Genomic DNA, 46,318 nt, shown 5'->3' with positions numbered 1-46,318 from the left:
GCGTCGAAGTCGGCCATCACCGACACCGACATGGCCCTGGAGATGACGAACTTCTCGAAGGCGCAGATCCTGACCCAGGCCGGTACCGCGATGCTGGCCCAGGCCAACATCGCCAGCCAGGGCGTGCTCAAGCTCCTCGGCTGAACCGGCTGGACCTAATCGCACGACAACTACATAGGCACCGGAAGGGGTGGCCCGCGTGCACGCGGGCCACCCCTTCCGGCATTGCGGCCCCCAGCTACCGACCGGATCGACATCCTGCGCCGCCAGGTGCGGCCGCGCTACGTCGTCGCGCACGGTCACCTCGTGGCCGAGAACCCGGTGGCCGAAACGACGCTGCACTGGCCGGGCGAGGAGACCCGTACGGTCGACTTCCTCCGGGACACGGACCGACCGGGGCAACCGTAGGCTGCGACCGTGGCGTCTGAACCGGGTGCGCGTGCGTTTATCGAACAGGTACTCGACAGCGGCTCCTGGGTGCCCTGGGACGATCCGGAGCCGACGCTCGCGGACGTGCCCGACGATTACCGGGCGGCGCTCGCCCGGGCGAGGCAGGAAACCGGCCTGACCGAGGCGGTCCTGACCGGAGAGGGTCGCATCGCCGGCCGGCGAGTCGCAGTGCTCGCTGGGGATTTCGGTTTCCTCGGCGGCTCCATCGGGGTGGCCACGGCCGAGCGCCTCCTGCTCGCCATGGAACGGGCGACCAGGGAAGCGCTGCCGCTGCTGGTCGCCCCCGCCTCCGGCGGCACCCGCATGCAGGAGGGCACCCTCGCGTTCCTGCAGATGGTCAAAATCACTGACGCTGTCGCCGCGCATCGGGCAGCCGGCCTGCCCTACCTGGTGTACCTGCGACACCCCACGACCGGCGGCGTACTGGCCTCGTGGGGTTCGCTGGGGCACGTCACGCTGGCGCAACCGGGCGCGCTGATCGGGTTCCTCGGCCCACGGGCGTACGAGGCGATCCGGGGGGAGGCACCCCCTGACGGCGTCCAGTCCGCGGAGAACCTCCACAAGCACGGGCTGATCGACGCGGTCGTACCCGCCGAGGAGCTCGCGGAGACGATCGAACGCGTGCTCAACGTCGCGTGCGCGCCGCACCCGGTAGGCGTCCGGCCGCCCGCGCCGTACGGATCCGTACCGGACGTCTCCGCGTGGGAGTCGATCCAGCGGACCCGGCGCGCCGACCGGCCGGGGGTGCGAGACCTCCTCCGGGCCACCGCGCTGGACGTCGTGCACCTGCACGGCAGCCTGGAGGGGGACGTCGACGAAGGCGTCGTCCTCGCGCTGGCCACGTTCGGCGGCCTCCCCTGCGTTGTGGTGGGACATGACCGGAGCGGGCCGGCCCTGTTTCGAAGTGCGCTACGGGTGGGCCGCCGGGGCATGCGGCTGGCCCGCGAACTGCGCGTGCCGCTGCTCACCGTCATCGACACGCCCGGCGCGGCCCTGTCTCCGGAGGCGGAGGAAGAGGGCGTCGCGAGCGCGATCGCGCACAGCCTGCTGGACCTGGTACGCCTCGACGCCCCCACCGTGTCGGTCGTGCTCGGGCAGGGGGCCGGCGGCGCCGCGCTCGCCCTGCTGCCGGCGGACCGGGTGCTCTGCGCCCAGCACGGCTGGGTGTCGCCGCTCCCGCCGGAAGGCGCCAGCGCCATCGTCCACCGCACACCCGATCACGCCCCGGAGGTGGCCGCCGCGCAGGGCGTACGCTCGCTCGATCTGCTGCGGCACGGCATCGTCGACCGGGTCGTCCCCGAGTTGCCCGATGCCGCCGAGGAGCCGGAGTCGTTCCTGGACCGGATGGGGCTGGCCATCGAGTACGAACTGGCGAGTGTCCTGGTCACCGATCCGGTCAGCCGCCTGACCGCGCGGCGCGCAAGGTACCGCAACCTCGGCCGGGAAACGTTGACGTCAGATACCTGATCTCCAAATAGGACGGCAGCCGCTCGCATTCGATCACCGCTCCGGCCTACGGCAGCGTCCGAACTTTTTCACGCCTCGAGTTGTGAGCCCCACTGCCAACCCATAGGTTCTCTTGTGGACGGAGCCTTACCAAGAATACCGGCGCCAGCGGATAGGTGACGTCACAATTCGCGTCGGATCCGGGCTTTCATGACGTATCTAAATGATGGCCCGGTGTATCGACACGCCAAGGTAATCACGAGAGGGAGGAAATCATGAGTTTCGGTGGACTCAGCCCCAGCTACGGCGGGAGCTCGAACTGTGGCAACAACCAACGCCGCAGCCGGCACCACCACCGCAGCCGCAGCCGCAGCCGCAGTCACAGCCGCAGCCAGTCCCGCCACACGGGGTCCTACTGAGGCATGTGCCAGGCGGCAGCGGAACCGCTTCGCGCGGTTCCGCTGCCGCCTGGCGCGGGAAAGGCGGCCGTGGCAACGGAAGGATTCCGGTGGACGTATGGCCTTGCTGAGACCCGACGCGGCTAAGCGGCGCGCCGTTTCGGCACCCGCCCCCGACGATGACGCGGAGTACGTCGAGCAAGCGGCCGCGGTGCCGATCAGCACCATTCTCCGTCGCTTCTGGCCTTTCGTTCGTCGGCGCCCCGTCGGCCTGGCGGCCGTGCTCGGCATCAGCACGGTCGCGCCGTTTATCGAAGCCGGCGAGGTCTGGCTGTTCAAAATTGTCGTCGACGATATGCTCATCCCGAAAAATTTCGGCGTTTTCCCGCGCGTCGCGGCGCTCTACCTTATTTTCCTGCTTATCCAAGGGGTTCTCCGCTTCGTCGACGGCGTTCTTTCCACCTGGTTGAGCCAGCGGTTTCTCATAGACCTGCGCGGGCACGTTTTCCGGCACCTGCAGGCGTTCTCGATCGACTTCTTCCAGCGCCGGCGACTCGGCGACCTGGTATCCCGCCTCACCAGCGACGTGTCCGCCATCGAGTCGTTCCTTCTCGGCGGTGCCGCCGACTTCGTCGCATACGCGGTGCGCATCGCGGTGTTCTCGGTGATGTTGTTCCTCCTCGACTGGCGACTGGCGCTGGTCTCGCTCGTCGTCGCACCCGTCTTCTGGGCGGTGGCGCGCTTCTTCAGCCGGCGGATCAAACAGGTCTCCCGGGAGTCGCGCCGCAGGTCAGGATCGATCAGCGTCGTCGTCGAGGAAGTGCTGCGCAACGTTCCCCTGGTACAGGCCTACGGGCAGCAGGAGCGCGAGAGCAACCGCTTCACCCGCGCGGCGGAGGCGAAGTACCGCGCTGAGATGTCGTACGCCCGATTGCGCGGCGTGTACTCGCCACTCATCAACGGGGTGGAGATGATCGGCGCCCTGGTCGTCATCGGCTACGGCGCCTGGCAGGTGTCCCACGGTCGCCTCACCGTCGGCGAACTGCTCGTCTTCGTTACCCTGCTCAGCCGGCTGTACGGTCCGATCCGTGGCATCAACGGGCTGATGACCAGCGCCTACGCCGCCGCTGCCAGCGCCGAACGGCTGGTCGAGATCCTCGATGAACGTCCGAGCGTCACCGACCCGCCGTCACCACGCGAGCTGCCGTCCCAACCGTCCGTGGTGGAGTTGCACGAGGTGTCCTTCACCTACCCGGAGACGAGCACGCGGGCGCTGGACAAGGTGTCCCTGCGGGTGGGTACCGGCCAGGTCCTCGCGCTGGTCGGCGCCAGCGGCGCCGGCAAGTCCACGATCGCCCGGCTGCTGCTGCGGTTCCACGACCCCGACGACGGGCAGGTAACGGTGGACGGTATCGACCTCCGGGATCTCCGCCTCGACGACCTGCGCCAGAACATCGCGGTCGTGCTCCAAGAGACCCTCGTCTTCGACGGCACCATCCGGGACAACATCGCGTACGGTCGGCCCGGCGCGACCGACGCGGAGATCGAGGCGGCCGCCCGGGCCGCCGACGCGCACGACTTCGTCATGGCCATGCCCGACGGCTACGACACCCGGATCGGCGAGCGCGGTTCGCGCCTCTCCGGTGGCCAGCGCCAGCGGATCGCGATCGCCCGTGCCATGATCCGCGACGCGCCGGTGCTGCTCATGGACGAACCGACGACCGGGCTCGATCCGCAGTCCGGCGCGCGGGTCCTCGAACCGGCCCGGCGGCTCATGGCCGGCCGGACGACGATCGTGATCTCCCACGACCTGCTCCTCGCGCGGGACGCCACCGAAATCGTGGTGCTCGACCACGGCGCCATCGTGGAGCGGGGCACCCACGACGAACTGTTGAAGCGGGGCGGCCACTACCGGCAGTTGTACCGGTCATCGGGGCTCGCACTGCACCGCCGGCAGCGGTTCACCGGGGTCGCGCCGGTCCCGACCCGTGGTATCGCGGCGGGGCCGACCAGTCCCGCTCTCGCGGGAGCCGGGCATTCGACAGCCACCCTGCCCAACCCTTCGGAAGGAAGAACGGTGCTCCCATGGCCGTAGCGCCAGCCACCGAGGTCAGCGAAGCCACACCCGAGGAGGAGTGCGAACCACCGTTCCCACCGGCCTACCCGCTCGCACCCGGCTACGAAGTCCTGGCGCACATCAGCCGCGGCGACGCGCTCGACGTCTACGACGTGTGGAGCTACGAGCGGTTCTGCAGTTGCATAGCCAAGGTGATCCGCCCGGACCGCCGAGGGGTCGAGCGGGTACGCACGCGGCTCCTGCGGGAGGGCGAACTGGCGCTGCGCATGTCCCACCCGCACCTCGTGCGGGCCTACGCCGTGTTCCGCGAGCCGGACCCGGTCGTCATCCTCGAGACGTTCCCGGGCCTGACGCTCGAGGACTACATCGAGATGGCGCCCCGTCGACTGCCCATCGTCGACCTCGCCTACCTGGGACTGCACCTGTGCAGTGCGATGCACTACCTGCACGGCACGGGATACCTGCACCTGGACCTCAAACCGGCCAACGTCATCGAGCAGCAGGGCATCGCGAAGGTCATCGACCTCAGCCTCGCCGCGCCACCCGGACCGACCACTCGGGGCCGCGGAACCCGTGAGTACCTCGCGCCCGAGCAGGTGCGCGGCGAGACGGTGACCACCGCCACCGACGTGTGGGGAATCGGGACCACGCTCTACGAGGCGGCGTCCGGGGATGCTCCCTTCGCCCCGCTGAACTCCCAAGAGGAGGCGGCCGTGCAGGACCATCGGTATCTTCAGCTGGAACGCCCGGCCGTGCCGTTACGACGGTGGCGACGCACGCTGCCCGCCGAGTTTCGGACCGTGGTCGAGGCGTGCCTCGATCCTGAGCCGGCCCGGCGCCCGAGCCTGCGCGAACTCGCGGCCGTGCTCAAGGCGCTGACCCGCGACCCGTTGCGACCGGTCCTCGACCGGGGGTCTGACGAACGAGTTACAGCTCCGGCTGCGGCACCGATCGCGGGGTGAGCCCCAGACTGCGCACGTACTCCGCGACCTCGGCCAGCGGCGCCACCCAGACGTCGTCGCAGGAGACCACGTAGGCGATGAGCTCCTCCAGGACGGCGGCGCGGGACGGCCGGCTCGTAAGGTCCAGGGATCGCCTTGGCCGCCGAGGTAGAACGGGACCTGGCCACGGTCGGTGTCGAAGTCCGGCGTGAACGTGAAGGTCTGCGGCCGCGGGTCCGGGCCGAGGTCGACGTCCCGGGAGAACGTCTCGGTGAACGGCTCCTCGCTGAGCTGTACGTGGACCTTCGGCCGCGCCGGGCGGCTCGCCGACGCGGTGAACGTCAACGTGTACGGCTGCCCCCGCTGCAGCGGGATGTCGTTCTGCCCGATGATGACGTCGGACGGCCCGGCCGTACCCCCGGCACCTCGGCTTTCACTTTCCCGTCAGGGGCGGACATCGTCGCGTTGGCGGCGAACCAGCCGCCGGTGTCGTTGTCGTTGAAGCACCCGTTGAAGACCTGTTCTCTCGGGTCCTGTGCCATAACTCCAGCCTGCGTCGCGTTCTCCGGGTCTGCCACGGCGATTGGCGGCATGGTTAGGCAGCCGGCGTGACGTCCGGCGATTTCGACCCGCACGGGACTAGGGCGCGTCGGCCGGGGTAGTCCGCCCTGCCATCAGCCCACCATTTGATGTGATCAGGAGGAGCGCATGGCCATTCAGGGCCCGGCAGACCTGTTCGTCCAGGAACTCTCCGGCGTGTACGACTCCCAGAAGAAGACCACTGAGTGGAAGGGTGAGGTGGTCAACCAGGTCCGCGACGCCAACGTGCAGCAGCTCATCCGGACGGAGCAGCAGCAGGGGCAGCAGCTGGTGCGCAACCTCGAGTCCTGCTTCCAGGCCCTGGGCACCCAGCCGCAGGACGTCCGCTGCCTGGCCACGGATGGGATGCGAACCGAGTACCAGAAGTTCATGGGTCAGAATCCGCCGCCCGAGACGGTCGACATGGCCACGCTCAACCTCATGGTGAAGGCGGGTAACTACGAACGCGGGTGCTACACGAACCTGGTCGACATGGCGATGGCGATGGGTGAGACGCGGTGCGCCCAGATCCTGCAGACCAACCTGGTGATGATGGACGAGAGCAAGGGCAGGGTGGAGCGGACCGGCCACGAGATGCGCCAGCGGATGATGGCGACCGCTTAGCAGGCCGGGGCTGTCCAGCCCTGTCAGCACTGCCGACCGGACAGCCGGTCTAACGGCCGTTGGCCAGACCGGCCGCAGCGATGGCTGCCCAGGCCACCTCCGGGTGGCAGATGTCGCTGTGGGCGCCGGTGAACGGCGACTGGACGGCGTCGATGACGGAGTTGGCGTCGAGCCGGTAGAACCTGCCGGAGGCAAAGCCGTACGGGAAACCGTCGTCGCCGAGGGGGACCCGGCTCGTGCCGTCCACTTGGTAGCCGTCCGCGCCCATCGCGCCCCAGCGGTACAACAGATCCGCCTGGCTGCTGGCGTCCTGCCGCTTCAGCATGCTGGCCAGCGGATACCACCAGCCGACCGCGCGATCATGCCGGGTGAAGGTGGACAGCAGCGGCCCGTCGACCCGGTTGGAGTAGCCGGCCAGCGCGCCGCCCCGGTCCGGATCGAACGACAGCCTGTCGTTGAACGAGAAGTGGGAGAACGCACCCTGGATCAGCAGCAGCGACTTGATCGGGCTCGCGGCACCGACCAGACCGTCGGCGAGTCCGGACAACGCGTACGCCACGAGCCGGGCGCCGAAGCTGTGCCCGAGCAGGTGTACGCGGGGACGGTGCCCATCCGGGGCGGCCACCGTGGACAGGAAGGGGCCGAGTCCAACGCGCCCCACCTGTCCGGCGCGGTTCTTCATCTCGTAGTAGCTGAGGGTGCGCAGCACCTCGCGGGCGCCGTCCCACAGACCCTCGACGGGGTCGAGCAGTCCTTCCGCCGCCCGGCCATCGGCGTGCGGCCAGCCCGAGTAGTACGTGATGACGGCACCGGTCGGTAGCTCGACGGCGGCCCGCTCCCCCGAGTCCTCGCCCGCGTCGAGGTTCGGGGTGGTCACCAGCCGCTTCGCGCGTTCGTGGAACTCGACGAGTTGGTCACTGCCGCCCTTGCCGTCGAGGAGTTCGCCGATCCGCGCCAGGTTGTCCTCGTTACCGGGGAACGCCGGCTTCAACGCGGTGGCCAGCTCGGCGCCGGAGGATCGGGGAGCGGAAGCCGGCCGCCCGGTGGTCGGATCGTCTTCCGGGAAGAGCAGGGACGGCCAGAAGATACCGACGACCGCGGTGCGGGCGGTCTTGTCCGGCGCATGGCGGGCGAGACCGGCGCCGAGGAGGTCGAACATGGTGCCGTAGAGGCGCCGCGCCGAGTCGGTGCCGTTGTTCCAGCCGTGGGAGAACACGAAGACGTCGTCGAACTCGCCGGTGGTGACCGCGCCCCGGAGTCCGGTGTCGCGTACCAGGGAGCCGCCTTCGGTGAACTCAAGTTCGTAGGAGGACAGACCACCGATTCTCTGACCATCGTTGCCCATGGTGCGCTCCGATCGGCTAGACGTTGGACAGCACGCGCATGAGGTCGAGCAGACCGGCGCCTTCGAAGAACTGGTGCCGGCCCAGCGAGGTGGCGTTGTCGCAGAAACGCTTCTTGATCCAGTCCGGTTGCCCTGTGAACTCGGGGCGGGCGGACAGGAACGCGGCGATCGCGCCCGACACGTGCGGGGCCGCCTGCGAGGTGCCGGACTCCTCGATGTAGCAGGGGTCCGCGTCGGTGAACCGGGCCAGGTCCCGGCTGCGGGTACGGAAATGCGCGACCGCGGCGGAGGTGATCCGCTCCCCGGGCGCGACCAGGTCGGGTTTGGGCCGCCCGTCCAGGGTGGGCCCCTTGGAGGAGAAGAAGCTGACGCCGTGGGTGTGTGGGCTGTCGCGGTGGGTACTGCCCACGGTGATCGCCCGGTCGGCGTTGCCGGGATCGGTGATGGTGGCCAGCGACGCGCGGGGGTCGCCGCCAGCGAACGGGTCGGCGGTGGCCGCGCCGTTGTTGCCGGCGCTCACCACCGCGACCACGCCGGTACCCACCAGGAGGTTGACCTCTCGGCACAGCGGGCTGCGTCCGGCAGCGTACTCCTGCGGCTGGTAGACGAGTCCCAACGAGAGGTTCACGCCGTGGATCCGCAGGTTGCTCCCGCCTGCGTTGACCTCGCGGACATAGTCGAGGGCCTTGATGACCGCGCTGGAGGTGGTCGTCTCGTCCTCGAGCAGAACACGCAGGCTGACCAGCCGGGCCAGCGGCGCGATGCCGGAGAGCGTACGGCTGGGCTCGAGCGTCCGCGTGGTCCACTCGACCAGGTCCTGGTCGCCGGCGTGGGGTGTCCACTGCTGGCAGGCGATGTGTGGCACCGCCGCGGCCGGGGCAGCCCCGGCGATGATCCCTGCCACGTGGGTACCGTGCCCGCTCAGGTCGACCAGCGCGTCGGCCGGGTCGAACTTGGGCGGCGGCGGATCGCCCCGCACCAGGTAGGTGAAGTCACGGTGCAGCGCCATCACGGCAGGGTCGGTCAGGGTCCCGCCGGCGAAGTGCGGGTGGTCGCGGCAGATGCCGCTGTCGGCCACGCCCCACGCGATGCCGGCTCCGGCGGCGCCGTAGGTGCGGTTGGCGGCGTCCGCCTTCACCGTGGAGATCGAGTGGTCGACGTGGGCTTCGACCACGTAGTCGGGCCAGATCCGGACCACGAACGGTAGCAGCGGAGGAAGCGGGGTGGTGCCCTGGTCGGTGCCGACCAGGCGCTGCAACTGCTCGCGGTCGAGCACCGCCCGCGCGTACATGGCCGAGAGCCGTTCGGGCGGCTGCGCGTCGGGCAGCCGCGCCCGGTAGCCCTCCAGGAACCGGGTGAAAACCTCGTCGGGTTCAACCCCGGCGGAGAGGTTGAGCTCGATGAGAACGCCTCGACGGCCGTCGCCGTAGCTAGCCACCAGGTTCTGCTCCGCGCGCCAGATGTGATCATGACGTAGGAGCGGATTGACGGTCCACCGGGTGACCCGGACACCCCGGCCAGGGTTGCTCATCGGAACTCCAGACCATGTTGGATACCCCCATTGGACGAGTAATTCCTGCCCGCTACAGGTCAGCGCGCACCGACTGTGCAAACAGGCACGGGGAACGGACGGCGCGTAGCGCTCATCAGGTACGCGATCCGGCGGCCCGATCGACGACGTCGCCGAGCGACTGCGGGCGGCCGGCATGCGCGTCGAGCAGATCCTCCGCTCGGTAGGCGTGATCACCGGGACGGTGGACCAGACCAGGCAAGACCAGATCGCGGCCATGTCGGGCGTGGCCGCGATCGAACACGCATCCATGATGGACATCGCACCGGGGGGATGCCGACCACGATCGGCATCCCCCCTGTCGTGCGAACTACAGGTCGAGGACCAGCCGGGGGCTCTTGGACCGCCCGACGCAGATCATCATCGTCTGGCCGCGCTCGCGTTCCTTGGCGGACAGGATCGTGTCGTGATGGTCGGGCACGCCCTCGAGTACCTTCGTCTCACACGTCCCGCAGAAGCCCTCCTCGCAGGAGGTCATCACGTCCGGTGCGACGTCACGGACCGCGTCCAGGATGCTGCAGCCGGGCGGCACGGTGACAACGCACCCACTGCGCGCCAGCTCCACCTCGAACGAGACTTCGGCGCTGTCGTCGACAGGTTCGGCAGCTCCGCTCGCGCCGAACCGCTCCAGGTGCAGGCTGATACCGCGGTCCCCGCAGCGCTGCTCGGCAGCGGCCAGCAACCCCTCCGGGCCGCAGCAGTAGACCGCCGTGCCCGGCTCGGCCTGCTCCAGCAGAGCGTCCAGGTCGAGCAGGCCGCGCTCGTCCTGCGCGACGATGTCGACCCGGTCGACACCGTCGACTCCGTCGACACCGCCCCGCCCCAGCTCGACGAGTTCGTCCACGAAGGCCATCGTCGAGCGGGACCGCCCACCGTACGCGAGGCGCCAGTCGGCGCCGCGCGCCTCTGCCTCGCGGATCATCGCGAGGATCGGCGTGATGCCGATGCCGCCGGCGAGGAACAGGTAACGCGGGGCGTCCTCCAGCGGGAACCTGTTCCGCGGGCCGCGTACCGAGACGGTCTTTCCGACCAGCGCGGTCTCGTGCACCTCCCGCGAACCGCCCCGGCCGTCCACCTCCCGCAGCACCGCGATCGTGTACGCGCGCCGGTCGTCGGTACGCCCGCAGAGCGAGTACTGCCGCACCAGCCCGGACGGCAACACCAGATCCAGGTGCGCGCCCGGCTCCCAGGCCGGCAGTTCCCCGCCGTGCGGATCGACGAGGCGCAGCGACAGGACGCCGTCGGCCTCCCAGGTCGCGGTCTTCACGAGAAGCTGGCGCAGATCGCGACTCGCGTCGCTCACGGTTTCCGGCGCGCTTTCCATCATTACGGTCATGCTCATGTGCCTTTGCGGTATCTCAGAGGGTCGCCAGGGCGGGTTTGCGGCGGCCGCCGCGGAGAACGTCGAGGAAGGGCGCGGCCAACGCCACGCCGCGGACCACCACGAGCATGTCCACGGCCTCGCGAAGCGCCGCCATCGCCGTGTTGCCCTGCGGGGTGTCCCAGTTGCCGGACCCCACCACCAGCGCGGCGACCAGGGAGCCGTTGGCCTGGGCTGCTTCGGCCACGGTCAGGCAGAACCGGGGCGGCACCTCGGCCAGGTCGGTGGCGAGCAGGACCACCATGTCGGCGTCGTCCACGAGCCGGGCCACGGTGAGGCCGTCGGCTGCGGGCCGCCAGCCGGTCGTGGCCAGCGGTGCGGAGCCGAGCCGGGGCTCGGCGCCGTCCGAGCCGGTCAACGGCGTGACGCCGCGAACGGTCATGACGCCGTCCAGGCCCCGCGCCACCATGTCCTCCTGCGCGCGGGCCGCGTCCGTGCCGAGTGGTACGAGCAGAACGTGGGCCTCGTAGGAGCGCCTGTTCATCGGGTTTCCTTCCGTTCCTATTCGGCCCATGGCCGGACGACGACGTGCGGACTGTCCGGGCCCGTACCGGCGGCGAGGCGGTCGAGCATCTCCCCCACCCCGGCGAGCGGCACCTCGACGGTCGGGACCTTGTCCAGTTCCGGCCCGACACCGTCGGCCAGCAGGTGGATGCTCTGCCGTACCCGTTCCGGCGCGCGTCCGCGCACCCCTCGTACGGTCGCGGTCAATCTGGTGAGCTCGCTGGTGTTGAGGGTCGCCGCCGTGGAGCCCTTCCCGCCGGCGAGGACGAGCCGCCCGGACTGGGCGAGCAGCGAGACGGCGCGGGTGACGCTGTCCGCGCCGGCGCCCGTCAGGTCGAGCACGACGTCGGCCATCCGCCCGCCGGTGGCGTCGACGACGCGCTCCCGCAGGTCGTCACCGGACGACTCCACGGTCGTGGCGCCCATCGCCGCGGCGATGTCCAGCCGCGACCGGTCCCGCGGCAGCCCGCACACCACAACATTGCCGGCGTCGCCGTGGTGCGCGGCCGCGACGGCGGCGAGGCCGTGGTAGCCGGGGCCGAGCACGACCACGGTCTCGCCGCTGCTCAGGGCGCCGGCGCCGAGCACCCAGTCGAGCGCGTTGGCCAGTGGCAGCGCCCACGCCGCGCGTCCGGTGTCGACGCCGCCGGGCAGCGGGTGGACCACGGCTTGCGGCGGCAGGTACATGTACTGCCCGTTGCCGCCCCACAGGGCCGGCGCCTCGTCGATCGCGATCAGCCCCACCCGGCGGCCCTCGCCCCACATGTCGGTGCGCGGGCACAGCCGGTACCGGCCGTCGGCGCACCGGTCACAGTGGCCACAGGGCAGGTACTCCTCGATGACCACCCAGTCGCCCGGCCGCACGGCCCAGCGCCGCGCGGCCTCGTCACCGATCTCGGCGATCTGGCCGTAGACGTGGTGGCCGAGCACCGTCGGACTGGGCAGGCCGGCGGAGTGCAGCCCGACGTCGGTGCCGCAGATGCCGCTCGCCTCGACCCGCAGCCAGCCTGAGTCCGTGTCGCACGCCGGGAGCGCGAACTCCCGAAGCTCGGTCTTGCTGCCCGGCAGCGCGACGCTCGCGAGCGCGGTGCTGTCCCTCATCGGCGGAACCACCGGCGCTGCTGCGACTGCGGGGCCGTCACCTGGGCATTGTTGACCTCGTCGCGCAGGTGCTGCCAGATGTCGTAGACGATCTCGCCGTACTCCGGCCGGTGGCGCAGTTCGAGGACGTCGCGGGGGCGCTCGAACGGCACGTCGACGAATGCCTTCGCGCGCCCCGGGCGGGAGGTCATGATCATGATGCGGTCGCCGAGGGTCACCGCCTCGTCCACACTGTGCGTGATGAAGATGACCGTCTTGCGGGTCTCGTCCCAGATCCGCAGCAACTCGCTCTGCAGCAGCGTCTTGTTCTGCTCGTCGAGTGCGGAGAACGGCTCGTCCATCAGCAGCACGTCCGGGTCGTTGGCGAAGGCCCGGGCGATGGAGACCCGCTGGCGCATGCCGCCCGACAGCTGGTGTGGGTAGCAGTCCGCGAACGCGGTCAGCCCGGTCTTGTCCAGGTAGTGGCCCACCGTCTCCTTGATCTCCGCGGCCGGCGCCCCGCGCATGCGCAGGCCATAGGACGCGTTGTCCCAGACCGTCATCCACGGGAAGATCGAGTCGCCCTGGAAGACCATCGAGTTCTCCGGCCGGCCCTCGGTCGACCGGAGCACCTCGACGGTGCCCGCCGTCGGCTGCTCGAGGTGGGCGAGGATCCGCAGCAGCGTCGTCTTCCCGCAGCCGCTGGGACCAACGATCATGAAGAACTGGCCACGCGGGATGTCGAGGTCGAGCGAGTCCAGCGCCGTCACCATCCGGTCCTTGGCCGGGAACTGCTTGAGCAGGCCCCGGACGCACACCTTGATCTCCGGCTCGGCGGTGCCGTCCTGCGGCCGCGAATCCCGCAGCGCGGTGGTCGTGTACTGATCGGTCACCGGTCGGTCCTCCAGGGAGTGACGATGCGGGCAACCCAGCCCAGCAGAAGCGACATGACGTAGCCGATGACCGCGATCACCAGCAGCCCGACGTACATCGTCTGCACCGAGTACAGCTGCCACGCGTTCCAGATCATGAAGCCGAGACCCGACTGGGCCCCGACCATCTCGGCGATGGCGATGAGGATCAGCCCCAGGCCGGCGCCCAGCTCGACGCCGGTCATGATGCTCGGCATGGCACCGGGCAGGGCCACGGTGCGGAACACCTTCATCCGCTTCGCGCCGAAGTTCTTCGCGACGTCGTAGTAGATCGGCTGGATCTGCATGACGCCCGCGGCCGTGTTGAGCACCACCGGGTAGAACACGCCGATCGCCACCATCACGACCTTCGACATCTCGCCGAGGCCGAAGATCAGCAGGATCAGCGGCAGCAGCGCGCTCTTCGGGATCGGGTAGGTGCCGGACACGAGCGGCGAGACCGCCGCCCGGAACGGCCGGCTCAGCCCCATCAGGACGCCGAGCACGAGGCCGGGTACCAGCCCCAGCCAGAACCCGAGGAACAGCCGCTGCAGGCTGGCCCACATGTGGGTCCACAGCTCGCCGCTCTTCATCAGGGTGACCATCTGGTCGAAGATGCTGCTGGGCGCCGGGAAGAACCGCGCGTCGATCAGGCCCGTACGGGCCAGCAGCTCCCAGACCACGAGCAGCGCCACCGGCGTGGCCGCGGCGAGGAGGCGGTCCCGGTTGCGGGCGGTACGCCAGCGCGACGGCCGTACCGGCGCGCCGCTTGGGCGGGCGATGCCCCGTGTCTCAATCAATGGTGCGGTGGCCATGTCTACTCCTTCCGGGCCCACGGCCCACTAGGACCCGGCCTTGGCGAAGGCGCCGAGCTTCTCGGCGGCTGCCTTGGCGAACGAGGAGTCGACGAGGTCGTCGACCGCCGGCGGGTTGCCCTCCAGCCAGCCCTGCTGCTTGAAGAAGTCGTAGTCGCGACGCAGGCTCTCGGTGTTCACGACCCCGTCTGGGTTCACGTAGTTGGCGACGATCGTGCGGTACAGCTCGGGCTTGAGCCCGGTCGCCTTGGTGACGATGCCGACGATCTCATCGGCGTTCTTGCCGCTCACCTTGCCGTCGGACAGCGCGGACACGTAGTCCCGGGCACCCTCCAGGTACGCCGTCATGACGCACTTGCCGAGCTCGCTCTTCTCCGCGGCGAACTTGCCGCCATACAGGACCACGGCGAGCTGCTGGTTGTCGTAGAACGCCGGCGGGTCGCCCAGGCGCACCGCGACACCGCGCTGCTCGGCGACCGTGGCGGACGGCTCGGTGATCAGGGCCGCGTCGATCGCCTTGTTCATGAACGCCGTCGGCTGCTCGGCGAAGCCGATGAACTCGTGCTTCACGTCGCCGTACGAGAGTCCGCCGCTCGCGAGCAGGACGGCCGCCGTGTTGGAGGTGGCCGTCGCCTGCGCCGGCTCGGCGACCTTCAGACCCTTCAGGTCGGCGATGCTCTTCACCTTGCCGCTGTCGTACAGGTCCTTGCGGACCATGAGCGGCATGTAGCCGTAGCCCTTGGGCATCGAGCCCTTGTCCGCGACGATCTTCAGCTTCACACCGCGCCCGACCGCGTTGTAGAACCCGGCCGACGGTGCGCCCGCGCCGACGTCGAGCTGGCCGGAGCCGAGCGGGGCGATCATCTTCGCGGCCGAGTCGAACGGCACGAACTTCGCGGTCAGCCCCTGCTTCTTGAAGTAGCCCTTGTCCTGGGCGACGTAGAAGGGCGCGTCGCTCGCGCTCTTCGTGATGCCGATCGACACGGTCTTGCCGTTACAGGACTCCTTGGCCGCTGCCTGGTCCGAGCCGCCGCCGCAGCCCGCGGCGAACAGCGCCACCGTGGCGGCGACCCCGGCCGCGACCGCGCCACCGCCGACTCTGCTCATTGCACTCATGTCACTCGTCCTTATGTCGGTCGCGAAAGTTCAGATAGAGACGAAGTCCGTGCCCGGCTCGGCGATCAGCGCCTCCTTGGCGCCTTCCTGGAACGGCACCGTGCTCGGCAGGATGATCGAGGTCGAGCGGACCCGCTGGTGCTCCGGTTCGGCGCCGGGCAGCACGTCGGTCGAGTCGAGCTCCTCCAGGGCGGCGAGCAGCCGGCGGCGCGCCAGGATGATGGCGGCGTCACTGGTACCCAGCCGCTCCTTGGTGCGGTCGCAGATCGTGCCCATGCTCTCCTGCAGCGAGGCGTCCTGCATCGAGATGCCTTCCACGCCGCTGAAGCTGCGCTTCTCCTTCTGCGCCTGCCGGTCGATCAGGAAGTCGTTGTCCTTGTTGGCCAGCGGGCGGTAGGTGCCGGGGAGGTACTTGACGTGGATGCCGTCACCGGCGCGCATCGCGGCCAGTTCGTCCTCGCGCAGCGGGCGGCTCGGGTGGTAGTTGATGCTCCACGCCCAGCAGTTCTCGTCGTCGATCGGCACCCAGGCGTGGCCGCCGAGCGGGTTGTGCGTGCCGAACGGAGGAATGATGGTGTACCACGGCATGATCCACTGCGTGATCCGCCAGTAGTAGTTCTCCTCGTCCGCAACGCGGCGGGCGCCGATGACCAGGCCGCCATCGGACTCGGCCACCTCGAACTTCGGCCGGGTGTCGGCCTTGAGGTACTTCAACCCCTCGGTACCGGCGTGCATCGGGTCGTCGTCGATATTGAAGCGGTGGGCGAAGGACACGTGGCTGGAGTCGATGCCACCCTCCATCGCCTGCAGGTAGTTGGACTCCTGCCAGCGCTTGGAGACGAACCGCTGGTCGTCTTCGAGCAGCGCCCACTCCAACTCGGGCAGCTCGGGGCGCTTGTCGGCCGGCCCCATGTAGGTCCAGATGATGCCGGCCCGCTCCACGCAGGGGTACGCCGTCTGCTTGATGCGGTTCTTGAAGTTCGAACCCTCGGGCTCGGACGGCATGTCGACGCAGTTGCCCTCCACGTCGTACTTCCAGCCGTGGTACGCGCAGCGCAGGCCGCACTCCTCGTTCCGGCCGAAGAACAGCGACGCGGTGCGGTGGCTGCAGAACTCGTCGAGCAGGCCGATGCGGCCCTGGCTGTCGCGGAAGGCGATGAGCTGCTCGCCCAGCAGCTTGACGCGCACCGGCGGGCAGTCCGGCTCCGGAATCTCCTCCGCGAGCAGCGCCGGGATCCAGTACCGGCGGAAGAGGCCGCCCATCGGGGTGCCCGGGCCGGTGCGGGTGAGGAGCTCGTTCTGTTCCTGGGTGAGCATTGCTGTCCTTTCGTGCGGGTGGAGCGAATGTCCTAACGAGAACGTTGGGCGGCCTCGACCGGCGCGCGGTCGGGTTCGCCGGGCACGACGGGCGCACCGCCGTTCGCGCGCTGCGCGCGCCAGACAAGGGCGAGGACGGCGGCTACGGCGTACGTCGCCATGACCGCGAGCCAGCCGTCCGTGTAGTAGCCGATGCCGTCGGCGATCAGGCCGAAGCTGATCGGGCCGAGGGCGAAGCCGAGATAGAGACCGACGGCGAGGATCCCGGAGGCGGTGCCGATGACCTGTACGGGACTGACGTGCACCAGCGCGATCATGACCACGACGTTGGCGGCGAGCCCGCTCGCACCGAAGACCACCGCCCCGGCCCACATCAGCGCCGGCTGGTGGAGGTGCTCCGCCGCGAGCACGGCGGACACCCCCAACCCGCCCGCAATGGCGAGCAGGAACAGCGGGTGGTACGGGTCACGCATCCGGTCCGCGCCCCGACCCCAGCCGATCCGGGACACGAGGCCCACGCTGCCGACCACGGCCGCGGTAAGGCCGGCCACCCGCACCGACAGGTGCAGCCGCTCGAAGCTGTACAGCGGCAGGTAGACGTTGGTCGCCTGCAGCGCGGCGCCGGTGAGGAGCGCGTATCCGGTCAGCCACCACACCGCCGCCGGCAGGTCCGCCAGCCGCCGGCCGTGACGGACCCCGGTCGCCGGCGCGTCGTCCGGCACGGTGCCCCGGACGAGCAGCAGGCCCACGACCGCGACGGACGCGGCGACGGCCGCGGCGCCCCGCCAGCCGAGCAGCACCGCGACGGTGGGCAGCACCAGGCCCGCGGTGAACTGGCTCAGCTGGACCCCCGCCTGCTTGAGACCCATGAGCGGCCCCCGCCGACCGGCGGGCACGTGCGCCGCGATGAGCTGGTTGGTGACCGGGTTGGACAGTGCCTGCACGGCACCGCAGACCGCCACTGCCAGCAGCAGCCACCCGAAGGACTGTGCGACGGCGGCGCCGACGAGCGCGAGCGCGGAGCCGGTGAAGAGGACGACGAGCACGACGCGGCTGCTGAAGACGTCCGCGCACCTGCCGACCAGCGGAGAGGCGATCGCCGCGGCGAGGAACGCCACCATCGCGAAGATCCCGAACTCCGCGCGGCTCAGCCCGAGGTCGGCCGTGACCAGCGGGGAGGTCGCGTTGAGCGTGTAGAGCGCGAGCGGACCGACCCCCATGGCGAGCGCAAGCGTGAACCCGAAGCCACGGGGCACGGAGCGCTCCCCGGCTTGCTTCGAAATCTCCATCGCGCCGCCTTTTCGCATGTCGAACACTCGTGCGTAGTACGGTCAACGTAGTGAGGCTCACACCGGGTGTCAACGGCCACACGAAACCTGTCCGCAATTTCGCCAAAACGGATTACGTCCGTTAAATGGCCCGCAACCTGCGGCCTCCACGGGCCACGGCGCCGGGCGCCTGCGCACGCTCTGGATCCGCGATTGCGTACCGTTCACTAAGGACGCTAGTGTTCGCCATGCGCACATCAGTGCTCCGGCGCGGCGATGCCGGCAAAACGTGCACGGTACGTAAAATGAGCTGTCGATACGCGCGGAGAGAGCGAGGCCCTGATGAGCGACCCGACGCGCCGCTCGCCTCGCAACACGGATTTCGTCCAGTCCCTCGCGCGCGGGCTGGCGGTGATCAACGCCTTCGACGCGGCCAACCCGCGGATGACCCTGAGCCAGGTCGCCCGGGCCGCGAACATGCCACCCGCCGCCGCCCGCCGCTTCCTGCTCACGCTGCTGCAGTTGGGCTACGTCGCGTATGAGGACGGGCTGTACTCGCTGCGGCCACGCGTGCTCAGCCTCGGCTACGGCGCCCTCTCCCGGCTGACGCTCCGTGACGTCGCCGAACCGCACCTGGAGAGCCTCGCCGCCGAGGTCCACGAGTCGACCTCGCTGACGGTCCTCGACGGCGCCGACATCGTCTACGCCGCCCGGGTGGCCACCTCACGAATCATGACCCACGCTCTCGGCCTCGGCAGCCGCCTACCCACTCATGTCACCGCCATGGGCCGGGTGCTGCTCGCCAACCTGCCACCGGACGCCCTGGAGCAGCACCTCGACCGGGTGCGCTTCACCCGCCGGACCAGCAGGACCATCTGCGACGCGGACGAGCTGCGCGCCGAACTGGACCGCATACGCAAGCAGGGCTGGTGCATCGTCGACGAGGAGCTCGAGGAGGGGGTACGCGCGGTCGCGGTACCCGTACGCTCCCGGCACGGGGTGACCGTCGCAGCGCTCAACGTGGCCACCCACGCCAGCCGCCACTCCGTCGACGACCTCCGGCGCTCGATCCTCCCACCACTGCTGGCCACCGCGGCCCGGATCGAGGCGGACCTGCTCATCTACCCCGCCACGCCGGCGCCCGACCAACGAGGCAGCGCACGTGTCTGACCAGCCCTTCGTTCAGTCCCTGGAGCGTGGACTGGAAGTCCTGCGCACCCTCAACGACTCCCCCGCCGGGCTGACCCTGGTGGAGGTCGCCAAGCAGACCGGGATGACGCGCGCCGCCGCGCGGCGGTTCCTGCTCACCCTCGTCGAGCTGGACTACGCGAAGTTCGACGGGCGGACGTTCACGCTGCGACCCCGCGTGCTGCAGATCGGCCACGCGTACCTGTCGAGCCTGCGGCTACCGGACATCGCACTGCCCCACCTGGAACGGCTGGCTGCGGCGGTACGGGAAACGACGTCGTTGACGGTGCTCGACGACGACGAGGTCGTGTACGTCGCCCGCGTACACGGGTTCCGGATTCTCACCGTCTCCATCGCAGTCGGTACCCGCCTGCCCGCGTACGCGACATCGACCGGCCGGGTCCTGCTCGCCGGCCTCGACGACGCCGCATTGCGGTCCTATTTGGAGCGGACCGCGCTGCGGCAGTTGACCGCCGACACCGTCACGAGCGCCGAGCACCTCGCTCGCGACATCGAAAAGGTCAGGCGGCAGGGGTGGATCATCGTGGACCAGGAGCTGGAATCGGGGCTGCGGTCGATCGCGGCACCCATCCGGGACGCGCAGGGTCGGGTCGTCGCCGCGGTCAACACGTCGACCCACGCCAGCCGGACCTCGCTGGACACGATGCGCCGGTCGTTCCTGCCGCACCTGCTGGAGACGGCGAAGAACATCAGTACTGAGATCGCGGGCGGCCAGTTCCCCTGAACCGGTCCGGAGCTAGTTGCACGCGGCCGGTACACGCTCCGGCTGACGTTAGCCCTCCACTCGAAGAGGTAGGGGTGATTCAGCAGAACCGGTTCCCGTACGCGATCGAGAGGTAGGCGATCCCTATGAGCAGCGTCGGTGCCCTGCACGGGATCAACGCGGTCGCCCCGGCCCGACCCGCCGTCGCGAACCCCGCGGCGGTGGCCGCTCGGAAGTACGCCGTCGAGCTGATCGGAACGTTCTTCCTCGTCTTCACGGTGGGCACCACCACCTTCACCGGCAGCCCATTGGCGCCCCTGGCGGTCGGCGCGGCCCTGATGGTCATGATCTACGCCGGTGCGCACATCTCCGGCGGCCACTACAACCCGGCCGTGACCGCGGCAGCGCTGATACGCGGCCGGATCGACTGGCGCGACGCCGTCGGGTACTGGGCCGCCCAACTCGCCGCCGGCCTGCTCGCCGCGCTGGTCGTCCTCGGGTTCATCGCCCCGGGGCCCGGCGGGGCTCGGCCGCTGTCCGGCCACGCCCTGGCAGCGGCCTTCGTCGCGGAGCTGCTGTTCACCTTCGCGCTCTGCTACGTCGTGCTCAACGTCGCCACGAGCAGCGACCACCCGGTCAACTCCTTCTACGGCCTGGCGGTCGGCTTCACCCTGGTGACGGCGGCCATCGCCATCGGCCGCATCTCCGGCGCCGCGATCAACCCGGCGATCACCCTCGGCGCCTGCGCCATGGGCCTGATCGCCTGGTCGATGCTGGGAATCTACGTGGTGGCCGAGTTGATCGGCGGCGTCGCGGCGGGGTTCGTCTTCCGTGCCCTGAACCCCGCCGACAAATGACCTGACTACCCGATCGGCAGGCCCGTGTAGTTCTCCGCCACTTCGGCGGCGGCGTGCTGCGACGACGCGATCCGGTCCAGCTGCGAGATCTGCAGGCGGGTCTCGAACGGCGACTGCTCCGGGTCGGGGTGCAGCGTGGTGGTCATGAAGTACGAGAAGTGCTCGGCCCGCCACACCCGGCGCAGGCAGGTGTCGGAGTAGGCGTCGAGCAGCTCGGCGGAGCCAGTGGTGTGCAGGTGGGCGAAGGCCCGGGCGAGCACCACGACGTCGGCGACGGCAAGGTTGAGGCCCTTGGCGCCGGTGGGCGGCACGATGTGCGCCGCGTCGCCGGCGAGCAGGACCCGCCCGTACCGCATCGGCTCCGCCACGAAGCTGCGCATGGGGGTCACCGACTTGCTGGTGATCGGCCCGCGCGCCAGCTTGAAGCTGCCGTCGGCGAGGGCGAACCGGGCGTCGAGCTCGCCCCAGATCTGCTCGTCGGACCAGGAGGCCGGGTCGGTGCCGTTCGGGACCTGCAGGTACAGCCGGCTGACGCTCGGCGACCGCATGCTGAGCAGGGCGAAGCCGCGCTCGTGGTGGGCGTAGATCAGCTCGTCGGACGAGGGCGGCACGTCGGCCAGGATGCCCAGCCACGAGTACGGGTAGACCCGCTCGAACGTCTGCCGGACACCGTCGGGGATGGCGTGCCGGGTCACGCCGTGGAAGCCGTCGCAGCCGACGACATAGTCGCAGTGCAGGGTCTGCTCGCGGCCGGAGTGGGTGAAGCGGATGACCGGGCTGTCGGTGTCGGCGCCCTCGACCGCAGTGACCTGGGCCTCGAAGAGCAGCTGCGGGCCCTCGGCCAGGTGCAGCGCGATGAGGTCCTTCACGACCTCGGTCTGCGCGTACACCATGACCTGCCGGCCGGTCAGGCCGGGGAAGTCGATCCGGGTACCCCGGCCGTCGAAGCGGAGCTCGACGCCGTCGTGGGGCAGGCCCTCGCGGTCCATGCGCTCGCCGGCCCCGCAGGCCCGCAGCGCGTCAATGGTGCCCTGCTCGAGGATGCCGGCGCGCTGACGCTGCTCGACGTAGGCGCGGTCGCGGCACTCCAGGAGTACACAGTCGACGCCGGCCTGGTGAAGAAGGCGAGCGAGCAGCAGCCCGGCGGGGCCGCCGCCGACGATGCCGACGGTGGTGCGCATCAGTTCCTCCCGGAGGGGTCGTTCAGGTTGAGCGGTTCCAGTTCGACGCCCTCTTCGCGGAGGGTGCGCTGGGCGACGGCGAAGGCCGCGTTGGCGGCCGGTACGCCGCAGTAGACGCCGACCTGCAGCAGCACCTCGCCGATCTCCTCGGGCGTCAGTCCGTTGCGCAGGGCGGCGCGGACGTGCATCGCCAGCTCGTCCAGGTGGCCGTGGGCCACCAGCGCGGTCATGGTGATGCACGAGCGGGTGCGGCGGTCCAGGCCGGGGCGGGTCCAGATCTCACCCCACGCGTACCGGGTGATGAAGTCCTGGAAGTCCGCGGTGAACCGGGTGGTGTTGGCGCCTGCCCGGTCCACGTGGGCGTCGCCGAGCACCGCCCGCCGCACGATCATGCCGGCCGCGTGCCGGGTTCGGTCCCCGCTGACCGCCGGGCCGAAGTGCTGGGCCAGCGCCGCGGTGACGACCTCGGGCTTCTCCACGTTGGCCAGGTGCGCGGCGCCGGCCACCTCGAGGAGGCTCGCGCCGGGGATGCCGTCGGCGAGTTCCCGGGCGTGCGCCGGCGGGGTGGCCGGGTCGTCGCGCCCCGCGACCACCAGCGTGGGGACGGCGATCCGGGGCAGGTCCGCGCGCAGGTCGTACGCGGAGAGCGCATCGCAACAGGCGGCGTACCCGGCGTCGTTGGCGGCCACCAGGTCCCCGATGAGCGCCTTCGCACGGTCGGAGCCGGCGAAGGAAGCGGTGAACCAGCGCGCGGGCGTCGCGTCCGCCACCGCCTTCGTGCCCTGGGTACGCACGAGTTGAGCCCGATCGGCCCACCCCTGCGGTTCACCGAATCGGGCGGACGAGCAGATCATCGCGAGGCTTTCGACCCGGTCGGGGTGGTGCAGCGCCAGGTACGCGCCGATCGCGCCGCCCAGCGAGATGCCCGCGTACGCGAACCGCTGCCAGCCGTGGTGGTCGGCGAGGTCGAGGACGAGCCGGGCCAGGTCGGCGACTGTCGTGGTGCCCGCCGGGAGCACCGTGACCGGCGACCCGCCGTGGCCCGGCAGGTCGAAGCGCAGTACCCGGTGCGTACGGGCGAGTTCGGGCACCGACGGCTCCCACACCGCCAGCGAGGTACCCAGGGACGGGCCGAGGATCAACGGCGGCGCGCCTTCCGGGCCGTCGAGGCGGTGGTGCAGGAGGGTGGTCATCGGTTGTTCTCCCCTGACGGTCTGCGCCGCAGCGCCCGGTCGGTAAGCGCGACGGCCGAGCCCAGATAGCCGGCCGGGTCGGTGAGCTCGCGCAGCCGGTCGGCGTCGAGCATGCCGGCGAGCGCGGGCTCCTCGGCGAGGGCCACGTCGAGGCCGATCCCCTCGGCCGCGGCGCGCCGGGAGGCGCGGGCGACGATCTCCTTGGCGTTGACCCGGCCGACCTTCGCGGCGAGCGCCACGCTCAACCGCTCGGAGATGATGAGCCCGCCGGTGAGGCCCAGGTGGGCGCGCATCCGGTCCGGGTGCACCCGCAGCCCCTCGGCCAGTTCGGCGGCGTCGCGGGCCGCGCCGCCGGTGAGCCGCAGCGCCTCGCGGAGGGTCTGCCACTCGGCGTGCCAGGCGCCGGCCGGGCGCTCGTCCTCCGCGGCGACCGCGCCGAACAGGACGGAGGCCAGGGCCGGGACCTGCCGGGCCGTCGCGGCGATGAGGGTCGCGCGGACGGGGTTGCTCTTGTGCGGCATCGCCGACGAACCGCCGCCGCTACCCTCGGCGACCTCGCCGATCTCGGTACGCGACAGCACGAGGACGTCGGCGGCGAGCTTGCCCAGCGCCCCCGCGGTGAAGGCGAGCGCCGCGCCGAGGTCGGCGACGGGCGTACGCAGGGTGTGCCAGGGCAGCGCCGGCTCGGCCAGGCCGGTCTCCTGCGCATACCGGGACAGCAGGTCGAGGCCGCCGCCATCCTCGTGGAAGGCGGCCAGGGTCCCGGCGGCGCCGCCCAGCTGCGCCGGCAGGGATGCCCGTACGGCGTGCAGGCGGTCGCGGGCGTCCAGCACGAGGTTGCGCCAGCCGGCGGCCTTGAGCCCGAACGTGGTGGGCACGGCGTGCTGGGTGAGGGTACGGCCGGGCATCGGCGTGCCGCGGTGCTCTTCGGCGAGCCGGGCCAGCGCGGCGGCGGCCCGGTCGAGGTCGGCGAGCAGGTGCCCGAGCGTGCGCCGGGCCACCAGCATCGCGGCGGTGTCGAGGATGTCCTGGCTGGTGGCGCCGCGGTGCACGTACGCTGCGGCGTCCGGGTCGCGCTCGGCGACGGCCGCGGTGAGGTCGGCGACGAGCGGGATGACCGGATTGCCGCCGGAGCGGGCGCGCCGCGCGAGGCCGGGCAGGTCGTACGCCTCGGCACGGGCGACGGCACCGACCGCGGCGGCCGCCGATGCCGGGGCGAGCCCGATCGCCGCCTGCGCCCGGGTGAGCGCCGCCTCCGCGTCCAGCATCGCCTGCAGGAACGCGGCGTCGCCGGTGGCGGCCTCGGCCGCCGACCCGGCGCGTACCGGGGACAGCAGGCCGAGGTCACCCTGGGGCAGGTCAGCCGAAGTCAAGGAAGACCGTCTCTTCGTCCGAATCGCCCTGCAGGCGAATGTCGAAGCGGTACACCCGGTCGCGCTCGCACGCCGCGACGAGAGTCGCGCGGCGCTCCGGCGCGAGCGAGGCAAGTAGCTGGTCTTCGGCGCTGTCGGTCAGGTAGGCCCGCGTGAACAGATGGTGCAGCAGACCGCGGGCGAACACGCACACCGAGATGTAGGGCGAGTCGCCGGGCGGCAGCGTACGCAGGACGTAGTGCCCGTCGGCGTCGGTGGGCACCCGGCCGAAGCCGGTGAAGTCGACGCCGTTGCGGCCGATGACCGCGCCGGTCGTGGCGTCACGGCGCAGCGAGCCGGGTGCGCCGGTCGTCGAGCCGTCCGGGCCGGTCTGCCAGAACTCCAGCAGGGCGTCGGGGATCGGCTGTCCGGCGCCGTCGTAGACGTAGCCGTGGACGGTGATGGCGCCCGCGTGCCCGGCCGGGGCGACGTCGCCGCCGCCGACGAACGGCAGGGCGTACCCGTAGAACGGGCCGACGGTCTGGGACGGCGTGGGAGCGGTCACCGGCCCTCCTCCATCCAGGTCGCGGACGGGCCATCGAGGACGATGTCCCAGCGGTAGCCCAGCGACCACTCGGGGCTGGACAGGTCGTGGTTGTACGTCGCGATCAGGCGCTCACGGGCCTTGTCGTCGGTGATCGACTGGTAGATCGGGTCGAACGCGAACAGCGGATCGTTCGGGAAGTACATCTGCGTGACGAGCCGCTGCGTGAACGCGGTGCCGAACAGCGAGAAGTGGATGTGGGCCGGCCGCCAGGCGTTGAGGTGGTTGCGCCACGGGTACGCGCCTGGCTTGATCGTCGTGAACTGGTAGCGACCCTCGTCGTCGGTCAGGCAGCGGCCGACACCGGTGAAGTTGGGGTCGAGCGGCGCCGGGTGCTGGTCGCGCAGGTGGGCGTACCGGCCGGACGCGTTCGCCTGCCAGATCTCGACCAGCTGGCCGCGTACCGGCCGGCCCTGGCGGTCGAGGACCCGCCCGGCCACGGTGATGCGCTCACCGAGCGGCTCGCCCTGGTGCTGCCGGGTGAGGTCGGAGTCGAGCTCGGTGGTGTCGGTGACGCCGAAGACCGGCCCGGACAGCTCGACGGCCTCCGGGTCGCGGACCACCACGAGAGGGTTCTTCGGGTACCGCAGCGCGCTGCTGCGGTACGGGGCGTAGTCGCGGGCCGGGTGCAGGAGCGCCGGCTTGCCGGCCGCTGCACGCTTCAGTTCGGCCATCTCGCGGTCGATGTCGGCCTGTGCTTCTGGTGCGGGCACGGCTGGCGCCCGCTCGATGGATGCGGTCATGTAAGTCTCCGTTAGCGCTCGAGGACCAGAGCCAGTCCCTGGCCGACGCCGATGCACAGGGCGGCGAGTCCGGTGCCGCTACCGGCGGCGGCTAGCTGGTGGGCGACGGCGCCGGCGAGACGCGCGCCGGAGGCGCCGAGCGGGTGGCCGATCGCGATGGCGCCACCACGGGGGTTGACCACCGCCGGGTCGAGGTCGGGCCACTCGGACAGGCAGGCGAGCGACTGCGCGGCGAACGCCTCGTTGAGTTCGAACGTGTGCAGGTCGCCGAAGCCGCGACCGGCCTTGGCCAGGGCCTTGCGCACCGCCTCGACCGGCCCGGCCCCGAAGTACTGGGGCTCGATGCCGGCGACGCCCGAGGCCCGGACCCGGGCGAGCGGCTCGCGGCCGGTGGCCTTCAGGCCTTCGGAATCGACGAGCAGCAGCGCGGCGGCGCCATCGTTGAGCGGCGACGAGTTGCCCGCGGTCACGGTGCCGCCGTCCGGCCGGAAGACCGGCTTGAGTTTCGCGAGCGCCGCCAGCGAGGTGTCGGAACGGATGGACTCGTCGCGCGTGAGGTCGACGCCCGGGTACGCGACGACCTCCGCGTCGTACCGACCGTCCTTCCACGCCTGGGCGGCCTTCTGATGGCTGGCGAGCGCGAAGGCGTCCTGGTCCTCCCGGTTGACGCCGTACTTGTCGGCGAGCAGTTCGGTGCCCTCGCCGAGGGACACGGTCCACTCCTTGGGCATCCGCGGGTTGACCATCCGCCAGCCGAGCGTGGTGGAGTGCAGCTGCTCGTGCCCTGCCGGGAAGCCCTTCTCGGGCTTGGGCAGCACCCACGGCGCACGGCTCATGGACTCCACGCCACCGGCGATGGCGATCGAAGCGTCGCCGAGCGCGATGGCCCGTGCCGCCTGGATGACGGCCTCCATGCCCGAGCCGCACAGCCGGTTGACGGTGGCGCCGGGGACGCTGACGGGCAGGCCGGCGAGCAGCACGGCCATGCGCGCCACGTCGCGGTTCTCCTCGCCGGCGCCGTTGGCGTTGCCGAACAGCACGTCGTCGATGCGCGCCGGGTCGAGGTCGGGCGTGCGGTCGACGAGCGACCGGACCACGTGGGCGGCGAGATCGTCGGGGCGGGTGCGGGCGAGCGCGCCGCCGTACTTGCCGATCGGGGTGCGTACGGCGTCGACGATGTAGACGTCGCGGAGACGGTCGGTCATGTCGCGCTCCTTCCGGCTGCCTGCAGGGCGCGCAGGGCGGCGAGTTCGTCGGCGGTGGGCGGCTCGGTGGTGGCGACGGTGTCGGCGACCTTGAGGTCCCAGCCGGTGGCGGCCCGGACCTGCGCCACGGTCACGCCGGGGTGGAGATCGGTGAGCACCAGCTCCGAGGTGGCGGGGTCGGGGCGAAGGATACCGAGGTCGGTGATGACGGCGACCGGTCCGGCGCCGCGCAGCCCGAGCCGTTCCCGGTCGCCGGGGCCGGAGCCGTGGCCGACGGTGGTGACGAAGTCGAGCTTCTTCACGAAGTTGCGGGTCGAGTGGCGCAGCACCATCAGTACCCGGCCGCAGTTGGCCGCGATCTCGGGCGCGCCGCCGGCACCTGGCAGGCGCCCCTCCGGCTTGTCCGGGCCGCGGTCGACGATCGTGGTGTTGATGTTGGCGTACCGGTCGACCTGGGCGGCGCCGAGGAAGCCGACGTCGATGCGGCCGGCCTGCAGCCAGTAGTTGAAGATCTCGGGTACGGAGACGACCGCGTCGGCGGTGTCGGCCAGCTCGCCGTCGCCGATCGACAGCGGCAGTCGGGTGGGCTTGGAGCCGAGCGTGCCCGACTCGTAGATGAGCACGAGGTCGGGGTGCGCGGTCCGGCGGGCCAGGTTCGCGGCGGTGCTGGGCAGTCCGATACCGACGAAGACGGTACGGGCGCCGACCAGCGCCCGGGCCGCGTTGATCGTCATCAGCTCGTCGGAGGTCCACTCGGCCGCGGCCGGTGCCTGCTGGGCGGTCTGGGTCATCGGGCGGCCGCTCCTTCTGCCGTGTTCTCCAGGACGTGCTCGCGGATCCAGGCCTGGAACTTCTCCCGGTCGCGCGCGATCGGGTCCCAGGCCTTGTAGAAGTCGTTGTCGCGGACGGAGTAGCCGGCCGCGTAGGACGGGTGGGCTCCGCCGGGGACTTCCACCACCGCGTTGATGGCCCACGCGGGCAGGGTGACCGCGCCGGCCTGGGGCGACAGCTCGTCGACGATCTCCTCGACGGTGACCAGGACCCGGTCGGCCGCGAGGGCGGCCTCCTTCTGCACGCCGACGAGGCCCCACAGCCGGACGTTGCCCTGGCGGTCGGCCTGCTGGGCGTGGATGACGGTCACGTCGGGGTTGATCGCGGCGACTGCGGCCAGCTCCTCCCCCGTGAAGGGGCAGGTGACGGTCGAGACGGTGTCGGTGCGAGTCGGGATGTCGCTGCCCCGGTAGCCGCGCAGCACCGCGAACGGCAGCCGGGAGGCGCCGGCGACGTAGCGGTTGGCCATGCCGGCGTGGCTGTGCTCGTCCAGCTCGAGGGGGCGCGGCCAGCCGTTCTCCACGGCGTCGCGAAAGCGGTGCAGCGAGCCGACCCCGGGGTTGCCACCCCAGGAGAAGACGAGCTTGCGCACCAGTCCGGCACCGATGAGCTGGTCATAGATCACGTCCGGGGTCATGCGGACGAGCGTCAGATCGGTGATGCCCTGACGGATGATCTCGTGCGCGGCGGCGAACGGGATCAGGTGGGTGAAGCCCTCCATCGCGACGGTGTCCCCGTCGTGGATCAGCTCCGCCACGGCGTCGTGCAGGGTGCGGATGTCGGCCATGATCCCCTTTCGCTCCCAAGCGGTGTGGGGATCAACCGATCGCCCGATTGCCGCCTTGTGTTCGCGAGGTGAACTTTAGTTCACTATCTGCGTCATGCAGTGTCCGCCCCTCTCGGTTCAGTGTCAATGACGGCACGGGATTTGAGAGGATTCCACCCGATCGGCATTGGACCGCCGCTGAGCTACAGGAGCACGCCGATGACCTCGACCTCCGGGCCTACGGACGCCCAGGCGCCGCTCCCCACCCCCGCTCAATCGCCGCTCCCCGCCGCCGACGAGGCGGTGGTGGGGCCGCTCGACCGGGGCCTGTCCGTCCTGCGCGCCATGTCGGCCCCCAGCGAGCACCGCCTGCGCCCCAGTGACCTGGTACGGGCGACCGGGCTGGCGCGGGCCACCGTGGACCGGGTCGTCAGCACGCTGGTGCACCTGGGCTACCTTCGGCAGGCGGGCCGCGACGTGGAGCTCACCCCCCGCCTGCTGGAACTCGGCAACGCGTACCTGTCCGCGTGCGGCATCCCGGACACCCTCGGCCCCATCGCCGACCGGCTGGCCGCCGAGTTCGACGAGTCGCTCTCGCTGGCCGTACCCGACGGTGACGGCGTCCGCTTCGTCACGCGGGTGTCCCGGCGACGGACCATGTCGCTGGCGTTCCGCATCGGGGACCTGCTGCCGGCCGAGCGCTGCGCGCCCGGGGCGCTGTTCGCGAAGGAGTGGACCGAGCAGCAGTGGAGCGCCTGGCGCGCGCGCCTGCGCGCCGACCCCTGCGACGCCTCCTTCTCCGCCGTCCCGACGCGCACGTCCGCCACGGTCGCGGAGACCGCCGAGGCGGACTTCGGCGACCGCGTCACGCAGGCCGCCGCGCGCGGCTGGTCGGCCGACAACCAGCTCGTCGAGCCGGGCCTGATCGCCGTGGCGGTGCCGGTGGCGGACCCGTCCGGGCGGACGGTGTGCGCGGTGAGCGTGGTCAGCCACATCAGCCGGCACACGGTGGAGTCGCTCGCGGCGGCGGTGCTGCCGAGGCTGCGGGACGAGGCGGCAGCCATGGAGCGCGCGCTGGCCGAGGCCGTCACGCAGCCCGGTGGCAGGGCAGCGCCCGACAGCGCACCACCTGACAATCTGACCGCCAAACAGGAACTCGGCGCCGGCTTCCTGCAGTCGCTGGCCCGCGGACTGGCCGTGCTGGCCTCGCTCAACGCGGCGGGCGGTCGCACCCTGTCCGAGGTCGCGTACGCCACCGACCTTCCCCGCGCCACCGCACGGCGGGCGCTGCTCAGCCTGGAACAGCTCGGCTACGTGGAGGTCGACGGGCGGCGCTTCCGGCCACTCCCCCGGGTGCTCGAACTCGGCTACGCCCACCTGTCCGGACTCAGCCTCACCCAGATCGTCCAGCCACACCTGGAGCGGCTGGTCGGGGAGGTCCACGAATCGGCCTCGATGACCGTGCTCGACGGCGACGACATCCGGTACGTCGCGCGCATCCCCACGTACCGGATCATGAGCGTCGACATCACCGTCGGCACCCGCTTCCCCGCGTACGCGACCTCGATGGGCCGGGTCCTCCTGGCCGGGCTGGACGAAACCGAGCGGCTCGACCGACTGTCCCGCGCCGACCTGCGACCGTTGACCAGTCGGACCGTCACCGACCCGGCGGCGCTCGCGCAGATCCTGCGCGACACGGCCACCGACGGGTACGCCCTCGTCAACGAGGAGTTGGACGAGGGGCTGCGCTCGCTCGCCGTACCGGTACGCGACGCCGCCGGCACCGTGGTGGCCGCGGTCAACGTGTCCACCCACACCGGCAGGGGTTCGATCGCCGACACCCTCGCCACCCTCCTGCCGGCGCTGCGCCGGGCCGCGGCCCGCATCGAAGCCGACCTGCGTGCCGTCTCGGCCCGGACGCCGCTGCGGATGCCGTAAACGCTTCCGGCTTCCGATGAGTTTGTGGCCCGAGAGTGGTCAGTACCGAGGACACGTTTACCGACCAGGAGGTGCCGATGACCACCAACGGACTCACCACGTGCCTGTGGTTCGACGGGCAGGCCGAGGAGGCGGCGAACCACTACACCTCGATCTTCAAGAATTCGAAGCTCGGAAGCGTCAGTCACAACGCCGCCGGCGGGGCGGTGCTCACCGTGGAGTTCGAGCTCAACGGCCAGCGGTTCGTCGCGCTGAACGGCGGACCGCAGTTCACGTTCAACGAATCCATCTCGTTCCAGATCTTCTGTGCCGACCAGGACGAGGTCGACTACTACTGGAACCGTCTGCGCCAGGGCGGCCGGGAGAGCCAGTGTGGCTGGCTCAAGGACAGGTACGGCGTGTCCTGGCAGGTCATCCCCGCCGTGCTCCCCGACCTGATCGGCGGCCCGGACCCGGTGAAGGCGAAGCGGGCCACCGAGGCGATGCTCACGATGAGCAAGCTCGACGTCGCCGCGCTCCAGCAGGCGTACGCGGGCGACTAAGAGGCCGCCGGGGTGACCCGCTCGACGAAGGCGGTCACCTCGGCCAGCACCTCGTCGGCGTTGATCTCGTTGAAGAGCTCATGCCGGGCACCGGGATAGGTCCGCTCGACCAGGCGGCTGGCGCCCAGGCCCGCGATCCCGGCGCGGGTACCGGCCAGCGGAACGAGCGGGTCGTCCTCGCCGTGGACCCACAGCACCGGCAGGTCGCCCAGCGCCGGGCCGGCGGCGATGTCGTCGAGCACCCGCTGCCAGGCCAGCAGCGTCGGCCGGCGGAACGGGCCGTGCCAGACCAGCTCGTCGGCGGCGTACGCGGCGCCGACTTCCGGGTCGCGCGAGAGGGTGTCGATGTCGATCGGGATGTCCGGGATCTCCGGCAGCGCGAGAAGCTGCTCGATGGTCTCGAACCGCCCGAGGACCGGGCCGGACAGCACCAGCCCGGCGAGGTCGGGCCGGTGCCGCTGGGCGTACCGGGTGGCGATCGTGCCACCCATCGAATGCCCGATCACCACGAGGGGCAGGTCGGGATGCTCCACCCGGACCCGCTCCGCCGCCAGGCGCACATCGTCGACGACCGCCTCGTAGTCGGCGATGACCACCCGCTCCCCGGCCGAACGCCCGTGGCCGACGTGGTCGGGTCCACAGACCGTCGCACCGCCCTCGACCAGCGCCGCCGCCACGTGCTCGTACCGGCCGATGTGCTCGCCGTACCCGTGGCAGATCAGCACCAGGCGCTTCGGCCGCGCACTCGGCCACACCCGTACCCGCAGCTCGCCGGCGTGCCCGTCGAGCTTCCACCAGTCACCGACCTGCTCACCCATGTGCGGCCCCCTTCGGTACGCGAAAAGCTACCGACACCATTCCGATCGGAGGCCAGGCGCGTCAAGCGGTACTGGGGACGTAGCCGAGCTTCTTGTCCAGGACGTTGTCGAGCGGCTCGCCCTTGATCCACCGGTGCAGGTTGCGCAGGAAGACGGCGACGAGATCCTGGGCGAAACCCTCCGTGTCAGCTGACATGTGCGGTGACACGACGACGTTCGGCAGGCGCCACAGCGGTGACTCCGGCGGGAGCGGCTCCGTGGCGAAGACGTCCAGCGCGGCCCCGCCGAGGCTCCCGGAGGCGAGCGCTTCCACGAGATCGTCCTCGACGACGAGCGATCCGCGACCGATGTTCACCAGGTAGCCGTCGCTGCCGAGCGCGTCGAGCACCGTGCGGTCGACCATCCCTCGGTTCCGCTCGGTGGCCGGCGCCGCCAGGACCAGGGCGTCACAGTCCCGGGCGACCGCGGCGAGCTCCGCCGCCACGCGGATCTCCCCGAACTCCGGGTCGAGGCGGCGCCTGGTCCCCACCAGCACCACCCGCATCTCCAGCGCCTTGAGCATGCGGGCGATGGTGCGCCCGATCGACCCGGTACCGACCACCGCGACGGTCTGGCCCGCGAGCGTCCGGGTGACCCGGTTGCGCCACACGCGCTGCCGCTGCAGGTCGTACGTGAGCCGGAACTCCTTGGTGTGCGCGAGCAGCAGGCCGGCGACGTACTCGGCGATGGACCGGTCGAACACTCCCCGGGAGTTCGTCACCAGGACGTCGCTGGCCACGATCTCCGGGCTGAGCACGCGGTCCACGCCGACCGCGGCGACGTGGATCCAGCGCAGCCCGGGCGCCGCCGTGAGCAGCCGCCCCGGGGCGGCCCACTGGAAGTTCCACACGAACGCGACCTCGGCGTCCGGCAGTGCCGGCCAGTGGTCGTTCGCCGAGTCCACCACCGTGACCTTCGCGAGTTCAGCGACGGCGTCGAGCGGTGGGATCGGCACCACCGATCCGCCGCCGACCGCCAGGACCTGCGGAACGTTCATTCCTGTACCTCCGGAAGCTCCCCGTACACGACCTCGCCCCCGATGACGGTCGCCACCGTCCCGATCGTGTGCAGCTTGCGCGGATCGATCGTGAACGGGTCGCTGTCGATGACCGCGAGGTCCGCGAGCTTGCCCGCCTCCAGCGTCCCGATCTCGTCCTCCCGGAACGTGGCGTACGCCGCGTCGCGGGTGAAGGAGGCGAGGGCGTCGTCGACCGAGACGGTCTCGTCGGGCGAGATGACCAGACCGTTGCGGTTCTCCTGCAGCACCATGCACTGCATGACGAACCACGGGTTGCACGTGAAGGGCTGAGCGCCCGCGGTGTCGGAGTTGCCGGGCACGAAGCCGGACATGCGTTTGAGCGTGCGCAGCCCGTACTTGGTGACGCCCGGCGGGATGCGGCCGGCCGGGTCGTCCGGCTCCGCGAAGACGAAGCCGGGGTTCGGTACCGCGAGGCCGCCCGCGTCGACGAGGCGCTGCAGCCGGCTCATCTCGTACATCTCGTTGGCGAAGTGCTCGATGCGCGCCCGGTGGTCGAGCCCGGGGTGTATCAGGGCGATCTGCTCGACGGCCGTGACCGCGCACTCCTGCGCCAGGTCCCCGATCGCATGCACCCACACCTGCATGCGGGCGTCGGCGGCCGCCGCGAGTTCCTGCACGAGCCGCTGGGGTGTCCGCGTCAGCAGCCCCCACGCTGCGGCTGGAGCGGCGAGATCGCTGGAGCGGAGAGCCCCGTCCCGGCCGCCGTCGAGGAAGATTTTGACCGCCTGTAGCCGGCAGCGCTCGTCCCCGAAGCCGGTGCGCAACCCGAGGCTCGAGAACTGGTCGGCGTCGACGAGGGGTTGATGGCCGGGGGCCGCGGTGAGCGCCAGTCCCATCCGCGGGATCGTCCGGGTGGCGGCGAGGTCCTGGTAGACGCGGGCACCCGCCGCGCTGGCGACGACCTCGTTGACCGTCGTGACGCCGTTGGTCAGGAACAGCTCCCGCAGCGTCTCCTGCAGGACCGAGCTGAGCACGTCGGGCGACGGATGACGCCAGCCGAGGAGGTCCCAGCCCTCCTCGATGAGACCGGTGGGCTCGCCGTCGGCCGCGCGATGGATCCTGACCCCGGGCGGCGCGACCGTCCTGCGGGTGATCCCGCTCGCCTTCAGGGCCGCGGTGTTCACCTGCTGCTTGTGCATGGACCAGCGAAACGACACCGGGTGGTGCGGCGCGACCGCGTCGAGCTGCTGCCGCGTCGGGAGGGCCTGGCCGAAGGTGCCCTGCAGGACGATCCAGACCCCGTCCGGTCGTTGGGCCACGAGTTCCGCGACACGATCGAGAAGCTGCGGCACGGTCAGTCCACGGGCGTCCGAGAAGAAGTGCCGTGCGTACGCGGTGAGCTCGACATGGGTGTGAGCGTCGATCATTCCGGGTACGACGGTCCGGCCGGCCAGGTCCACCACTCGGGCGCCCTCGTGCGCCGCCGCACGGACCTCGGGCTCCGACCCGGCGAGCAGGACCCGCCCGTCCTTGACCGCCAGCGCGCTCACCACCCGGCGGGCGTCGTCCATGGTCACGATCCGGCCGCCGGACAGGATCAGGTCGGCGCCCCGGCTGCGTACCGAGACGGTCACCGGGCGGTGCCCTCGAGCTCGTCCAGCCCGTCCGGCGCGTCGATCCCGCCCCGCCAGTAGTACGTCCAGCGGCTGGCGGTGAACGGGGTGGTCGCGAGCGTCTCGAACACCTTCGAGCGCAGGCCCGCGAAGGCCGGCGGCCACTTGTAGCCGGCGACGTCGTACGCGGTGGTCAGGCGCTGGACCATGTCGACGCGCGGCTTCTCCTGCCGCTCCCAGCGGACCAGTCCCCGGCCGATGTCCCGGGCGTCCGCGAGGGTCTCGGCCATCGTCCACGCCGCCGTGATCGCCAGGCCGGCGCCCTGCCCGAAGTTCGGCGGCTGCGCGTGCGCGGCGTCACCGATGATGGCGACCCGCCCGGCGACCCAGGTGTCGCAGTAGACGAACGCGTGCGCGTGGTGAATGCCGGTCTCGTCGGAGACCCGGGCGAAGACGTGCTCCAGGTGCGGGAACTGCTTGGTCCAGTACGCCCGGTCCAGCGGCAGCCGGCGGACGCGATCCTCCCGCTCGGGACCGATGATGAACGAGTACGTCCAGTCGGGGCTGCACGGCGCGACGCCCACCCGGTGCTGTCCCGACCAGTACTCCGTGCTGTACGGCTCCTCCTCGCGGGGGATGAGCACGCGGGTCGCGCCGTCGCCGAGGCGCGCGTTGATCCGGGCGAGGCCGAGCAGGTCGCGTACCCGCGAGTGCAGGCCGTCCGCGCCGATCACCAGGTCGGCCTTGACCTCGTCGCCGCCCTCGAAGTGCAGCACGCCCTCGGGCGAGGCGCCGGCCACCCGTCGACGGGTGATGAGCTCGGCCCCGGCGTCGAGGGCTGCGTCGCGCAGCGCGGTGTGCAGGTCGGCCCGCAGGGTGACGATGAGGCGCTCGTCCTCGAGCGTACGGTTGATGATCATCTTGCCGGCCTCGTCGACGACCCGGACCGCGTTCAGGCGCTGTCCCTTCGCCGCCAACTGGTCGGAGATACCCAACCGGTCGAGGACCTGGAGGCTGTTCTCCTTCAGGTAGATGCCGGCGCCGAACTCACGCGGCTCCTCGGACTGCTCGTAAACCCTCACGTCGAAGCCGTGGCGCGCCAGCGCGGCGGCAGCCGCGAATCCGGCGATGCCGCCCCCGGCGATGGCAACGGTTCTCTTGTCGGCCATGGATCCTCTCCCCGGAACGAAATATGTGGCAGGGGTGACGGCGGTGCGCTACGGCGCCAGCACGGTGATGTCATGCGACGCGGCGGACAGCGTGACCGTGGCGCCGGGCTCGAACTCGCCCGGCTGCGCGGCGCTGATCCGGGCGACGACCGGTCCGACACCCGCGGCCTCGAGCCGCACCTGGCGGTCGTCGCCCATCAGCAGGGAGTCGATGACCGTGCCGTGAATCGTGAGCCCGTCCGCGACAGTCTCCGGACGGAGGCTGCGGGGTCGGACCGCGAGCATGACGTCGCCGCGCAGGTCGGTTGCGGCAGGGAACCGGCAGTCGCCCACCTCGACGACGGCGCCCTCCGATCCGGGGTCACTCGACGCCGTGGCCGGAATGAGGTTGGCGTTGGAGAAGAACCGCGCGACGAAGGTCGACGGGGGCCGCTGGTAGAGAGCGGTGGGCGTGTCCAGGCCGGCAAACCGGCCTTCCTGCATGACGGCGATCCGGTCGGAGAGGGCGAGCGCCTCCTCCTGGTCGTGGGTCACGTAGATGACGGTCGTCCCCAGCTGCCGGTGGACGCGCCGCAGCTCCTCCTCCATCTGCAGCCGCAGGTTCTTGTCCAGCGCACCGAGCGGCTCGTCCATCAGCAGAAGCTTGGGCTCGTACGCCAACGCGCGCGCCAGCGCGACCCGCTGCTGCTGCCCGCCGGACAGCTGCCTGGGCTTGCGGTCGGCCAGGTGCGGCAGGCCGACCATCTCGAGCATCTGCTCCACCCGCGCGCGCAGCTTCGCGCTGTCCCACCGGCGCATCTTGAGCCCGTACGCGACGTTGTCGGCGACCGTCATGTGCGGGAAGAGCGCGTACTGCTGGAACACCATGCCCAGGTCCCGCTGGGCGGGGCTGAGCCGGGAGATGTCGTTTCCCTGCAACCGCATCTCACCGCTGTCGTGGCTCTCGAAGCCCGCGATGATGCGCAGCAGCGTCGTCTTTCCCGATCCGCTCGGGCCGAGCAGCGTCAGGAACTCGCCCTCGTGCACGTCCAGGTCGATGCCCCGCAGCACCTCCTGGTTGGCGAAGGACTTGCGGATGGAGCGAACGTGCAGCGCGACGGATCTCGCGCCGTCCGGGGTGGGCTGGGTACCGCGCTCAACGCCGGCCACGGTGGTCATCGGACATCCTTCCGCAGTTGAGTGGCGCCCAGCATCAGACCGGCGGTGACGACCATGAGGATCGTCGCGATCGCGGTGATGCTGGGGTCGACGCCGTACTGGACCGAGTCGAAAATCATCTTGGGTAGGGTCACGAGCCCCGGTCCGCCGAGGAACGTGATGAACACGGCTTCGTCGAAGCTGCTCACGAACGCGAGCGTCGCCCCGCCGAGCACCGCCGGCGTGAGGAGACGAAGCGTGATTCCGACCCAGGCACGGGCCCGGCTCGCGCCCATCGTCATGGCCGCCAGCTCGAGCTCGGGTCGTACCCGGTCCAGGGCGGTGCTCAAGACGATGACCACGAGCGGCACGGCGTGGATCGCATGCGACAGCACGATCCCGTGGAACGTTCCGATCAGACCCGCTTCGGCGAACACGGCGTACATCGCGACGGCGTAGGCGGCGATCGGGAAGAGCATCGGCGCGATCGCCGTCGCCTCGATGAGGCCCGCCCCCGGGAGCATGCCCCGCTTCATGCCGAGGACCGCCGGCACGACCAGCACCAGCGCGAGGAGCGCGGCCAGCGCGGCCACCTGGAGCGACAGCGAGATCGGGTCCAGCCAGGTCCCGGACGTGAACACCGACGTGTACCGGTCCAGCCCCCAGGTCTTCGGCGGGAAGCCGATGAACTTGTCGTTGGAGAACGACAGCACCACGATGAACAGGGCGGGCGCCGCCATGAACGTGAAGGCCACCACCGCGCCCACGCGCCCGGCCAACGAGAACAGCCGGTCGCCAACCTTGCCGGATCTGGTGGTCACCCGAGCCCTCCCCGAAGCGACTTGAAACCGACGGCCTTCGCCGCGGTACCGATGGCTGCGAGCGCGATCGCCAACAGGAGGACCGATGCCGCCGCGGCCCGCGGATAGTTGAAGAACGTGAAGATGTCGTCCCCGACGACGGTGGCGATGAAGGGGGTCTGCGCGCCGCCGAGGAGCACCGGGGTCACGTAGAACCCGATCGAGATCGCGAACACGATCGCCGTCGCCGCGATGACGCCGGGCAGGACCAGCGGCAGGAGCACCGACCGGAAGGCCCTGCTGCGCGAGGCGCCGAGGCCCTGCGACGCGTTGAGCAACTCCAGGTCGACGGCGCTCATGCTCGGGTACAGCGCCAGCACCGCGTACGGGATCATGGTGTACGTCATGCCGGCGATGACGGCCCAGGGCGTGTACAGCAACTGGACCGGCTCGTCGACGATGCCGAGCGCCCTCAGCGCGGTGTTCACCAGACCGTCGCGCGCCAGCAGCAGCGCGAAGGCGTAGTTCTTGACGACGACGCCCATCCAGAACGGCAGCAGGACGACGGCCCAGACCAGGGCCGTCACCAGCCGCCGGCGGGCCAGGCGCAGCGTCCACGCGAGAACCGCGCCGAGCCCGAGCGACAGCACGGTGACTGCAGCCGAGTTCAACAGGGTCAGCACGAACGCGCGCCGGATCGCCTTCGACGACACGGCCTCCACGTAGTTCCCCGGCCCGTCCCCTTGGGTCAGGGAGTCGTACAGCAGCTTGAAGATCGGGTACACGACGAGGAGGAGGACTGCCAGCACCAGCGGGGCGACCATCAGGACGGCCGTACGCCGGGACAGCTGAGCACTCCACGTCTTGCCGGGACGGGCTCGTCCCGCTGGCACCGTCGCCTGTTGCATCGCAGCGCTCACAGCACTCCTCCTCGTCGGTGTCCGCGATTACCCGCGCAGGAACTCCTGCCAGCGCCTGTTGACCTCGTCGAGGTTCTTGACGTACCAGTCGTAGTTGATGTTCGCGAGCACCTCGCGGTTAGCCGGCCAGTCCGCCAACGACTCCCGCAGCTGCGGCGTCATGGTGTCGAACGACTTGGGGTTGGGCACCGAGTTGCGGGTGCCCGACGCCCAGCCGGCCTGGGCCTCCGGGTGCTCCGCGATCCACTGCAGGAACCGGAACGCGGCGTCCTTGTGCTGCGACCCCTTCACCACGGCCATGTAGCCGGGGTTGTAGAGCCCGCCCTTCCACACCGGCTTGACCGGCGTGCCCTGCTCCTTGAGCAGGTAAATGCGGCCGCTGTACAGGATCCCCAGGTCGACCTCGCCGTTGCGGATGGTCTGCTGGGACTGGTCCGACGACTGCCACCAGACCTTGACGTCGGGCTTGAGCTCCTTGAGCTTGGCGAAGGCGCGGTCCATGTTGATCTCGTGCGTCCCGAGGTCCTTCGGAGCGACACCGTTGGCCAGCTCGGCGAGGCTGAGGTTGACCATCGGCGAGGTCGCGATCATCTGCCGCCGCCCCGGATACGCCTTCGCGTCGAAGTACTGCTGGGCGTCGGGGCAGCTCGCCACCCGCTGCTCCTGGCAGCCGACGATGTAGCCGAGCGCGGAGTAGCTGTAGCCGAAGTCCTTCACGGCGCCGTCGACCAGGATCTTCGACAGCTTTTGCTTGAGGTCGGCCGGCAGCGGCTCGAGGAGCCCCTGGGCGTGGAGGGCGTAGGCGTCCGGCGCCGACGCGGCGTCGAGGATGTCCCACTGGATCTTCCCCGCGCGCGACTGGGACTGCACGCCCGCCGCGTACTTCCCGGGCGCGTCGACGATCTTGATCTCGATGCCGGTCTCTTTGGTGAAGGGCTCGGCGAGGTACTTGCGCATCGACTCCGTCGTGGTCGATCCCCAGCTGGCCACGACGAGCGGGCCCTTGTCCTCACTCTTGCTCGAACCCGACCCCGCTCCGGCCGAGGTCTTTCCGCCGCAGGCAGCCGTTAACAGCAGCACCGCGGCAGCGGCGGCAGCGGCGAGGCCAGCCCCCGCCCGGCGCCGCGCTGACATGTTGTTCTTCACCTTGAACCTCCGGTTGATTACTTCGCTGACAACACCTGGTAGGGGCTCAGTTACTCGGTGAGCTGATCACCCAGAGAGCCTGGGAAGGCTCCTGGCTGACGTTGACGACGCGGTGCGGAACGCTGCTCCAGAAGGCGATCGAGTCGCCTGCCTCCAGGAGAAAGACGTCCGTGGAAAGTTCCAACTTCACCGCGCCGGATGTGACGAGCAGCAGCTCCTCGGAGTCGCCGTGCGTGTAGTGCGTGTCGCCGGTCGATCCGTTGGGCTGAAACGTGACGCAAAATGCCTCGAGGTGTCGCATCGGGTGTGGCGTCAAGAGGTACTTCACGGCGTTGTCCCCGAAGGGCATGGTCGGCCGCGCCGACTGCCGCAGTACCCGGGCGCCCGCCGCGCCGCTGGTGGTGAAGACGTCCGCCAGCGTGATCCCCACGGCGCCGGTGATGCTGCGCAGCGAGGCGATGCTCGCCTGGCTCAGCCCCCGCTCGAACTGACTCAGGAAGCTCTCCGACAGCCCGGTCACCGTGGACAGCTGGCGCAGCGTCATCCGCCGGCGCGTACGGGCCGCGCGGACGATGGACCCGGCCACAACCGAATCCGGTAGGCCGACCCCTCGCGCCGTGCTCATGTCGCTCGGCTCCCGCCGGAGCGCTGGCGCCGTCAACTGGCCAAGTCCGGGAAAGCCGTCGCGACGCCGGCGTGCCGGACAAGACCGTCGCGCACATTGAGGCCCGCCTGCAGCGCCTCGTCGCCCGCCAGCGCCAGGTCGGGGCCGAGCCCGGCCAACTTCCTGACGTAGGGAAGGGTGGCGTTGGTCAGCGCGCGGGTCGAGGTGCGCGGCACGGCACCGGGCATGTTGGCGACGCAGTAGTGCAGGATCCCGGCCACCCGGTACGTCGGGTCGAGGTACGTGGTCGGGCGGGACGTCTCGAAGCAGCCGCCCTGGTCGATAGCGACGTCGACCAGGACCGCCGCGGGCTTGAGCGACGGCAGGTGGTCCGCCCGCACCAGTTTGGGGGCCGCCGCCCCGGGCACGAGCACCGCGCCGATCAGGACGTCGGCGTCCACAATGGCCTCTTCCAGCGCCAGCGGGTCCGACATGACGACCTGGGCGCGCGGACCGAAGAACTCGTCGAGCTGCCGCAACCGCCGTGGCGACGAATCGAGGATCGTGACGTCCGCCTGCATCCCGACAGCGACCAGCGCCGCCTGCGTACCGACGACGCCGCCGCCGATGACCACGACGCGCGCGGGCGGCACCCCGGGCACGCCTCCGATCAGGAGACCGGGGCCGCCGAAGGGGTGCTGGAGGTGGTGGGCGGCGGCCTGCGCGGCGAGTCTGCCCGCCACCTCGCTCATGGGCGCGAGCAATGGCAGCGCCCCGGACTCGTCGCGCACCGTCTCGTACGCGATCGCCGTCGTCTTGGCGGCCATGAGCGCCTCGGTCAGCGGCCGGTCGGCGGCCAGGTGCAGGTAGGTGAACAGGGTCAGGTCGGACCGCAGGTACCCGTACTCCGCCGCGATCGGCTCCTTGACCTTCACAAGCAGTTCGCTGTCGCCCCAGGCCTGGTCGACACTGACAATTCGGGCCCCCGCCCGCAGATAGTCCTCGTCGCCGAAGCCCGCACCGACGCCGGCACCGGTTTGCACGAGCACGTCGTGCCCGTCCGCCACCAGCGCGGCCGCGCCGGCCGGAGTGAGCCCGACCCGCCGCTCCGCCGGCTTGATCTCGGCTACCACGCCTACCCGCATGTGACTCTCCCCCGTTTCGAACTAGCTGGCCTGGTTGTTCAGTGCGACGTACGTGAGGTCGAGGTACTCCGGGATGCCCTCCGCGCCGCCCTCGCGCCCGACGGCCGGACCGCCATGGTCGCGGTCGTCATCGCCGGCTCGCGAAGCCGTCGAGCGCGTCCTGGATCGTTGCCGCGATTCGCGACACCTCCTCGTCGGTCACGACGAAGGGCGGGCAGATCTGCAGCGTGTTGTTGTTGATGGCCCGCATCACGACACCGCCCGCGATGCACGCGTCGGCGATCGCCTCCCCCGGCACCTCCGGCAGCAACTGCACACCGGCCATGAATCCGGCGCTCCGCACGTCCGCCACGAGCTCGTGATCGGCCAGCGGCTTGACGGCCCGGGCGAGGACCCCTTCGAGCTCAGCGGCCCGCTCCACGAGCCCCTCCTGCTCGAGGATGTCGAGGTTCGTGGCCGCGACGGCACACGCGGTCGCGTGGCCGGAGTACGTAAGGCCGTGCCGGAACATGGGCGCGTCCGCGTCGGCGAAGAAGCGTCCCCAGACGGCGGGCGCGATGAGCACGCCGCCGAGCGGCGCGTAGCCGGAGGTGATTCCCTTGGCCATCAGCACCATGTCGGGCTGGAGCCCGAAGCGCTCACTGGCGAACATCACGCCGGTACGGCCGAAGCCGGTGATCACCTCGTCGACGATGAAGAGGATGTCGTTGGCGCGGGCGAGCCGCTGCAGGCCGTCGAGGTAGCCCGGCTCCGGCGGGATGACGCCACCGGTGCCCATGACCGGCTCCGCGACGATCGCGGCGATGCGCTCCGGGCCCAGCTCGGCGATGACGGCAGCGACGCCGGCCAGGTCGTTGGTGGGAATCCGGGCCGTTTCCGGGATGAGCGAGTCGGAGCCGTACCCGTCCCGGTTGTACTCGAGCCCCGCGATGCTGGTGCCGAAGCCGTGCAGACCGTGGTAAGCGTTGGCGCGGCTCAGGATGATGCGCTTGTCCGGCCGGTTCTCCAGCTGCCAGTGCCGGCGAGCCAGCTTGCAGGCGAGGTCGACCGCGTCGGAGCCACCGCTGGTCCAGAAGACCTTGGCGTCGGGGATGGGACCCATCGCCGTGACCCGGTCCGCGAGCTGCAGGGCCGGCTCGTTCGCGAAGCGCCCGAAGACGTGGTAGGTCTCCAGCCGGCACATCTGCTCATACGCTGCCCGGGCGATCGACTCACGGCCGTGGCCGACGTTCGCATGCCAGAGACCCGCGGTCGCGTCGAGCAGCCTGGCCCCGTCGGACGTGGTGAGGTACGCACCGTCGCCGGCCACGAGCGTGACCCGGCTGTCGAGCACCGAAGGCATATGCGCCTGCGCGCTCCACAGCGAAGTGCCAAGTCCCACCCGGTTACTGCTCATGGACTCCTCCAGGCGCCGGCGTCACCGGTCGTTGCTCGATCGGGTGTCCGACTCCGGCGGCACGTCCGCGAGCGGGCGTGTGACGTACCAGCGTGGCCCAGGACACATCCAGTGATCGCAGACTGTAGAGCAGTTGAACTGTAGAGCACAAGTACCTTGTTCTCTATAATCAGCGCGTGATGACGTTCGAAGACCTCCCCCTCAAGCGCCAGAGCACGGCGCAACAGGTCGCCAGCGGGCTGAGCGACATGATCATGAGCGGGGCGCTGACGGCAGGCGCACCGCTGCGCGAAAGCGCGATCGCGGCGTCGCTCGGGATCTCCCGCAATACGGTGCGAGAGGCGGTACGCATCCTGGAGCAGGGCGGACTCGTCCGTCACGAGATGCACCGCGGCGCGGTCGTGATCGAGCCCTCCGTCGACGAGCTCGACGAGCTGTACCAGGCCCGGCTACGGCTGGAGGTGGCGGCGGTCCGGCACGCCCACGCACCGGAGCGGGTACGGGCCGTCCGGGCGGCGTTCGAGGAACTGGCCGAAGCGACCGCGTCAGGTCAAGCGCACGAGATCGTCGTCAAGGACCTGGCCTTCCACGCCGCCGTCGTGGGCCTGCTGGCGAGCAAGAGGATCGACGCCTTCTACAGCCAGCTGGCCACAGAGCTGCGGTTCTATCTCATGGTCCTGTCGGTCACCGACCGGGAGTACGAGCGTCCGGAGTCGGTACTGGAGGAGCATCGCCCCATCCTCGACGCGCTCGAATCAGGCGACACCGAGGCCGCCGTCCAAGCCGTCACCGTGCACGTCGAGGGCAACGGTGAGCGACTCAAGGCAATCCTGGAAGGGCGAAGCCAGAGCCCCAGTTAGCCCGCCGCCCAACCAAAAACGCTGCGGTCCACCTCGGTAGGCGAGGTGGACCGCAGCGTTATCTGCCGACTAGATGTCGAGACCGATGTACTTGGTCTCGAGGAACTCGTGGATACCGTCGAAGCCGCCTTCGCGGCCGAGGCCGCTCTGCTTCACGCCACCGAACGGCGCCGCCGGGTCGGAGATGACGCCCCGGTTGACGGCCACCATGCCGGACTCGATCGCCTCCGCCGCCCGGATGGCCCGCCCGAGCTCGCCGGAGTACACGTAGCTGATGAGGCCGTACTCGGTCGCGTTCGCGTGCGCGATCGCCTCCTCGTCGGAGTCGACGACCACGATGGGAGCGACCGGCCCGAAGATCTCCCGGTCCAGGATCGGCGCGTCCGCGGCGACATCGGTGAGGACGGTCGCCGGGTAGTACGCGCCGGCGCGGTCGGGAACGGCGCCACCGACGACGGGCTTCGCCCCGTCGCCGATCGCCATGTCGACGAGCTCGGCGACCTTGTCCCGCTCACCGGTCGAGACCAGCGCGCCCAGCTGCGAGGACGGGTCCAGGCCCGGCCCCAGCCGGAGCGCGCCCATCGCTGCCGCGAAACGCTCGGTGAACTCCTTGGCCACCTCGCGGGCGACGTAGAACCGGTTCGCCGCGGTGCAGGCCGAACCGCCGTTGCGCATCTTCGCGGCCATTGCGCCCTCGACCGCCTTCTCGACGTCGGCGTCCGCCAGCACCAGGAAGGGCGCGTTGCCGCCGAGCTCCATCGAGGTACGGATGATGAGGTCCGCGGCCTCGTGCAGCAGTACCCGGCCGACCTCGGTCGAGCCCGTGAACGACAGGTTCCGGACGCGGGGGTCGTGGAGCATCCGGCTCACGAGCGCCCCGGTCGGCTTGGGCAGCACCACGTTCACGACACCGTCGGGTACGCCTGCCCGCTTCAGCAGGTCCGCGATGGCCAGGGCGGTCAGCGGGGTCTCCGTGGCGGGCTTGAGCACGACGGTGCAGCCAGCGGCCAAAGCCGGGGCGATCTTCCGCGTCGCCATGGCGGCCGGGAAGTTCCAGGGCGTGATCAGCAGCGAGACGCCGACCGGGTAGTGCGTCACGAGGATCCGCTTGTCCCCGTTCGGCGCCGGCCGGAAGTCGCCGGGCACCCGAACGGCCTCCTCCGAGAACCAGCGGAAGAACTCCGCGGCGTACGTGGCTTCGCCGCGCGCGTCCGCGAGCACCTTGCCGTTCTCACGGGTGATCAGCTCGGCGATGTCGTCCGCCTCGGCGCGCATGAGCTCAAAGGCCCGCCGGAGGATCTCCGCCCGCTCCCTCGGTGATGTACGTGCCCACGCGCCGGCGGCAGCGTCCGCCGCGGCCACTGCCTCGTCGCACTCCCGCTCGCCCGCGGTCGCCACCGTCGTGATGACGGAGCCGTCGCTGGGGTCGATGACGGGTACACGGTCTGAACCGGCGACCCACTGGCCACCGATGAACAGATCGGAGAAGACTGCCATGACTCTGTCCTGTCTGAGTTTGTCGTGATACGCCCTCCGGTAGGGTGACCACCCCACGGGTTGATGATCACTGTAGCGGGCACCCGGCGCAGCCCCCTGTCCACGGCCGCCGCATCGGCCCAGGTCGACCGTCAGGCGACCTCGGCCACGAACGCGCCGACATCCACCAGTCCCGGACGGAACTGTCCGGCACTGGTGGACTGTGCTACGGCATAGCTCGATCACACCGCCGCGCGTAGCAGGTCGAGGACGGCCGTGCCAACGACGGGACGGCTGCGCTGGTACAGGCTCACCCGGAGGAGGAGCTGACGCTGTCCGCCATCCACATCGCGCGACAACGACGCCAACATGTTCTGCGCATTGTCTCGCTCGATCGGGTCGGTCCAGCAATCCACCGCCGACCGCGCCCGCTCGATCGCGTTCGCGGCGTCGGGAACGTACACATAGTCGTCGCCGCCCGGCAGGACCTGCTGGCTCAGGTCGATTCCGGAGCGGAACGCCACGTCGCACACTCTTCATTGGAAGCGATTTCACATCACGCACGGTCGACTGGACGCGGTCGAGAGATCCATCCACCAACGACGGTGGAGCTGGAATGGGTCATCCCGCTACGGCCACTCACACCGACCGCCACGCGGCTTCTCCGTCATGAGGATGGGATTCGCCGACGCCCAGGCCGCGACCGCTTCCCCGACCAGGGTCCGACACGGTGCCCCGGCAACTGTCATTGGGCACCTACAACGCCAGTCAGCAAAGCGACCAGCACTCCTACTGGGAGTTCAGCCAGGACACCGACTGGGCACCGTCGACCTACGAACCGCCGTTCACCGGAGGCATCGGCTCCGGCCCGTCCGGGGTCACCAACGACCCCGTCAGTTCGGCGACAACCCTGACAACCCGCGCGACTCCGACCGGCTTCTCGACACCAGCCCGACCGGCGCGCGGTCAACAACCCCGAACGCAAGAAGAAGCGAATGCGGTTCATCCCCATTGGAGGGCACGTCCGACGGCGGCTGGTCGAACCGCCGGCTGTTCCTGCCGGCAACCGAGTTCAACCGGATAGCTGTCACCCGCGAGATCAATGACGGGCTGATGCAGCCAAGGTTCGCGTCAACTACCCGCGCCTGGCTCCTCAGCGGCACTCTCGTCACCGTCCAGAACCCGGTTGACTCCTCCATCCCGCAAGACGCCGACAACCGATAGGTCGGCCCCTGTCCCAGCCCGCACGAGCGGGCCGGGGCAGCCCAAA

45 protein-coding genes and 1 pseudogene are annotated in these 46,318 nt (G+C 70.5%); 13 read left to right on the top strand and 33 right to left on the bottom strand.

Translation table 11 applies throughout. The features are described 5' to 3' along the window. Positions 1 to 15 precede the first annotated feature (15 nt). From HC028_RS25105 to HC028_RS25085, 5 genes are all read left to right on the top strand, one after another. Positions 16 to 144, top strand: coding sequence for a flagellin (locus HC028_RS25105; protein ID WP_476742330.1), 129 nt, complete (start codon positions 16 to 18; stop codon positions 142 to 144). An 81-nt stretch (positions 145 to 225) separates the two neighbouring features. Next, on the top strand, positions 226 to 408 hold the full coding sequence (locus HC028_RS25100; protein WP_168079904.1) for a hypothetical protein: 183 nt from the start codon (positions 226 to 228) through the stop codon (positions 406 to 408). A 9-nt stretch (positions 409 to 417) separates the two neighbouring features. Continuing rightward, positions 418 to 1,917, top strand: a complete 1,500-nt coding sequence (locus tag HC028_RS25095) for a carboxyl transferase domain-containing protein (RefSeq protein WP_168079903.1) — start codon at positions 418 to 420, stop codon at positions 1,915 to 1,917. A gap of 495 nt (positions 1,918 to 2,412) precedes the next feature. Next, positions 2,413 to 4,389 (top strand): ABC transporter ATP-binding protein, encoded by a 1,977-nt coding sequence (locus HC028_RS25090; RefSeq protein ID WP_168079902.1) that lies wholly within the window; start codon positions 2,413 to 2,415, stop codon positions 4,387 to 4,389. After that, on the top strand, positions 4,380 to 5,333 hold the full coding sequence (locus tag HC028_RS25085; protein ID WP_168079901.1) for a serine/threonine-protein kinase: 954 nt from the start codon (positions 4,380 to 4,382) through the stop codon (positions 5,331 to 5,333). Before HC028_RS25090 ends, HC028_RS25085 begins: the two co-directional genes overlap by 10 nt. 153 nt (positions 5,334 to 5,486) lie before the next feature. On the opposite strand, the pseudogene HC028_RS28825 reads toward HC028_RS25085, so the two are convergent. Continuing rightward, positions 5,487 to 5,720 (bottom strand): annotated as a pseudogene (locus HC028_RS28825) (carbohydrate binding domain-containing protein); the annotation flags it as partial. Positions 5,721 to 6,020: 300 nt separating this feature from the next. Here HC028_RS28825 and HC028_RS25075 point away from each other — a divergent pair. After that, complete coding sequence (locus tag HC028_RS25075; protein ID WP_168079900.1) at positions 6,021 to 6,515, top strand: YciE/YciF ferroxidase family protein; 495 nt, start codon at positions 6,021 to 6,023, stop codon at positions 6,513 to 6,515. 49 nt (positions 6,516 to 6,564) lie between these two features. On the opposite strand, the gene HC028_RS25070 is transcribed toward HC028_RS25075, so the two are convergent. From HC028_RS25070 to HC028_RS25020, 11 genes are all read right to left on the bottom strand, one after another. After that, positions 6,565 to 7,860, bottom strand: coding sequence for a serine/threonine protein kinase (locus HC028_RS25070; protein ID WP_168079898.1), 1,296 nt, complete (start codon positions 7,858 to 7,860; stop codon positions 6,565 to 6,567). 16 nt (positions 7,861 to 7,876) lie between these two features. Beyond that, positions 7,877 to 9,391, bottom strand: coding sequence for a S8 family serine peptidase (locus HC028_RS25065; protein ID WP_168079896.1), 1,515 nt, complete (start codon positions 9,389 to 9,391; stop codon positions 7,877 to 7,879). Between the two features lie 115 nt (positions 9,392 to 9,506). After that, positions 9,507 to 9,674, bottom strand: coding sequence for a hypothetical protein (locus HC028_RS25060; RefSeq protein WP_168079894.1), 168 nt, complete (start codon positions 9,672 to 9,674; stop codon positions 9,507 to 9,509). A gap of 66 nt (positions 9,675 to 9,740) precedes the next feature. Next, on the bottom strand, positions 9,741 to 10,772 hold the full coding sequence (locus HC028_RS25055) for a PDR/VanB family oxidoreductase (protein WP_239075683.1): 1,032 nt from the start codon (positions 10,770 to 10,772) through the stop codon (positions 9,741 to 9,743). A 16-nt stretch (positions 10,773 to 10,788) separates the two neighbouring features. After that, a complete protein-coding gene (locus HC028_RS25050; protein ID WP_168079892.1) occupies positions 10,789 to 11,295 on the bottom strand; it encodes a hypothetical protein in 507 nt (168 codons plus the stop codon). A 17-nt stretch (positions 11,296 to 11,312) separates the two neighbouring features. Beyond that, positions 11,313 to 12,416 carry a zinc-dependent alcohol dehydrogenase gene (locus HC028_RS25045; RefSeq protein ID WP_168079890.1) on the bottom strand — a complete coding sequence of 368 codons (1,104 nt, stop codon included), beginning with the start codon at positions 12,414 to 12,416 and terminating at the stop codon, positions 11,313 to 11,315. Continuing rightward, complete coding sequence (locus HC028_RS25040; RefSeq protein WP_239075682.1) at positions 12,413 to 13,288, bottom strand: ABC transporter ATP-binding protein; 876 nt, start codon at positions 13,286 to 13,288, stop codon at positions 12,413 to 12,415. Before HC028_RS25040 ends, HC028_RS25045 begins: the two co-directional genes overlap by 4 nt. Continuing rightward, positions 13,285 to 14,121, bottom strand: coding sequence for an ABC transporter permease (locus HC028_RS25035; protein WP_168079889.1), 837 nt, complete (start codon positions 14,119 to 14,121; stop codon positions 13,285 to 13,287). The genes HC028_RS25040 and HC028_RS25035 overlap by 4 nt, the downstream gene beginning before the upstream one ends. A 27-nt stretch (positions 14,122 to 14,148) precedes the next feature. Then, entirely contained in the window at positions 14,149 to 15,237 is a 1,089-nt protein-coding gene (locus HC028_RS25030) for an ABC transporter substrate-binding protein (protein WP_168079887.1), read from the bottom strand. A gap of 30 nt (positions 15,238 to 15,267) precedes the next feature. Continuing rightward, on the bottom strand, positions 15,268 to 16,554 hold the full coding sequence (locus HC028_RS25025) for a Rieske 2Fe-2S domain-containing protein (RefSeq protein WP_168079885.1): 1,287 nt from the start codon (positions 16,552 to 16,554) through the stop codon (positions 15,268 to 15,270). Positions 16,555 to 16,586: 32 nt separating this feature from the next. After that, positions 16,587 to 17,843 carry an MFS transporter gene (locus tag HC028_RS25020; protein WP_168079884.1) on the bottom strand — a complete coding sequence of 419 codons (1,257 nt, stop codon included), beginning with the start codon at positions 17,841 to 17,843 and terminating at the stop codon, positions 16,587 to 16,589. A gap of 321 nt (positions 17,844 to 18,164) precedes the next feature. Here HC028_RS25020 and HC028_RS25015 point away from each other — a divergent pair, with 321 nt between their 5' ends. The 3 genes from HC028_RS25015 to HC028_RS25005 all read left to right on the top strand — a co-directional run bounded on the left by HC028_RS25015 (position 18,165) and on the right by HC028_RS25005 (position 20,591). Continuing rightward, positions 18,165 to 18,992: an IclR family transcriptional regulator domain-containing protein gene (locus HC028_RS25015; protein ID WP_168079883.1), complete on the top strand. Its 828-nt coding sequence runs from the start codon at positions 18,165 to 18,167 to the stop codon at positions 18,990 to 18,992. Then, complete coding sequence (locus HC028_RS25010) at positions 18,985 to 19,755, top strand: IclR family transcriptional regulator domain-containing protein (protein ID WP_168079881.1); 771 nt, start codon at positions 18,985 to 18,987, stop codon at positions 19,753 to 19,755. The genes HC028_RS25015 and HC028_RS25010 overlap by 8 nt, the downstream gene beginning before the upstream one ends. Positions 19,756 to 19,880: 125 nt before the next feature. Beyond that, positions 19,881 to 20,591, top strand: coding sequence for an MIP/aquaporin family protein (locus tag HC028_RS25005; protein ID WP_168079879.1), 711 nt, complete (start codon positions 19,881 to 19,883; stop codon positions 20,589 to 20,591). A 5-nt stretch (positions 20,592 to 20,596) separates the two neighbouring features. On the opposite strand, the gene HC028_RS25000 is transcribed toward HC028_RS25005, so the two are convergent. From HC028_RS25000 to HC028_RS24965, 8 genes are read right to left on the bottom strand one after another with little or no spacing between them, the layout of a single operon-like run. Beyond that, complete coding sequence (locus HC028_RS25000; protein WP_168079877.1) at positions 20,597 to 21,772, bottom strand: 4-hydroxybenzoate 3-monooxygenase; 1,176 nt, start codon at positions 21,770 to 21,772, stop codon at positions 20,597 to 20,599. Continuing rightward, positions 21,772 to 22,965: a bifunctional 3-oxoadipate enol-lactonase/4-carboxymuconolactone decarboxylase PcaDC gene (pcaDC, locus tag HC028_RS28855; RefSeq protein ID WP_168079876.1), complete on the bottom strand. Its 1,194-nt coding sequence runs from the start codon at positions 22,963 to 22,965 to the stop codon at positions 21,772 to 21,774. The genes HC028_RS25000 and pcaDC overlap by 1 nt, the downstream gene beginning before the upstream one ends. Beyond that, positions 22,962 to 24,338 (bottom strand): 3-carboxy-cis,cis-muconate cycloisomerase, encoded by a 1,377-nt coding sequence (pcaB, locus tag HC028_RS24990; protein WP_168079874.1) that lies wholly within the window; start codon positions 24,336 to 24,338, stop codon positions 22,962 to 22,964. Before pcaB ends, pcaDC begins: the two co-directional genes overlap by 4 nt. Next, positions 24,325 to 24,882: a protocatechuate 3,4-dioxygenase subunit alpha gene (gene pcaG / locus HC028_RS24985; RefSeq protein ID WP_168079873.1), complete on the bottom strand. Its 558-nt coding sequence runs from the start codon at positions 24,880 to 24,882 to the stop codon at positions 24,325 to 24,327. The genes pcaB and pcaG overlap by 14 nt, the downstream gene beginning before the upstream one ends. After that, entirely contained in the window at positions 24,879 to 25,664 is a 786-nt protein-coding gene (gene pcaH / locus HC028_RS24980) for a protocatechuate 3,4-dioxygenase subunit beta (protein WP_168079871.1), read from the bottom strand. Before pcaH ends, pcaG begins: the two co-directional genes overlap by 4 nt. A gap of 11 nt (positions 25,665 to 25,675) precedes the next feature. Further along, a complete protein-coding gene (locus tag HC028_RS24975; RefSeq protein WP_168079870.1) occupies positions 25,676 to 26,869 on the bottom strand; it encodes a thiolase family protein in 1,194 nt (397 codons plus the stop codon). After that, the gene (locus tag HC028_RS24970) at positions 26,866 to 27,660 is read right to left on the bottom strand and encodes a CoA-transferase subunit beta (RefSeq protein WP_168079868.1); all 795 of its coding nucleotides are present in this window, start codon (positions 27,658 to 27,660) and stop codon (positions 26,866 to 26,868) included. The genes HC028_RS24975 and HC028_RS24970 overlap by 4 nt, the downstream gene beginning before the upstream one ends. Next, positions 27,657 to 28,487, bottom strand: coding sequence for a CoA transferase subunit A (locus HC028_RS24965; RefSeq protein WP_168079867.1), 831 nt, complete (start codon positions 28,485 to 28,487; stop codon positions 27,657 to 27,659). Before HC028_RS24965 ends, HC028_RS24970 begins: the two co-directional genes overlap by 4 nt. A 198-nt stretch (positions 28,488 to 28,685) precedes the next feature. Here HC028_RS24965 and HC028_RS24960 point away from each other — a divergent pair, with 198 nt between their 5' ends. Both HC028_RS24960 and HC028_RS24955 read left to right on the top strand, forming a co-directional pair. After that, positions 28,686 to 30,404, top strand: a complete 1,719-nt coding sequence (locus HC028_RS24960; protein WP_168079866.1) for an IclR family transcriptional regulator domain-containing protein — start codon at positions 28,686 to 28,688, stop codon at positions 30,402 to 30,404. 77 nt (positions 30,405 to 30,481) lie between these two features. Next, a complete protein-coding gene (locus tag HC028_RS24955; RefSeq protein WP_168079865.1) occupies positions 30,482 to 30,946 on the top strand; it encodes a VOC family protein in 465 nt (154 codons plus the stop codon). Here HC028_RS24955 and HC028_RS24950 read toward each other — a convergent pair. The 11 genes from HC028_RS24950 to HC028_RS24900 all read right to left on the bottom strand — a co-directional run bounded on the left by HC028_RS24950 (position 30,943) and on the right by HC028_RS24900 (position 42,712). Next, complete coding sequence (locus tag HC028_RS24950; protein WP_168079864.1) at positions 30,943 to 31,764, bottom strand: alpha/beta hydrolase; 822 nt, start codon at positions 31,762 to 31,764, stop codon at positions 30,943 to 30,945. The genes HC028_RS24955 and HC028_RS24950 overlap by 4 nt on opposite strands. A 61-nt stretch (positions 31,765 to 31,825) precedes the next feature. Further along, positions 31,826 to 32,800: a D-2-hydroxyacid dehydrogenase gene (locus tag HC028_RS24945; RefSeq protein ID WP_168079863.1), complete on the bottom strand. Its 975-nt coding sequence runs from the start codon at positions 32,798 to 32,800 to the stop codon at positions 31,826 to 31,828. Beyond that, positions 32,797 to 34,416, bottom strand: a complete 1,620-nt coding sequence (locus tag HC028_RS24940; RefSeq protein ID WP_168079862.1) for an amidohydrolase — start codon at positions 34,414 to 34,416, stop codon at positions 32,797 to 32,799. The genes HC028_RS24945 and HC028_RS24940 overlap by 4 nt, the downstream gene beginning before the upstream one ends. After that, complete coding sequence (locus tag HC028_RS24935; RefSeq protein ID WP_168079861.1) at positions 34,413 to 35,564, bottom strand: FAD-dependent oxidoreductase; 1,152 nt, start codon at positions 35,562 to 35,564, stop codon at positions 34,413 to 34,415. The genes HC028_RS24940 and HC028_RS24935 overlap by 4 nt, the downstream gene beginning before the upstream one ends. 48 nt (positions 35,565 to 35,612) lie before the next feature. After that, complete coding sequence (locus HC028_RS24930; protein ID WP_168079860.1) at positions 35,613 to 36,722, bottom strand: ABC transporter ATP-binding protein; 1,110 nt, start codon at positions 36,720 to 36,722, stop codon at positions 35,613 to 35,615. Continuing rightward, positions 36,719 to 37,522, bottom strand: coding sequence for an ABC transporter permease (locus HC028_RS28620; protein ID WP_203981540.1), 804 nt, complete (start codon positions 37,520 to 37,522; stop codon positions 36,719 to 36,721). Before HC028_RS28620 ends, HC028_RS24930 begins: the two co-directional genes overlap by 4 nt. Then, a complete protein-coding gene (locus tag HC028_RS24920) occupies positions 37,519 to 38,421 on the bottom strand; it encodes an ABC transporter permease (RefSeq protein ID WP_168079859.1) in 903 nt (300 codons plus the stop codon). The genes HC028_RS28620 and HC028_RS24920 overlap by 4 nt, the downstream gene beginning before the upstream one ends. A 27-nt stretch (positions 38,422 to 38,448) precedes the next feature. Next, complete coding sequence (locus HC028_RS24915) at positions 38,449 to 39,555, bottom strand: extracellular solute-binding protein (RefSeq protein ID WP_168079858.1); 1,107 nt, start codon at positions 39,553 to 39,555, stop codon at positions 38,449 to 38,451. 58 nt (positions 39,556 to 39,613) lie between these two features. After that, a complete protein-coding gene (locus HC028_RS24910) occupies positions 39,614 to 40,192 on the bottom strand; it encodes a helix-turn-helix domain-containing protein (RefSeq protein ID WP_168079857.1) in 579 nt (192 codons plus the stop codon). 32 nt (positions 40,193 to 40,224) lie between these two features. Then, on the bottom strand, positions 40,225 to 41,316 hold the full coding sequence (gene ald / locus HC028_RS24905; protein ID WP_168079856.1) for an alanine dehydrogenase: 1,092 nt from the start codon (positions 41,314 to 41,316) through the stop codon (positions 40,225 to 40,227). A gap of 127 nt (positions 41,317 to 41,443) precedes the next feature. Further along, entirely contained in the window at positions 41,444 to 42,712 is a 1,269-nt protein-coding gene (locus tag HC028_RS24900; RefSeq protein WP_168079855.1) for an aminotransferase family protein, read from the bottom strand. A gap of 179 nt (positions 42,713 to 42,891) precedes the next feature. Here HC028_RS24900 and HC028_RS24895 point away from each other — a divergent pair, with 179 nt between their 5' ends. Beyond that, positions 42,892 to 43,572 (top strand): GntR family transcriptional regulator, encoded by a 681-nt coding sequence (locus HC028_RS24895; RefSeq protein WP_239075684.1) that lies wholly within the window; start codon positions 42,892 to 42,894, stop codon positions 43,570 to 43,572. A 69-nt stretch (positions 43,573 to 43,641) separates the two neighbouring features. On the opposite strand, the gene HC028_RS24890 is transcribed toward HC028_RS24895, so the two are convergent. Together HC028_RS24890 and HC028_RS24885 are read right to left on the bottom strand one after the other, a co-directional pair. Beyond that, on the bottom strand, positions 43,642 to 45,069 hold the full coding sequence (locus HC028_RS24890) for an NAD-dependent succinate-semialdehyde dehydrogenase (protein WP_168079853.1): 1,428 nt from the start codon (positions 45,067 to 45,069) through the stop codon (positions 43,642 to 43,644). A 221-nt stretch (positions 45,070 to 45,290) separates the two neighbouring features. Then, positions 45,291 to 45,572: a hypothetical protein gene (locus HC028_RS24885; RefSeq protein WP_168079852.1), complete on the bottom strand. Its 282-nt coding sequence runs from the start codon at positions 45,570 to 45,572 to the stop codon at positions 45,291 to 45,293. A gap of 487 nt (positions 45,573 to 46,059) precedes the next feature. Between HC028_RS24885 and HC028_RS24880 the strand changes: the two genes are divergently transcribed. Further along, complete coding sequence (locus tag HC028_RS24880; protein WP_168079851.1) at positions 46,060 to 46,272, top strand: hypothetical protein; 213 nt, start codon at positions 46,060 to 46,062, stop codon at positions 46,270 to 46,272. Positions 46,273 to 46,318 lie beyond the last annotated feature (46 nt).

The sequence above is a fragment of the Planosporangium flavigriseum genome, assembly GCF_011947225.1.
GTDB lineage: Bacteria > Actinomycetota > Actinomycetes > Mycobacteriales > Micromonosporaceae > Planosporangium > Planosporangium flavigriseum.
This window is presented reverse-complemented; position numbering and strand designations above follow the sequence as displayed.

Coding starts and splice junctions, on each gene's coding strand:
- HC028_RS24950 (WP_168079864.1), bottom strand. CDS start 31,764: ATGGGTGAGCAGGTCGGTGACTGGTGGAAGCTCGACGGGCACGCCGGC.
- HC028_RS25030 (WP_168079887.1), bottom strand. CDS start 15,237: ATGAGTGCAATGAGCAGAGTCGGCGGTGGCGCGGTCGCGGCCGGGGTC.
- HC028_RS24890 (WP_168079853.1), bottom strand. CDS start 45,069: ATGGCAGTCTTCTCCGATCTGTTCATCGGTGGCCAGTGGGTCGCCGGT.
- HC028_RS24910 (WP_168079857.1), bottom strand. CDS start 40,192: ATGAGCACGGCGCGAGGGGTCGGCCTACCGGATTCGGTTGTGGCCGGG.
- HC028_RS24955 (WP_168079865.1), top strand. CDS start 30,482: ATGACCACCAACGGACTCACCACGTGCCTGTGGTTCGACGGGCAGGCC.
- ald (WP_168079856.1), bottom strand. CDS start 41,316: ATGCGGGTAGGCGTGGTAGCCGAGATCAAGCCGGCGGAGCGGCGGGTC.
- pcaH (WP_168079871.1), bottom strand. CDS start 25,664: ATGACCGCATCCATCGAGCGGGCGCCAGCCGTGCCCGCACCAGAAGCA.
- HC028_RS24900 (WP_168079855.1), bottom strand. CDS start 42,712: ATGAGCAGTAACCGGGTGGGACTTGGCACTTCGCTGTGGAGCGCGCAG.
- HC028_RS24960 (WP_168079866.1), top strand. CDS start 28,686: ATGACCTCGACCTCCGGGCCTACGGACGCCCAGGCGCCGCTCCCCACC.
- HC028_RS24970 (WP_168079868.1), bottom strand. CDS start 27,660: ATGACCCAGACCGCCCAGCAGGCACCGGCCGCGGCCGAGTGGACCTCC.
- HC028_RS25085 (WP_168079901.1), top strand. CDS start 4,380: ATGGCCGTAGCGCCAGCCACCGAGGTCAGCGAAGCCACACCCGAGGAG.
- HC028_RS25070 (WP_168079898.1), bottom strand. CDS start 7,860: ATGGGCAACGATGGTCAGAGAATCGGTGGTCTGTCCTCCTACGAACTT.
- HC028_RS25005 (WP_168079879.1), top strand. CDS start 19,881: ATGAGCAGCGTCGGTGCCCTGCACGGGATCAACGCGGTCGCCCCGGCC.
- HC028_RS25065 (WP_168079896.1), bottom strand. CDS start 9,391: ATGAGCAACCCTGGCCGGGGTGTCCGGGTCACCCGGTGGACCGTCAAT.
- HC028_RS25050 (WP_168079892.1), bottom strand. CDS start 11,295: ATGAACAGGCGCTCCTACGAGGCCCACGTTCTGCTCGTACCACTCGGC.
- HC028_RS24930 (WP_168079860.1), bottom strand. CDS start 36,722: ATGACCACCGTGGCCGGCGTTGAGCGCGGTACCCAGCCCACCCCGGAC.
- HC028_RS25035 (WP_168079889.1), bottom strand. CDS start 14,121: ATGGCCACCGCACCATTGATTGAGACACGGGGCATCGCCCGCCCAAGC.
- HC028_RS25075 (WP_168079900.1), top strand. CDS start 6,021: ATGGCCATTCAGGGCCCGGCAGACCTGTTCGTCCAGGAACTCTCCGGC.
- HC028_RS25000 (WP_168079877.1), bottom strand. CDS start 21,772: ATGCGCACCACCGTCGGCATCGTCGGCGGCGGCCCCGCCGGGCTGCTG.
- HC028_RS24935 (WP_168079861.1), bottom strand. CDS start 35,564: ATGGCCGACAAGAGAACCGTTGCCATCGCCGGGGGCGGCATCGCCGGA.
- HC028_RS25055 (WP_239075683.1), bottom strand. CDS start 10,772: ATGAGCATGACCGTAATGATGGAAAGCGCGCCGGAAACCGTGAGCGAC.
- HC028_RS25015 (WP_168079883.1), top strand. CDS start 18,165: ATGAGCGACCCGACGCGCCGCTCGCCTCGCAACACGGATTTCGTCCAG.
- pcaDC (WP_168079876.1), bottom strand. CDS start 22,965: ATGACCACCCTCCTGCACCACCGCCTCGACGGCCCGGAAGGCGCGCCG.
- HC028_RS24965 (WP_168079867.1), bottom strand. CDS start 28,487: ATGGCCGACATCCGCACCCTGCACGACGCCGTGGCGGAGCTGATCCAC.
- HC028_RS24975 (WP_168079870.1), bottom strand. CDS start 26,869: ATGACCGACCGTCTCCGCGACGTCTACATCGTCGACGCCGTACGCACC.
- HC028_RS24915 (WP_168079858.1), bottom strand. CDS start 39,555: ATGTCAGCGCGGCGCCGGGCGGGGGCTGGCCTCGCCGCTGCCGCCGCT.
- HC028_RS24945 (WP_168079863.1), bottom strand. CDS start 32,800: ATGAACGTTCCGCAGGTCCTGGCGGTCGGCGGCGGATCGGTGGTGCCG.
- HC028_RS25045 (WP_168079890.1), bottom strand. CDS start 12,416: ATGAGGGACAGCACCGCGCTCGCGAGCGTCGCGCTGCCGGGCAGCAAG.
- HC028_RS25025 (WP_168079885.1), bottom strand. CDS start 16,554: ATGCTCACCCAGGAACAGAACGAGCTCCTCACCCGCACCGGCCCGGGC.
- HC028_RS24895 (WP_239075684.1), top strand. CDS start 42,892: ATGACGTTCGAAGACCTCCCCCTCAAGCGCCAGAGCACGGCGCAACAG.
- HC028_RS25090 (WP_168079902.1), top strand. CDS start 2,413: ATGGCCTTGCTGAGACCCGACGCGGCTAAGCGGCGCGCCGTTTCGGCA.
- HC028_RS25020 (WP_168079884.1), bottom strand. CDS start 17,843: ATGGAGATTTCGAAGCAAGCCGGGGAGCGCTCCGTGCCCCGTGGCTTC.